The organism is Bradyrhizobium sp. 33ap4 (assembly GCF_032654765.1).
GTDB lineage: Bacteria > Pseudomonadota > Alphaproteobacteria > Rhizobiales > Xanthobacteraceae > Bradyrhizobium > Bradyrhizobium australafricanum.
This window is the reverse complement of sequence record NZ_JAUMTJ010000051.1, coordinates 1-54,869: the sequence shown is the minus strand read 5'-3', so window position 1 is coordinate 54,869 and position 54,869 is coordinate 1. Positions and strand designations below refer to the sequence as shown.

The following is a 54,869-nucleotide window of genomic DNA, read 5'->3' as shown; positions in this document are numbered from 1 at the left end:
TCGGTTTCGTGGTCGAGCCGGCGAAGCCCGGCCGTCCGGTCTATGTCAGCGGCGACACCACCTGGTTCGACGGCGTCGCCGAGGTCGCGCGGCGCTTCGACTGCGGCGTGGTGCTGCCGTTCGCAGGCGCGGCGCAAACCCGCGGCCCCTTCCATCTCACCATGGACACCAATGACGCGATCGAAACCGCGCACGCCTTTGCGGACGCGGTGATCGTGCCGGTTCATACCGACGGCTGGGCGCATTTCCGGCAAAGCGCGAACGACCTGCGCGCGAGCTTCGATACGCTCGGCTTCGGCCGCCGTCTGCGCATCCTCGAGCCCGGCGTCGCCACGGTCATCGAGCCGTAGGTTCGCCTCAGGAACCTTGCCGGTATCCGGCTCGTTGTCAGACGGCTGGAACCGGACATGACGCGGCAAGGGACGATCCCACCACACGACAAACATGACGATGCGCCGGCGGCGAAGCCTCGGCGCCAGCCATTCGGTTTCAGCCGTGTCCTGAAGACGCTCGGACCCGGGCTGATCACCGGCGCTTCCGACGACGACCCTTCGGGGATCGGCACCTACAGCCAGGCCGGCGCGCAACTCGGCTACGGCATTGGCTGGACCATGCTGCTGACGTTTCCGCTGATGAGCGCGATCCAGGAGATCTCGGCGCGGGTCGGCCGCGTCACCGGGCATGGCATCGCGGGCAATGTATGCCGGCATTATCCGGGCTGGCTGCTCGCCGTCGTGGTGGCGCTGCTGTCGATTGCCAACACCATCAACATCGCGGCCGACCTCTCGGCCATGGCCGATGCCACAAAGCTTCTGATCGGCGGTCCGGCCATTCTCTATGTGGTGCTGTTCGGCGTGACCTCGGTGGCCGCGCAGATCTTCATGAACTACCGGCGCTACGTCACGATCCTGAAATGGCTGACGCTCAGCCTGTTCGCCTATGTCGCGGCGCTCGCCTTTGCCAAGGTGTCGTGGATGGAGGCCCTGGCCGGCGTGCTGCTGCCGCGCATCAGCTGGAGCGCCGACTATTTCACGACCATCGTTGCGATCCTCGGCACCACGATCTCGCCCTATCTGTTCTTCTGGCAGGCCTCGCAGGAGGCGGAGGAGCAGCGGGTCGACGCCACCAAGCATCCGCTGATCGAACGGCATTACGGCGCCCAGCACGAATTCTCGCGCATCCGCGCCGATACCATCACCGGCATGGCGTTTTCGAACCTGATCGCATTGTCGATCATCGTCACCGCCGCCGCATCGCTGCACGCCAACGGCAAGACCGACATCCAGACCTCGGCGCAGGCCGCCGAGGCGCTGCGCCCGATCGCCGGGCCGTTTGCCGAGGTGATCTTCGCGCTCGGCATCGTCGGCACCGGCCTTCTGGCGATTCCGGTGCTCGCGGGTGCGACGGCTTATGCGGTCGGCGAGGGCCGGCGATGGCGGGTCGGGCTGACGCGCAGGCCGAAGGAGGCGATCGCGTTCTATTCGGTGCTGGCGCTGTCGGGCGGCATCGGCATCGCGCTCAACTTCACGCCGATCGATCCGATCGCGGCGTTGTACTGGAGTGCGGTCGTCAACGGCGTGCTCGCGGTGCCCGTGATGGTGCTGCTGATGTTCATGGCCCGCCGCCGGGACGTCATGGACCGCTTTGTGGTCCGCGGATGGCTGTACTGGCTCGGCTGGCTCTCGACCGGCGCGATGGCGCTCAGCGTGATCGCGATGGGGATCGGCTTCCTGCTGTAGCTTGTTCGAACTCCTCAACCCTCGCCGAACAGCGAGCTATCGATCTTGGTCGTCGATTTGACCTTTCGCAGGATGATCGTCGTGCGGTAGCTCGCGACGTCGCTATCCGGATGCATAAGGCGGTCGAGGATGAAGGATTGATAGCGCGCGAGGTCCGAGGACACGATCCGTAGCGAGTAATCCCAATCGCCGGCAATCATGCAACATTCGACGACCTCCGGAAGGTCGATTACCTTCCGCTCGAAGCGCGTGAAGGATTCCCTGTTCTGTTGCTTGAGACGGACCTCGACGATCACGTCGAATCCGAGTCCAACCCGCGTCGGGTCCACCAGCGCCACATAGGAATTGATGACGCCGGCCTCTTCGAGCGTGCGAACGCGTCGCATGCAGGGGGCGGACGAGAGGCCGATCCGCTCGGCCAGCTCGAGATTCGTGATGCGCCCCTCGACCTGCAGCACGTCGAGGATTTTTCGGTCGATCTCGTCAATCACGATCGCGGTTCCCATTTCTTTCGCATTCTCCATCTTTTGCGCAATTGTTTGCAGAAGAAGGGCTGAAATGCATCTCAAATCGCAATGTCATTGCCCTCGCGCGCGCATAAGATGTGGTGCGAGGGTTCTTTGATCGCTGCAACCGAGCAGCAAGGAGCGGGCATGGCCGGAAATGACGACAAATCCTTTTGGGATCGCGCGCGGCGGCACCTCATTCGCTATGGCGGGACGTTCGCTCCCTTGATCATCGAGCGCGCCTCCGGGTCCTTCGTCTATGACGCCGACGGCCGGGCCATCCTGGATTTCACGTCCGGGCAGATGAGCGCCGTGCTCGGTCACGGTCACCCGGAGATCGTCCAGACCATCAGCGAGCATGCCGAACGGCTCGACCATCTCTTCAGCGGCATGCTGACGCGCCCGGTCGTCGCGCTGGCCGAGCAGCTCGCGGGCCTGCTGCCGCCGGGGCTTGATCGCGTCATGCTGCTGAGCACCGGCGGCGAGTCGAATGAAGCTGCGATCAAGATGGCCAAGCTCGCCACCGGCGGCTTCGAGACCGTCGCGTTCGCACAGTCCTGGCACGGAATGACGTCTGGCGCGGCCGGAACGACCTATTCGGCCGGCCGCAAGGGCTATGGTCCGGCGCCGGTCGGCTCGCTCGCGATCCCGACGCCGAACCCCTATCGCCCGCGCTTCGGCAACGCGGCCGACTGGCGGGCCGAGCTGGCCTACGCCTTCGATCTGATCGATCGCCAATCGACCGGCTCGCTTGCCTGCATGATCGCCGAGCCGATCCTCAGCTCCGGCGGGCTGATCGATCTGCCTGAAGGCTATCTTGCTGAGTTGAAGGAGCTGTGCCGGGCACGCGGCATGCTGCTGATCATCGACGAGGCGCAGACCGGCCTCGGCAGAACCGGCGCCATGTTCGCTTTCGAGCGCGACGGCGTCGTGCCTGATATCCTGACCTTGTCGAAGACGCTCGGTGCCGGGCTGCCTCTGGCTGCGGTCATCACCACCGCCGAGATCGAAGAGCGGTGTCACGAACGCGGTTTCCTGTTCTACACGACGCATGTGTCGGACCCGATGCCGGCCGCGGTCGGGCTGAAGGTCATCGAGATCATCCTTCGCGACAGATTGGTCGAGCGCGCCAGGATAGCGGGCGCGCGGCTGAGGGACGGGCTCCTCGCACTTCAGAACCGGTTCGAATGCATCGGTGACGTGCGCGGCAGGGGGCTGATGCAGGGCATCGAGATCGTGCGCGACCGTTACAGCAAGGAGCCTGACGAAGCGCTCGGAACGCGTGTCTCTCAGCGCTGCATGCAGCTTGGACTGAGCACCAACATCGTTCAGTTGCCCGGCATGGGCAGCGTATTCCGCATTGCACCGCCGCTGACGATCAGCGACGACGAGATCGATCTTGGCCTCTCGATCCTCAGCGACGCGTTCGAAAGCGCATTGCAAAGCAGGGCTGGCTAGATCAATCCTTGCGGAACACGATCGAGGCCATCCAGCCGGTCATCAGCGCCATGAACGCGGTGATCAGGCCGTAGACAAGGCCGTTATGCCGCGCGGTGGTGGCGACGAATTGCTCGAAGCCGACCTTGACGATCTCGAACGCGGTCTCGGCCTTGGTCACCAGCGCGCCGTCGGAAAACAGCTTGATCTCGACATTATAGGTGCCGATCGGCACCTCCGCCGGCAGCGGAATGCCGGTGCGGAACAGGGTCGGGGTCAGGAAGGTCACCGCCGAGGTCGCCTCACGGTACAGCCCGTGCTCGGAGCGCAGCCGCACGAAGGCGCTGCGGAACGGGTCGTTTGGCACCACGTCGGCATAGTCGGGCCCGACCCGCTGCATCAGCAGCACGTTGTTGAGCCCGAGCTGCTGCCGCCGCTGCACCTCGGGCGAGGCGATCTGGTCGAACGGGCGATTCGAGAACAGCGCGAGATAGCCCGGCACCTGCAGGAATTGGCGCGAGTCGGTGTTGATCCAGATGCCGAATTTGCGCTCCTTGCGCCGCGTCACCATGTCGGCGCGCGGGCCGGACACCGTGACGACGAGATCGTAATTGTTGCGATTGGCCGGCGTCTTGTCGTCCTTCTCGACCGAGCCGAACAGCACGAGCTCGCCGCCGGAATAGTTCGGCGTCACTGTGACGCGGTGGTTGGAGACCGACACGATCAGCCGCTCGGCATGAGCGGGCGCGGCCGCCAGGCTGGCGGCGGCGAGACCGATGATCGCGAGCGCCGCGCGCAGCCTCATGGCGGGGCTCCGCCGGTTTCGCGGATGCTGTAGAGGTCCTGCGGCCGGATCACCAGCTCCACCGCAAAGCGGATGCCGACCGCGAGCACCAGCAGGCCGAGCAGCAGGCGCAGATGCTCGCCGCGGATCTTCTGCCCGGCGCGGGCGCCGAACTGCGCGCCGGTGACGCCGCCGACCATCAGGATCAGCGCCAGCACGGCGTCGACCAGATGGTTGGTCACCGCGTGCAGCATGGTTGCGAACACCATGGTGACGAGGGTGAGCACCATCGAGGTGCCGATCACGGTCGAGGTCGGCACCCGCAGCACATAGATCATCAGCGGCACCAGGATGAAGCCGCCGCCGATTCCCATCACGGCGCCGATGAAGCCGATCGCGAGTCCGACCACGACCACCGGGATGACGGAGAGATAGATCTTGGAGCGCTTGAAGCGCAGCTTCAGGGGCAGGCCGTGGATCCAGCCATGGCTGCCGGGCTTGCGCAGCGCGATCGGACCGCCGCGGCGGACGCGCAGCATCGCGCGCAAACCTTCCCAGAACATCAGCCCACCGACCGTCGTCAGCAGGATGACGTAGGACAGCGCGATCATCAGGTCGAGCTGGCCGAGCGAGCGCAGGAAGGTGAAGGTCCACACCCCGAACGTGGTGCCGAGCGTGCCTCCGACCAGCAGCACCGCCGCCAGCAGCGGATCGATCGCGCGTCTGCGCCAATAGGAAATGGCGCCGGAGAACGAGGAGGCCGCGATATGGCTGGCGACGGAGGCAACCGCGACCGCGGGCGCGATGCCGACGAAGATCAGCAGCGGCGTCATCAGGAAGCCGCCGCCGATGCCGAACATGCCGGAGACGAATCCAACCGCCGCACCCATCGCCAGGATGAGGAAGACATTGACCGGAATGTCGGCGATCGGGAGATAGAGCTGCACGCGCGTCGCTTCTTGTCGGTTCGCCGCGAACTCGGCACAAGGCCGCATCACGGCGTGATGTCGTTCTGGTCGGGCATTCTCCGGCTGAACGAATCCGGTCGGCGCGCAAGACGCAGGCGAACGCGGGTCGATTGCCGCGTTCTTGCATAACTGAAATCGGCGGGGGGAGGGACTAAAGAATCCGCTCCCGAGGGCATTTTTCGCCGCACCTGGCCGCCGTCTGCGGACGTGGTTGATAATTCAGATTAATGACGCCTGTGTCGCCTCACGGCCGATCGACCGGCTTGGTGATCAGGTTCAGCGCGAGCGCTTCCTTCGGGTTCAGCCAGCGGATATCGGAGGTTTGCGACATCGCCTCGACGATCGCGGAGGAGACGCCCATCTTGGTCATGTAGCCCAGCACCATGCCCTGGATGCGTTGTGCCTCGGCGAGGGGATCGCTGACCGGCGTGCTCGTCGTGAAGCGATGCACGCCGAGCCGCGAGCCCGCGATGCCATAGCGGGTCTGGCCGCCGGCATAGACCAGGACGCAAGCGCTGGCGCAGGACGCGGGGCGGAGCTTGCCCGAGGCGCCGGCGGTGGCGACCGCGGTGACCAGCCCTCGCGTGCGGATGACCTCGCCCATGATGGCGGCCTGGTTCAGCGCGCCGCCCGGCGACGACAGCAGCACGACGTCGCCTGGTGCGAGACGCGCCTCGCTGAGCCGGTCGCGGAACCAGCTCGCGCTGGCCGAGCCGATCTTGCCGCTGATCGCAAGGGCCCGCCGGCCGCGGCCTGATCCGTCGATGTCAACGTCGGGAATCACCGCGGACGTCATGCTGGCCGCGATGTAGGTCTCGCGCCAGAAGTCCCAGGCGCCCGGCGTCGACAGGTCCCGGTAAGCCTGGATGGCGACGCTCGACAGCAGCAGCACGAAGATGATGATGGACCAGAGCGAGAACCGGAACGCGCGGGGCGGCGATGCCACGTTCCCTTGCGGCGTCGGCGGAGGCGAGGCCGAAGGGCGCGGGGCGAATGGAGACGGCGCCTGCCGCGGCGGCGCAACGCGGGGACCGGTCGGCGACGAACGGTGGCCCGTTCCATCATCCTGGCGATCGTCGACAGACAAGCCTGACCCTCCGGAACGCGCGCCCCGACGGCGCGGAACTGCGCGCCTGTCTACACGGCCGAAGGCCGGAGGTATAGGACAGCGGCGCCGTCGGGGCGCCGCAGCCGTCTCGAACCTAGTGAGCTGGAGCGGCGAGCGCCGCGGTCCGCTTCGAGGGCTGCTTGACCGGCTTCGCCGCGGCGGGCTGCGCGGCCGCGCCGTCCCAGCCGCCGGCGGGCGCCGGCACGTTGACCGCATCGCTCGGCTGCGGCTCGGCGGTGAAGGTCTGGATCGCCAGCTTCGCTGCGGCCAGCGACTGCGGGTCGAGCCGCTTGGCAATATCGTCGCGCTTGTGGCCGGCATCGGCGTCGCCCTGCGCGGCCGCGAGGCTGAACCACTTGAAGGACTCGGCGAGGTTCTGTTCGACACCGATGCCGCGGGCATAGAGGATGCCGAGATTGACCTGGCTGTCGGCAACGCCGCGATCGGCCGCCTTGCGGAACCATTGCGCGGCGCTCTTGTAGTCGGCGCCCTTGCCGCCGCCATCGGCGTCGAGCACGGCGAGATTGTGCATCGCCTTGGCGTTGCCGCGCTCGGCGGCCTGCACGTAGTAGCGTCGTGCCACATCGAAGTCGCGCTTCACGCTGAGGCCCTTCTCGTAGAAGGTGCCGAGCCGGAACATCGCGGGCACCACGCCGGCCTGCGCTGCGCGGGCATACCATTTGGCGGCTTCGTCGACATTGGTGGTCACGCCCTTGCCCTCGGCAAAGCGGACGCCGACTTCATAGGCCGCGGCCGCATCGCCCTTGATCGCGGCGCTGCGCAGCGCCGGACCACCGATCGCATCGGGCAGCTTCTCGCCCGCCGGGATCTGGACCATGGCGAGCTTGCCGCCGAGCGGCGGCGCGGTCGGAATCGTGCCGGTGACGTCGTTGGCGGCGGCTGTTGGCGCCGCGGTCGGCTCAGGCGCGGCGGCGGGTGCGGGCGCGATTGCCGGTGGGATCGTCACCTGCGCGCTGTCGAGCGTGTTCGGCGCCGGAGTATTGTTGGACTGGCGGCCGAGCGGGGTCGGCGAGGTCATCGACGGCCCGGGCACTGACGGTCCGGGTCCGCCGGACGGCGCAGCCGGGGCGGGCGCGAAGGAATTCTCGGCAGGCGGCTGCATGGGCGGCGTGGCCGGCTCGCTGTGCTCGATCGTCGGCACCTGCGGCGCGGAGCTGGTGTCGAGCAGGTTCATCGCCATCTTGGCGGTCGAGAGCAGGATCACGACCACGCTCGCGCCGACCAGCAGCGAACGGATCTTGGAGGTGATGGTCGAAGGCTGCGCCTCCGGCGCGCCAGTCGCCGTCGCGCCGGCCGCGGCCGTGCCGGCCTTGGCGGCAGCCGCCTTCGCGGCCTTGTCGGCCTTCTCCTTGGCCTTGGCTGCAGCCTTGCTCGCGGCGCGCGCCGCCTTCTCGTTGACGGGTTGCGCGGCAGCGGCCTGCGCGGCGCGGCGTGCGGCGGCGATGAAGCTCGATGTCGAGACCGGCTCCTTCTTGCCGGCGGGAAGATCAGAGATCGCGCGCTCGGAATCCGCGATCCGCTCCGACGGCGAAGCGACGCGGCCGGAGGGGCGTGTGCCCGGTTCGAGCGGATGATCCGGTGGCAGGTCCGGCGCGATCGCGGCGCGTGCGGACGCCGCATGCGGCTCGAGGATCTCGCTGATCGCACGCGGCGGCAGCGGCGGCGGCGGCGGCGCGCTCTCGACCGGCTGCGCGGCATGGAATTCGCGCGGCGCGGACATGAAGTGCTCCTGCGCCAGCGCAGGATTGGGCAATTCGGGCCTGTACGATTCAGGCTTGTACGCTTCAGCTTTGGGCTGCGCGACCGGCTGCGACATCGCCGCGCGCGGCATTTCCATCCGCGGAGCTTCCATCCGCGGTTCGGCCGGCGCGGGAGCAGGCGGCGCGGTGCGCACCGTACGCAGATCGTTCTCGATCATCGCGAGACGATCGACGACATGGCCGAGCGTGTTGTGAACGGTCTCCAGCGAATCCTGGGTGCGGCGGTCGGTCTCCGACTGGCTGAAGCGGATGTCGGACAGCTCGCGCTTCACCATGTCGACGATGCCGCTGTCCATCATCGGCTGCGGCGAGGAGGTGTTGACGTTGCGGGCGGCGTCGGCGAGCGAGGCGATGTGGGCGTGCTGCGCCTCGAGGTGCCGCATGATGTCATGCAGCGCTTCCTCGACCCGGCCGAGATTGCCGGAGCGCTGGTCGGCGGACTCCAGGCGCTCGAGCAGATACGAGACGCGCTGCTCGAGATGGGTGAATGCCGACGAACTGTCGTTGCCGACCTGCAGACGGTCGATCCGCTCCGACAGCGAGCGCAGGGCGCCTTCGATGGCATCGGTGTTGTCGTAGCCGGCCGGCCGCTCGCGGGTCTCCAGCGTCGCGGCCAATGCGGCAATGCGCTGCTCGATCCCGGCGAAGGCATCGCCATGGGTCTCGGCGCGCGACATCTGCGACAGCTGGTCGACCTTCGCGGCCAGCGCATGCACGTCCCCGGAGAGCTGCAGCAGCGCGTCGTTGGAGGCGACGTTGGAGACGATGGCGCGCAGCGCGGCGATCGCGCTCTCGAGCTGATGCACCGTCGACGGATCGTCGTTGGCGCGCAGGATCATGTCGAGCTTGGCGCCGAGATTGCGGATTGCCTCGTCGTAGCCGGTGAGCTGCTCGGCGGGCGTGAGCGTGCGCAGCGACTCGCGGATCTCCGACAGCGCGCGTTCGATGCCGGCGATCGCCTGGCCCTGGCCGTTGCGGCCCTCCTGGCGGAGCTCGTCGATCCGGTGATGCAGCGAGCGGATCTCGTTCTCGATCGACTCGATCGCCCGGCGCGGCATCGCCTCGGTGATCGCCTGGCGGATTTCCGCAAGCTCGCCGCGGAAGGCCGCGATCGACTGTTCAATATGGTCGGGCCGCTGCAGCGCCTCGATCTGGCTCGTGATCTTGAGCAGCTGACGCTCGAGCGAGGAGAAGTCGGGCCCGGCAGGCGGCGGTGGCGCATAGGCGGCCATCGGCGGCGCCGATTGCGGCATCGGCGGCGCGCCGCGCGGCGGCATCTGGCGTTGCGCTGATACGTCGAGCTCGTTCTGGCGCGCGGCGATCTCCGCGATCGCGAAATCGAACGAGGCCGGGCTCAGTGGCGGCGAGGGGCGATAGACCTGGGCTGCGGCGCGCTCGACCGCCTCCGCCTGGCGCAGCCTCTCCTCCAGTTGCCGGTCATGCATCTGCGGCTCGCGCTGCATCTGCGACTCACGCATCGGCTGTGGCTGCGGCTCGCGCGCCGGTTGCGGCCGCGAAATTTGCGACAGCCGGGCATCGAGGCGCGAAATCGCGTCGTTCAGCTGCCGCGCGACGGCGGGCTGGCCGCGCGGCACTTCGGCGCGCACCGCTTCGGCGCGCGTCAGAGGCTTTGCAATCTGTTCGATCTGGCGGGTGATGGCGTCGAGCCGCTGGTGGATATCGGCGACCTCGCGGCTTTCCCGGCTCGGCATCGGCTGCCGTTGCTCCATGCGCCAATCCGGCGGGCTCGGTTCACCGACGGTGGAGTTGAGCCAGTCGTTCAGCGACATCCCGGCGCGGCGCGCAGCCGCCTCGGCCCTGTCGCGGACGGAGGGATCGATGCCGTCAACACTCCACGATACGCGCGAATTCATGATTCCGTCCGGTCCCGACTCCGGCGCTACACCCTGCGCCCGCAGCCTCCCCGCGCATTCTCGTCAAGAGACAATCGAATTCTGCGCCGGGCGTCTGCCTCAGCTGCTGACTTTTTCCCGTCACGGTAAATAACGGGTTAAGGAATGCGGCCGACGGGCGCTAAAGTTAGGGAATCCGGGAACCTGTTGCGCCGGATCAGGACAATGCCCTGCGGTGCTGCTCCTCTTCTCCTTCCCCCTGAAAGGGGAAGGTCGGGATGGGGGTTTGCCGCACACACTGCTGCGTGTGGAGAGCGATGATCCCCACCCGCTTTGCTCTGCGAGCAAAGCGACCTCCCCTTTTCAAGGGGAGGTTGGAGATTTGTTTCTAGCCGTTGCTTTCGCGCTTGCCGTCGTCGAGCGGCAGCACGTTGCTGCGGCCGGACATCGCCGAGAGCGCGTCGAGCGCCTCCTCGCACCATTCCACCACCATGCGCTCATGGCGCATGCCGAGGCGCAGGCTGAGCATCTTGCCGACATCGGCCGGCGGCGCGGTGCCGTCGGGAAAGCGCTTGTTGAGCAGGCGCTCGTAGCGCTCATAGCGATCGCGATGATGCTCCAGCCGCGCCATCAGGTCGTTGCGCAGCGGCTCGATGTCGACGCAGTCGAGCGCATAGAGCCGGACCAGAAGGTCGTCCTTGATCGAGGGCGGCACGCTCGGGCGCGCTGCCCAGTGCTTCAGTGCCGCGCGGCCTTCGGCGGTCAGGGTATAGACCAGCTTGTTGGGCTTGCCGGACTGCACCACCTCGCGGCCCTGGACGTGCCCCTTGTCGCGCAGCCGCGAGAGCTCCCGGTAGATCTGCTGATGGTCGGCCTTCCAGAAGAAGCCGATCGACGCATCGAACGTCTTGGCGAGCTCATAGCCCGTCATCGGACGTTCCGTGAGGCAGGCAAGGATTGCGTCACCGAGTGCCAACGCCCACCTCCATCTCAGTTCCCCAAAAGGTCATTCTGAAGTTCGCTTGACTTTATGCGTTAGTGTGCATATGCGTCAATATGCATATGGTGATCGGCGTGCCGCTGTCGCGTGCGCCGATGTCCAGGCTTCTTAACCCCGCCGCAGGAGACGTCCGAATGAGCAAGCCGGGCCTCGACAAGTGGTACGCCTACATGAAGTCCCACGACACCGCCGCCCTGTGGGACCTGCTGCATCCCGACGCGGTGTTCGAAAGCCCGGTCGTGCACACGCCGCAGCGCGGCCGCGACATCACCTTCAAATATCTCACCAGCGCCGCCAAGGTGCTCGGCGGCCCGACCTTCAAGTATCTCGGCGAGTGGCGCAATGACGCCGGCGCGGTGCTCGAATTCGAGAACGAGATCGACGGCATCAAGCTCAACGGCGTCGACATCATCACATTCGATGGTGACGGCCGGATCACGCATTTCAAGGTGATGGTGCGTCCGCTCAAGGCGATCAACCTGCTGCATCGGATGATGGGCGAGGAGTTGATGAAGCAAAGCGGCGCAACGTCGCAATCACAGTCGCGATAGCATCTGCCGCGGACCTCCGGAACCGGATAAGGTCCGCTCCAACAACCCAAGGACACGCTGCGCAGCGTCGTCGCATATGCGGCCACGTGCCAGCCGGGAGACCAGCATGCCAACCTACAAAGCCCCCGTCGAAGACGTCAGCTTCCTGCTCAACGACGTTTTCCAGATCGACCGCTACGGCAATCTTCCCGGCTTCACCGATGCCTCGGCCGATGTACGCGAGGCGATCCTCGGCGAGGCCGCCAAGCTCAGCGAAGAGGTGCTGCAGCCGCTCAATCGCACAGGCGATCTCGAAGGCTGCAAGCGCAATGACGACGGCAGCGTCGCCACGCCGAAGGGCTTCAAGGAAGCCTTCAAGCAGGTCGCCGAAGGCGGCTGGCTCGGCCTCTCGGCGCCGACGGAATTCGGCGGCCAGGGCCTGCCGGTGACGCTCTCGCAGGCGGTCAACGAATTCCAGATCTCCGCCAACATGGCGTTCTCGATGTATGGCGGGCTGACCATGGGCGCGACCGCGGCGCTCCTGGTGCACGGCACCCCCGAGCAGAAGCAGACCTATGTGCCGAAGATGGTCGCCGGCCAGTGGACCGGCACCATGAACCTGACCGAGCCGCAGTGCGGCACCGATCTCGGCCTGCTCCGCACCAAGGCGGTGCGCCAGGCCGACGGCAGCTTCAAGATCACGGGCACCAAGATATTCATCTCCGCCGGCGAGCACGACCTCACTGAGAACATCATCCATCTGGTGCTGGCGCGCATCGAAGGCGCGCCGGCCGGCATCAAGGGCGTCTCGCTGTTCGTGGTGCCGAAGGTGCTGGTCAATGCCGACGGCTCGCTCGGGGCTCGCAACGGCGTCAGCTGCGGTTCGATCGAGCACAAGATGGGCATCCACGGCAATTCCACCTGTGTGATGAACTACGACAACGCCACCGGCTGGCTGATCGGCGAAGAGAACAAGGGCATGCAGGGCATGTTCGTGATGATGAACGAGGCTCGCCTCGGCGTCGCCGTGCAGGGCCTCGCGCAGTCCGAGGTCGCCTATCAGAACGCGGTCGCCTATGCCCGCGAGCGCCTGCAGGGCCGCTCGCTGACCGGCGTGAAGGAACCCGAGAAGCCGGCCGATCCGATCATCGTGCATCCCGACGTGCGCCGCACGCTGCTCACCATCCGCGCCTTCAACGAGGCAGCGCGCGCCATGGTGGTGTGGACCGCGCTGAAGAGCGACGTCGCGCACCGCTCCAACGACGCTGGGGATCGCCAGGCTGCCGACGATCACATGGGCCTGATGACGCCGGTGCTGAAGGGCGTCCTAACCGACACCGGGTTCGCCAACACGGTCTCGGCGCAGCAGATGTTCGGCGGCCACGGCTACATCGCCGAGCACGGCATGGAGCAGTTCGTGCGCGATGCGCGCATCGCGATGATCTATGAAGGCGCCAACGGCATCCAGGCGCTCGACCTGGTCGGCCGCAAGCTGCCGCGCGACGGCGGCCGTGCCGCAATGGCGTTCTTCGGCGAGGTCGGCGCTTTCGCCAAGGAGCATGGTGCCGACGAGGCTATGAAGCCGTTCATCACCCCGCTCTCCACCGCACTCGGCCATCTGCAGCAGGCCACCGGCTGGCTGATGCAGAACGCGCTGGCCAAGCCCGACAATGCCGGCGCCGCGGCGACCGACTACATGAAATTGTTCGGCCTCGTCGCGCTCGGCTACATGTGGGCGAAGATGGCCAAGGTGGCGCAGGACAAGGCCGCCGCCAGCACCACGCCGTACCTCAACACCAAGCTCGTGACCGGCCGCTTCTTCATGGAGAAGTTGCTGCCGGAGACCGCCGTGCATCTGGCCCGGATCCAGAGCGGCAGCGCCACCACGATGGAATTGGCCGCGGAAGCGTTCTGAAGCGTTTTCCAGCGAAGTGGAGACCGGTTCGCGTGAAGAAAACGCGTCAAACAAGAAAGCCTTGAAAAATTGCCGCCGCACTGCTGCGGCGGCGTGTCCTTCCGTATATATTATGATCCTCATATCAAGGAGGCGTCATGCCTGAGGCATACATCTACGATCACGTTCGTACCCCGCGCGGCCGCGGCAAGGCCGACGGCGCACTGCACGAGGTCACCGCGCTGGCGCTCGCCACGGTGCCGCTGAAGTCGCTCAAGGAGCGCAACAGTCTTCCCGAGGATTCCGTCGACGACGTCGTGCTCGGCGTGGTCGACCCGGTCGGCGAGGCCGGCTCGGACATCGCCCGTTTCGCGGCGCTGAACGCCGGCCTCGGCGAGAAGGTGCCGGGCGTGCAGATCAGCCGCTTCTGCGCCTCCGGCCTCGATGCCGTGAACTTCGCCGCAGCCCAGATCATGAGCGGCCAGCATGAGCTCGTGATCGGTGGCGGCGCGGAATCGATGAGCCGCGTCGGCATCGGCGCCTCCGGCGGCGCCTGGCCGATGGATCCCTCGATGGCGGTGCCGGCCTATTTCATGCCGCAGGGCATCTCGGCCGATCTGATCGCGACCAAATACGGTTTCTCGCGTGACGACGTCGACGCTTACGCGGTGCAGAGCCAGCAGCGCGCGGCCAAGGCCTGGGACGAGGGCCGCTTCGGCAAGTCGGTGGTGCCGGTCAAGGACGTCAACGGCCTGACCATCCTCGCCAAGGACGAGCACATGCGCCCGACCACGACGATGCAGTCGCTGGCGCAGCTGCAGCCGTCCTTCGCGGCGATGGCGGCGATGGCCGGCTTCGACGCGGTGGCGATCCAGTCGCATCCCGAGGTCGAGAAGGTCAATTACGTGCATCACGCCGGTAATTCCTCCGGCATCGTCGACGGCGCCGGCGCCGTGCTGCTCGGCAGCAAGGAGGCGGGCGCCAAGCACGGGTTGAAGCCGCGGGCGAAGATCCGCGCATTCGCCAATATCGGCTCGGAGCCCGCGATGATGCTGACCGGCCCGGTCGACGTCACCGAAAAGCTGTTCGAGCGCTCCGGCATGAAGAAGTCGGACATCGACCTGTTCGAGCTCAACGAGGCCTTCGCCTCGGTGGTGCTGCGCTACATCCAGGCGTTCGACATCGACAACGCCAAGATCAACGTCAATGGCGGCGCGATCGCGCTCGGCCATCCGTTAGGGGCGACCGGCGCGATGATCCTCGGCACCGTGCTCGACGAGCTCGAGCGCACCAACAAGGAAACCGCGCTCGTGACGCTGTGCATCGGCGGCGGCATGGGCACCGCCACCATTATCGAGCGCGTCTGAGGCGAGGGGAGCGAGCAACATGGCTTACAAGAATTTCAAGTTCGACGTCGACGCCGACGGCATTGCGCTCGTCACCTGGGACATCCCTGATCGTTCGATGAACGTGTTCGACGAGATCTCGACCCAGGAGATCGGCGAGATCATCAAGCAGACGACCAGCGATCCTGCGATCAAGGGTGTCGTGATCACCTCGGCGAAGGAGGCGTTCTGCGCCGGCGCCGACCTCTCGATGCTCGAGGGCATGAACCACTCTTACGCGCAGCTTTTCAAGGAGAAGGGCGAGGAAGCCGCGAACCAGATGCTGTTCGAGCAGAGCCGCCAGATGTCGCAGTCGTTCCGCGCGATCGAGACCTCGGGCAAGCCGTGGGTCGCCGCGATCAACGGCCTTGCGCTCGGCGGCGGCTTCGAGATCACGCTGGCCTGCCACTACCGCGTCGCGGCCGAGAACCCGAAGACCCGGCTCGGCCTGCCCGAGATCAAGGTCGGCCTGTTCCCCGGCGCCGGCGGCACCCAGCGCGTGCCGCGTCTTGTGCAGCCGGCGGACGCGATGCAATTGCTGCTCAAGGGTGAGGCGGTCAATCTCACCCGCGCCAAGGCACTCAACCTGATTCACGCGGTGGTGCCGGCAGCCGACCTGATCAAGGCCGCGAAGGACTGGATCAAGGGCGGCGGCAAGGCGGTCGCGCCGTGGGACGAGAAGGGCTTCAAGCTGCCCGGCGGCCCCGTCTTCTCCAAGATGGGCATGCAGATGTTCCCGGCCGGCAACGCGATCTATCGCCGCGAGACCTACGACAATTATCCGGCCGCGCGCGCCATCATGAGCTGCGTCTATGAGGGCCTGCAGCTTCCGATCGACGCCGCGCTGCGGGTCGAGTCGCGCTACTTCACCAAGGTGCTGCGCTCGAAGGAAGCGGCGGCGATGATCCGGTCGCTGTTCCTGTCGATGCAGGAACTGAACAAGGGCGCCCGCCGCCCGGCGGGCGTGCCGCCGACCAAGGTCAAGAAGCTCGCCGTGATCGGCGCCGGCTTCATGGGCGCCAGTGTCGGCTATGTCTCGGCGCAGGCCGGCATCGACGTCGTGCTGGTCGATCGCGACCAGGAAAGCGCCGACAAGGGCAAGGGCCACGCCAAGACCGTGGTCGACGGCCTGATCGCCAAGGGACGGATGAAGCAGGACGCGGCCGATGCCATCCTGGCGCGGATCTCGGCCACATCAGACTACAACGTGATCTCGGACTGCGACCTCGTCATCGAGGCGGTGTTCGAGGATCGCAAGGTCAAGGCGGATACCTATGCCAAGGCCCAGCCGCTGTTGAAGCCGGGCGCGATCTTCGCCTCCAACACCTCGACGCTGCCGATCAATTCGCTGGCCGAGGAGTTCAAGGACCAGGGCAAGTTCATCGGCATCCACTTCTTCTCGCCGGTCGAGAAGATGATGCTGGTCGAGATCATCCTCGGCAAGAACACCGGCGACGTCGCGCTGGCGACCGCACTCGACTATGTGCGCGCGATCGGCAAGACGCCCATCGTGGTGAACGACTCGAGGGGTTTCTTCGCCAACCGTTGCGTGATGCGTTACATCTCCGAGGGCAACGAGATGCTGCTCGAGGGCGTGCCGCCGGCGATGATCGAGAACACCGCCAAGATGGCCGGCATGCCGGTCGGGCCGCTGTCGCTGCAGGACGAGGTCGCGCTCGATCTCGGCCTGAAGATCACCAAGGCGACCGAGGCCGATCTCGGCCCCAACGCGATCGACCAGGCGCAGAAGAAGCTGATGGTCGAGATGGTCGAGAAGCAGGGCCGCTTCGGCCGCAAGAACGGCAAGGGCTTCTACGACTATCCCGAGAAGGGCAAGGGCCAGAAGAGCCTGTGGCCGGGGCTCGCCAATCTGCAGCCGAAGCAGCTCGATCCCGACACGCTCAGCGTCGAGGAATTGAAGCAGCGCTTCCTGGTGGTGCAGGCGGTGGAGGCCGCGCGCACCGTCGAGGATCACGTCATCACCGACGTGCGCGAGGCCGATGTCGGCTCGATCCTCGGCTTCGGCTTCGCGCCCTTCACCGGCGGTGCGCTGTCCTACATCGACTTCATGGGCACCAGGAACTTCGTCGCACTCTGCCACAGCTTCGAGAAGAAGTACGGCTCGCGCTTCACGCCGCCGAAGCTGCTCGAGGAGATGGCCGCCAAGGGCGAAACCTTCTACGGCCGCTTCCCGCCGAAGAAGCAGGCGGCGTAAACTTCTGAAGCGAACTCGCGCAGGATCAAGCCGGTCATCGATCCGACTTGATCCTGTTGTGCGACGGTCATGCGCGTCAAAGTCCCGCCACGCTCGTTCCCCACTGGCACCACGCTGCTGGCATCACTCTTGCTCGTCGATCGCCGGGGCGACGATCAGCGTGAGGGTGTCGTGCGATGAGTTCTGCGCTCGGGGAAAATGCCGCGGAGGTCGTGGCGAAGGATCCGTTGCCTTCGTTGCCGCCGTCGCGGCGGTGGAAGCCGCTGCGTCTGCGGGGCAAAGGCCCGTCATGGGCCGGCCTCGCGCTACTCGTTCTGGCCGCGGATATTGTGCTCGCCGCGACGGTCTGGCAGGCCGTCAATTTCTTCCGCCATTGAGCCGTCAGTCTCCGGCGAGAGCCAGGCGCCGGCGAGATAGGCGAACTGGTTGAAGGCAAGACAGGCGACGACGACCGGCGCGCCGGTGGCAAAGGAAAAGCCGTCGGATTGGAGCACGATCGCCGCGAGCACCGCGACCAGCGGCGACTCCAGCATCAATGTCCAAACCCGAAAGTACAAACTGGTTGCCAGCCCAACCAGGGTGCTGGTCAATAAAAGGGTAAAGGCGATCGTCACATTTTTAGACCAGTTGGAGCGGAGGGCGCGCCGCAGGTCATAGTCGGTCAGTTGGATCGCTCGAACAAGGACGGCCACGCCCTCAGCCGGAACTACACCGACTTAGTATTAATCGCTTTAATGCAGGTTAAATTGAGACGTTCCGCCTCCGGTGTCGAGAGAGAGGATCGGCGAACCCACAACAAAAAAGAGCCGGATCGGCCGACCCGGCTCTATCGCGGTCGCTGTGAGCGAGCTCAGGCCGCCTTGAGCAGGCCTTCCTTCTTCAGCGCCTCCTGCACCTTCGGGCGCGCCGCGACGCGGGCCTTGTAGGCGGTCACGTTCGGCAGGCCGGAGAAGTCGAAGCCGAGCCGATCCTGCGCCCACATGATCATGGTGAAGAGGTAGCCGTCGGCGACCGTGAACTGGTTGCCCATCAAATAGTCGCGTCCGGCGAGCTGGCTCTCGACATATTTGAACTTGCCCATGGCGCGGTCCTTGAAGAAGGCCTTGGCGTCGTCGGCGAGCACGGGCGAGAACATCGGGCCGAGATTCTTGTGCAGCTCGGTCGTGGTGTAGTTCAGCCATTCGAGCAGCTTGTAGCGCTCGTTGGAGTCCCGCGCCGGCGCCAGCTTCTTATCGGCGGCCTTGTCGGCGATCATCTGGATGATGATCGGCCCCTCGGTGACCATCTCGCCGGTATCCAGCGCCAGCGCCGGCACCTGGCCCTTGGGGTTCACCTGGAGGAAATCGTCGCCGTTTTCGAGCTTCTTGGCGCGGAGATCGACCTTGACCAGGTCGTAGGGCAGCCCGGCCTCGAGCAGGGCGATATGGGGGGAGAGGGAGCAGGCACCGGGGGTGTAATAAAGCTTCATAGGGGTATTCCTTCCCTTGTTCTTGGCGTCCGGAGAGGGATTGCCTACATGCGCCTGCATGAAATAGTCAAGATTGATGCAGATGCATTCAGTGCGGTACAGTCGGTGCCGGGACCCTATGAGCTAGACCATGAAACGCAAGCTATCGAGCGAGGCGACGGCCGCCTGGATCCGTCTGATGCGGGTGCCGAGCCGGGTGCTGGACTGCGTCGAGCAGGATTTGAAGAAGGCCGGTTTTCCGCCGCTCGCCTGGTATGACGCCTTGCTCGAGCTGTCGCGCGCACCGTCGGGCGAGCTGCGCCCGGTCGAGCTCGAGCGCCAGATGCTGATCCCGCAATATTCGACCTCGCGGCTGATCGACAAGCTGGTCGACGAGGGGCTCGCCGCCCGGCGCGAATGCAAGATCGACAAGCGCGGCCAGTTCGTCGAGATCACCGACGCTGGACGCGAGCTGCAGAAGAAGATGTGGAACGCCTATTCCGCCGCGATCGACAAGCATGTCGGCTCCAAATTGTCCGACGCCGACGCGACCAGGCTGTGCGGTCTGCTCGACCGGCTCGGCTGCGCCTGCGGCGACGCCAAGGGCGACGTCAAGAACGAGACCAAGGCTGATAGCAAGGCTGCGCCCGCGCGAGACGGTGTGCCTGCCCGATGATATTGCTGATTCCATCATCCGCAGCCGTAGTGGCGCGCGGATGTCCCTGCCACCGCGCGCCTTCGATCGAAGCGCCCTTGAGTTGGATTATCTATGGCGCGTGACCAGATCGACATGACGCCGCTGCAGTCGCGCGACGAACTCGTGGCGTGGCTTGAAGCCGGAGTGAAGCCTGAGTCCGAATTCCGGATCGGCACCGAGCACGAGAAGACTCCGTTCACGCTCGAGGGCCATCAGCCCGTGCCCTATGAAGGCGCCAAGGGCATCGGCGCGCTGCTCGAGGGCATGAAGCTCTTGCTCGGCTGGGAGCCGATCATGGAGCGCGGCAACATCATCGGCCTCTATGACGTCACCGGCGGCGGCGCGATCTCGCTCGAGCCGGGCGGGCAGTTCGAATTGTCGGGCGCGCCGGTCGAAACCGTGCATCAGACCCAGTCGGAATTGATGGCGCATCTGGCACAGGTGCGGGAGATCGCAACCCCGCTCGGCATCGGCTTCCTCGGCCTCGGCATGACGCCGTCCTGGTCGCGCGCGCAGATCCCCGTGATGCCCAAGGGGCGTTACAAGATCATGCGAAACTACATGCCGAAGGTCGGCAAATACGGCCTCGACATGATGTTCCGGACCTGCACGGTACAGACCAATCTCGACTTCTCCTCCGAAGCCGACATGGTGAAGAAGCTGCGGGTGTCGCTGGCGCTGCAGCCGATCGCGACCGCCTTGTTCGCCAATTCGCCGTTCACCGAAGGCAAGCCCAACGGCTTCCTGTCGTTCCGTTCCGAGATCTGGCGTGACACCGACAATGCGCGCAGCGGCATGGTGCCGTTCGCGTTCGAGGACGGCATGGGCTTCGAGCGCTATGTCGATTACGCGCTCGACGTTCCGATGTATTTCGTCAAGCGCGGCGAGGAATATATCGACGTCTCCGGCTCCTCGTTCCGGGATTTCTTCGCCGGCAAGAATGCCGCCTTCCCGGGCGAGCGCCCGACCTTGTCGGACTGGGCCAATCATCTCTCGACGATCTTCCCCGAGGTGCGGTTGAAGCGTTACCTCGAAATGCGCGGCGCCGACGGCGTACCGTGGGGCCGGCTGCCGGCGCTGCCGGCGTTCTGGGTCGGGCTGCTCTACGACAATGACAGCCTCGATGCCGCCTGGGACATCGTCCGCCACTGGACCGCGCCGGAGCGGCAGGCCCTGCGTGACGACGTGCCGCGTTTCGGCTTCAAGTCGCGGATCAAGGACCGCTATCTGTTCGAGATCGCCAAGGAGTGCCTGATCCTGTCGCATGCCGGATTGCGGCGGCGCGGCCGGATCGATCATCTCGGACGCGACGAGAGCCGCTTCCTCGAACCGCTCGAGCGTATCATCGAGGCCGGCCGTTCGCCGGCGGAGGAGATGCTGGAGAAGTTCAACGGTCCCTGGAACGGCTCGGTGGAACCGGCCTATCAGGAATACGCCTTCTAATCCCCGCTTGGATCCGATCCGGGCGTGAGGCGCGCGCGAACGGCGGTGGTGTCGCACCCGCCGTTCATCCGCCGTACAGGTTCATGGCGTTCAAATGACGCCCCGCTAAACGCGCGGGGCTGCGCGAATTTGAAAGCAATCTCATGGGGATAGGCCGCCACTTTAGGGCGTGTGTGGTGATGTTTGCGGTCCTTGCGGCCGCGGTCGTCGCGCGCCCGGCATTGGCGCAGACCAATTTCGACCGCCCCGGCGGCGACTATCTCAACGCGCCGGTGACGACGGGCGATCCGGCCGATTGCGCGCTGACCTGCGAGCGTGACCGCCGTTGCCGCGCCTGGAGCTTCAACTATCCGACCGACGCCAATAATGGGGCGGTGTGCTGGCTGAAGAGCACCGTGCCGCCACGGGTGCAGAACGTCTGCTGCGTCTCCGGGGTGCGCGGCGCGGGTGTGGTCGAACCGCGCAACGGCGCCATCGAAACCTCGATCGACCGGCTCGGCGGCGACTACAAGAATTTCGAACTGAAGAGCAGCGACGGCGACGAGGCCTGTCAGGCCGCCTGCACCGCCGACAACAAGTGCCGCGCATGGACTTACGCCCGGCCCGGCTATGCCGGCCGCGACGCGCATTGCTTCCTGAAGAAAGAGATCAAGCCGCCGCGCCGCAAGGCGGGGTTCACGTCGGGCGTGGTGCGGTGAATCCGTAGCCCGGATGGAGCGAAGCGTAATCCGGGACCGCGCTCACCGTGGATGGGCCTGCCCCGGATTTCGCTGCGCTTCATCCGGGCTACGCGACGACGGGCTACTCCGCCCCCAGCACCGTGATCTCGGGCCAGAGCGCCTTCCAGCGCGCCGCCTTCGTCGCATAGTTCGCCGGCGAAAAGTTCGCGGTCCGGTTCGGCCGCACGATCATGCCGGCGACATCGTCGAAACCGTTCGGCGCATAGACGTCATAGCCGCGCGTGGTGCGGCGGATGCCGATCTGCGTGTTTTCGGTGAGGAAGCGATCGACGCCGTCGGTCGAACGCGACAGCGCCGGGTAGGGCAGGCCGTGCTTGTCGGGATACCAGAGATGGACGCGGGCCTGGTTGCGCACCTCGATCGCGACACCGAGATGGCCAAGTCGTGCCTTGAGTTCGCGGATCACCGCGTCCTCGGCCTCCCATGAGGTATCGGGATCGAAATAGAAGATGTCGTGGTCGCTGATGCCATGATCGAGCGGCCGGCTGGTCAGCACGTTCCACACGGTCTGCACCAGGCAGCCGGCGACCAGCCACGCATCGGGCAAGCCGAGGCGGTACAACTCGTCGGTGATGGCTTGATTGGCCGGATTGCGCAGCGTGGCTGCGAGGAATTCGTCCTGCGTCACGACGAGGCGGTCGCGTCGTAGTCCCGGACCGCCTTCTTCGATGCCAGCGCGCGCCAGTGCCGGCGCAGCAACGGCTCGACGGTGGCGCGTTTGGCCTTGGACAGGCGGATCAGCACGGTCGGATAATCGCGGTAGTGATCGGTGAAGTAAAACACTTTGGGCTGATGCTCGACCAGCATGTCGCGCTCATCCGGCGGGACGCCCGGCATCACCAGGCTGTCGCCGTCCTCCTTGAGCCGCACCAGCATCTTGTTGCGCACCTTCAGCGCCGGCGTGCCGTAGGAAGAGCCGTCCTCGACCTCCGGCCACGCCAGCGCGATGTGCCTGATGTCGTCGAAGGTCACGACTATCATCCCGCAAGGAATGTAGCCCGGATGGAGCGAAGCGAAATCCGGGACATCTTGCCGAGTGGGAGATCCCGGATTGCGCAGCGCTCCATCCGGGCTACGCGTCTACTGCACCGAGGTGAAGAAGCGCGCGAGGCGGAAGCCTGAGAGCCAGGTCCAGACCGGCTGGCTGCGGATGCCGAGGTCCCAGGAGCCGACCACGGCGTCGGCGCGGCCGATCAGATTGTCGATCGGCAAGAGGCCGACGCCGCCGTCGCGCACCGGCACGCGGCTATCGGCGGAATTGTCCCGGTTGTCGCCGAGCACGAACAGTTTGCCCGGCGGCACCGTCACCTCTTGGGTGTTGTCGAGCCGGCCGTTGTCGCGAATCTTGAAGATCGCGTGGTTGACGCCGTTCGGCAGCGCCTCGATATAGCGATACGCCTCCTCGCCGCCGCCGCGATCGTCTTCGGCGAAGCCGGTGCCGTCGGGCTTCAGCGTCGCCGCATGATCGTTGATGAAGAGCTGACCCTGCCGCATCTGGATGCGGTCGCCGGGCAGCCCGACCACGCGCTTGACCCAGGCCTGCGAGCGGTCGCCCGGCCAGCGGAACACGACGACGTCGCCGCGCTTCGGCGTCTCGCCGAACACGCGGCCGGTTTCAGGCAGCGTGATCTGGATCGGCAGCGAGGCCGCGCCGTAGCCATAGGGATATTTCGAGGCGACCAGCGCGTCGCCGATCAGCAGCGTCGGCTCCATCGATCCCGACGGCACGTAGAACGGCTCGGCGATCGCGCCCTTGGCGAGGAACACGACGGCCACGATCGCGGCCAGTTGCACGGCCTGCCCGCGCCAGCTGGTCGGCTTGGCCGTCACGACTTCGTTTCCGCTGCTCACTAGCCCGTTCCTCCGACCGTAATCCGTTCCATCCTGAGCGTCGGTTGGCCAACGCCGACCGGCACGCCCTGGCCGTTCTTGCCGCAGGTGCCGATTCCCGTATCCAGCGCAAGATCGTTGCCGATCATGGTGATCCTGTGGAGATCGGTCGGTCCGTTGCCGATCAGCATGGCGCCCTTCAGCGGCGCGCCGAGCTTGCCGTTCTCGATCTTGTAGGCCTCGGTGCACTGGAACACGTATTTGCCCGAGGTGATGTCGACCTGGCCGCCGCCGAAATTGGCGGCGTACATGCCGTTCTTCACCGAGGCGATGATCTCGGCCGGGTCGCGGTCGCCCGACAGCATGTAGGTGTTGGTCATGCGCGGCATCGGCACATGGGCATAGCTCTGCCGACGACCGTTGCCGGTCGGCTTCATGCCCATCAGCCGGGCGTTCTGGCGGTCCTGCATGTAGCCGACCAGAATGCCGTCCTCGATCAGCACGGTGCGGTTGGTCGGCGTGCCCTCGTCGTCGATCGAGAGCGAGCCGCGGCGCGAGGCCATGGTGCCATCGTCGACCACGGTGACGCCCTTGGCGGCGACCTGCTGGCCCATCAGGCCGGCAAAGGCGGAGGTCTGCTTGCGGTTGAAGTCGCCCTCGAGCCCGTGGCCGACGGCCTCATGCAGCATCACGCCGGGCCAGCCGGCGCCGAGCACCACGTCCATCTCGCCGGCGGGCGCCGGCACCGATTCGAGATTGACCAGCGCCTCGCGCAGCGCGCCGTCGGCGGCGTCGCGCCAGGCCTTGGTCTCGATGAAGCGGGCATAGCCCTCGCGGCCGCCATAGCCCTTGCTGCCGCTCTCCTGGCGGTCGCCCTGGCCGGCGACGACGGAGATGTTGACGCGCACCAGCGGGCGGATGTCGCGATAGCTCTCGCCGTCGGGCCGCAGGATCTCGACCACCTGCCAGGTCGCGGTGAGGCTGGCCGAGACCTGACGCACCCGCGGGTCCTTGTCCCTGACATAGGCGTCGATCTCGCCGAGCAGCTTGACCTTGGCCTCGAACGCCGGGCCGTCCAGCGGGTTCTCGTCGCCATAGAGCTTGATGTTGGTGTGGGCGGGCGCCGCGGCGAAAGTGCCGGCATAGCCGCCGCGCACGGCCGCGACCGCATCCGCGGCGCGGATCAGCGCCGGGATCGAGACGTCGGAGGAATGCGCATAGCCGACCGCGTCGTCCTTGACCGCGCGCAGGCCGAAGCCCTGCGAGGTGTCATAGGTCGCCTGCTTCAGCCTTCCGTTGTCGAACACCAGCGCCTCGGTCTGCCCGAACTCCAGGAACAGCTCGCCGTCGTCGGCGCCTTCAAGGCCGCGGGACACCTCGCGGCGGACAGCATCGCGGTCTAGATTGGCGCGGTCGAGCAGGGAGGTCGTGGCGGGATTGGTCATGGTCACTCCGACGCAATGCGATTGCTTGGCGATTCCTCGTCATCCTTGCCTGAAGCGCAACTGATTGCCAGTGGGGAACCCGGAAGCCAAGGATTTCGGGGGATTGAAGCAGAGACGAGCGGAAAACTCATCTTACAACCCGGAAACCTGTACCGGTCCCGGTTCAGGCCCGGACGGCGATCATCAAAGATAGTGGTTGGGGTGGCAAACCGGGAGTGCCTGCGGCTATGCGGTCGATCACAGTGCCCCGTCGGGCTCGTCACCTTGTCGTCATCACCTTGAGCGCCGATCCGCCTTCCGCGGCTGGCTTTCGCGCTCGGCTGCATCGGCCGATTGCGGCTTCGGCTGCGCGGTGCCTTGTGCCGAGGTCGGAAAGCCATGCTCCTGCGCCCACCGGTACAGCTCGTCGAACACCGGCTTGAGCGCCTTGGCGGACGGCGTCATCTCGTACTCAACCCGAGGCGGCACCTCGGGATAGACCGTGCGCTTGACGAGACCGTTGGCCTCGAGATCGCGCAGCTGCGTGGTCAGCATGTGCTGGGTTACGCCGGGGATCGACTGGCGCAGCTCGCCGAATCGCCGCTTGCGCTCGACCAATTGCCAGAGGATGTCGCCCTTCCATTTCCCGGCCAGCACCGACAGCGCGCGATGAAATTGCGCGGACAGGTCGCCGTTGCACGGCTCGGACGCCACCGGAGGCTCGGCGGGCTCAATAGTCAGTTTTTTCATACTACCTCACAAAAAGCATCCTACTTGTTCTTTTCATCTTACTCCCGAATTTAGACCACCGAAAGCCGCGGGCCAGCCGCCGATCGGTCGGGTGGCCGCGGTCCGGCCTTACGAACAACTCGGGAGTCATCAATGTCAGTTGCAGTTGCCGCGGCGCCGTCGCGCTGGAAATCCGTCAGCCTCTGGGTCGTCAGGGGACTGCTCGCTTTGGCCTTTGCCGCCGCTGGCGCCGCCAAGCTCTACGGTGTGCCTATGCTGGTCGAGGAATTCGAGCATATTGGGCTCGGTCAGTGGTTCCGCTATTTCACCGGATCGCTGGAGCTGCTCGGCGCGGTCCTGATCCTGCTGCCCCCGGTCGCGGCGTTCGGCGGCGTGCTGCTGAGCTGCATCATGGTCGGCGCCACCATCACGCATCTGTTCGTGATCGGCGGCTCGCCGGTGCCCGCCCTCGTGCTGCTGACATTGAGTGTGATCGTCGCCTACGCCAAGCGTAGCCAGTTCGCCCTGCTCGCGAGCGCGCCGTGAGGCGAGCGCGATGCGCATCTCTCGCCGCACGCTGACGGTCGTGACCGGGCTGGTGCTGGCCTTCGCGGTGCCGTTCGCCGCGACAATGCTGCTCACCGGTTCGGTCGCGGCGGTCTCGAAGCCCGAGCCGAAGAAGCCCGAGCCGCGCGTGCACCACGTTGTGCTGCCGATCAACAGCGACGACCCGACCACGATGCGGGCGCTGATCTCGACCGCGCTCAACGTCCCGAAATATTATCGGGAGCGCAACGAGCCGTTCGAGATCGAGGTCGTCGCCTACAATGCTGGCGTCCACATGCTGCGCGCCGATACCTCGCCGGTGAAGGATCTGCTGCGGGTGGTGCGGGGGCTCACGCCCGACATCCGCTTGGTTGTCTGCGAAGCCACCAAGCTCGGCATGGAGCGCGCCGAGGGACATCCGCTGGTGCTGCTCGATCATGTCGACCTGGTGCCGAACGGGCCCGGGCGCATCATCGAATTGCAGGAAGCCGGCTGGTCCTACATCCGGTCCTGAGCGATGTGGCCATCAAGCCAAGCGGAGAACTTGTCATGACGTCAGCTCACGCACCGACGCGCCGCGCGGTCGTTGCCGGCATGATTGGCGCCGGCGCCTCGCTCGCAATGCCCACCGGAGCTGCGCGCGCAGCGTCGGGACCGCCGCAATTCGGCACCATCCGGCATCAGTTCACGCAGGTCGAAGGCGCCCGCCCGGTGCCGCCGGTCGCGATCCCGGCGCTCGCCGGCGGCGCGCTCGATCTCACGGCGTTCAAAGGCAAGATGGTGCTGGTGAACTTCTGGGCCACCTGGTGCGCGGCGTGCCGGACCGAGCTGCCGATGCTGGACCGCCTTGCCGCCAGCGGCCGTCGCGATCTCGTGGTCGTCGCTATCAGCACCGATCGCAACCGCGCGCCGGTCGCGCCCTACGTCAAGCAGCTCAAGCTGCGCCACCTCGCGATCGGCTTCGATCCCGGTGGTCTCGTCTCGCGCGTCGACGCCGCCGAGGTCGATACGCCGTTCGCGCTCTACGGCATGCCGATCTCATTTTTGATCGGCATCACCGGGCAGGTCGAAGGCTACATGACGGGTGAGGCGGACTGGCTGTCCACGGAGGCGATCGCGTTGTTCGACTATTACGCCGGCGTCCGTTGAGATGGCGTAGCCCGGATGAAGCGCAGCGCAATCCGGGACTGGTCAATCCGCGATGATGGCGGCCCCGGATTGCGCTGCGCTCCATCCGGGCTACGCTTTCCTGTGCCGCTCGGCGCCGCTAGGGCAATTTGTCATACCCCTCCGCCAGGCCATTCAGGCTGAGCGGAAAGCCAATCCCTTCCTCGGGCGTCTCGAAGATGATGAAGGTCGCGGTCTTGGCGTTCTTGAGCTGGCCGAGCAGCTTGTCGTCCATCACGACCTCGGCGACGCAGCCATTGGGCAGGCATCTGACGAAACCGGCGCGGCCGACGTCCTGATTGTCGAGCTTGAGGCCGAGGCCGGAGGGCAGCAGCACGCCGAGCGGCGCGACCACGCGCATCAGGCGGCTCTTCTGGTCGGCGGTCTTCAGCACGATCACGGTCAGGCCGGCATTGGAGCGGTCTTCCGCTACCACGCTCTGGATCAGCGCGCATTGCTCGGCCTGGGCGCCGGGCGGAGTGTCGCAGCGGATCTGCCAGTCGCCGTGGACCGAGCGCACCGCGCCTTGCGCGTTCGCCGGCTGGGTCAGGCCAAGAGAAAGGCCAAGAGAAAGGCCGAGGCAGAGGGCCAGAATCGCGAGGCCGCCGAGCCGGCTGGCCATCGTCAAACGAATGTTCGAAGCGCCCATCCGGGTCGATCCTTATAGATGTTCGGTAGATGTTCGGTCGGTCCGGCCGTCCGGCCGCCGGTAGCACGCGCGCCACGATGCGCTTCCCGGAAGCGAATCATGATCTCATCTTCTTGTTTGAGCATGATCTTTCGGAAAACCGGTTTCCACTTTTCCGGATCATGCTCAGGCGTCGACTGATACCGCAATGACGGCGCCTTGAAGGCGATCGTGAAGCCATTCTCGCGCCGGATTGGGGCAGCCCGCAGCGAATCAGGTTCCTGTGCGCTGCCCTGTCTGTGGGTACATCCGGTAATCCCCCTGTCAAGCGGCATGGACAATTGGTCCAAGTGCTTTCGCTTGATTTTGCGGGAAAAATCGCAAGCGGCAGCTTCATCGCAGGCGCATGGCTTTCGGCCCCACTACTGCATTGCGAGCGCCGGAGAATTATGGTTTGAGAGGCTGGATTTCGACGCGTTCTAGCGATCTGGCTCCCGTACCCACCTTGACTCAGAGACGGGTATGTCCGGAAGGCCGTTTGTCAGGGCGGATCGTGCTGCATTTTCGGCCACATGCCGGGGGTGCTTTGGGGAATAATGCAAGGGAGCGCGAGCGGCATGAAGATGTCGATTGGCCGGTTGGGCAGGCAATTGCTGGGGTTGGCGGTGGCGGGTGTGGCGTCTGTCGCCGCGGGATCGGCCTTCGCCGAAATGGGGCAGCCGGCGCCGTGGGAGCACACGCTGCAGGAAGGCGTGACCCCGGTGATGGAAAACATCATCTGGTTTCACAATTTCCTGCTGGTACTGATCACCCTGATCACGCTGTTCGTGCTCGCGTTGCTCATCATCGTGGTGGTGAAGTTCAACGCCAGGGCCAACCCGGTCCCCTCCAGGACCACCCACAACACGCTGATCGAGGTGGCCTGGACGCTGATCCCGGTGCTGATCCTGGTCGGCATCGCGGTGCCGTCGTTCCGCCTGCTGTTCCTGGAGCTCGACGTGCCGAAGCCGGATCTCACGGTGAAGGTCACCGGCAAGCAGTGGTACTGGTCCTACGCCTATCCGGATAACGGCAAGTTCGAGTTCGACTCGCTGCTCGACAAGGACAAGCAGCCGCGCCTGCTCGGCGTCGACAACGAGATGGTGGTCCCGGTCAACAAGGTAGTGCGGATCCAGACCACCGGCGCCGACGTGATCCACTCCTTCGCGGTGCCGGCCTTCGGCGTGAAGATCGACTCGATCCCCGGCCGCCTCAACGAGAGCTGGTTCAAGGCCACCAAGACCGGCGTGTTCTACGGCCAGTGCTCGGAACTGTGCGGCAAGGACCATGCCTTCATGCCGATCGCGGTCAGGGTCGTGAGCGACCAGGAATTCGCGACCTGGGTCGAAGGCGCGAAGAAGAAGTTTGCGACCAACCCGGCGAATTCCTACGCCTCGGCTGGTCAGGCGGCGCAGTAAGCCTCACGGCTTACGGCGCGGATGGAATAAGGGCGACGGGACCGCAAGGTCCAAGAGGGACTGCAAGGCAGGATTTTGAACATGGCGACAGGCGCAGCGACACACGACGATCACGCCCATGACGATCACGCCCACCATCCGACCGGATGGCGGCGTTATCTCTACTCCACGAACCACAAGGACATCGGTACGATGTACCTGATCTTTGCGGTGATCGCGGGCATCATCGGCGCGGCGATGTCGATCGCGATCCGTGCCGAGTTGATGTATCCGGGCGTCCAGATATTCCACGAGACGCACACCTATAACGTGTTCGTGACCTCGCACGGCCTGATCATGATCTTCTTCATGGTCATGCCGGCGATGATCGGCGGCTTCGGCAACTGGATGGTGCCGCTGATGATCGGCGCGCCGGACATGGCGTTCCCGCGCATGAACAACATCTCGTTCTGGCTGCTGCCGGCCTCGTTCGCGCTGCTGGTGATGTCCACCTTCGTCGAGGGTGAGCCGGGCGCCAACGGCGTCGGCGCGGGCTGGACCATGTATGCGCCACTGTCGACCTCGGGCCATCCGGGACCGGCGGTCGATTTCGCGATTCTCTCGCTCCATCTCGCGGGTGCCTCGTCGATCCTCGGCGCCATCAACTTCATCACCACGATCTTCAACATGCGCGCGCCGGGCATGACCCTGCACAAGATGCCGCTGTTCGTGTGGTCGATCCTGGTCACCGTGTTCCTGCTGCTGCTGTCGCTGCCGGTGCTCGCCGGTGCGATCACCATGCTGCTGACCGACCGCAATTTCGGCACCACCTTCTTTGCGGCTGACGGCGGCGGCGACCCGGTGCTGTTCCAGCATCTGTTCTGGTTCTTCGGTCACCCCGAAGTGTACATCCTGATCCTGCCCGCCTTCGGCATGATCAGCCAGATCGTCTCCACCTTCTCGCGCAAGCCCGTGTTCGGCTATCTCGGCATGGCCTACGCCATGGTGGCGATCGGCGGCATCGGCTTCGTGGTGTGGGCGCACCACATGTACACCGTCGGCATGTCCTCGGCGACGCAGGCCTATTTCGTCGCCGCCACGATGGTGATCGCGGTGCCGACCGGCGTGAAGATCTTCTCGTGGATCGCCACGATGTGGGGCGGCTCGATCGAGTTCAAGGCGCCGATGATCTGGGCGATCGGCTTCATCTTCCTGTTCACCGTCGGCGGCGTCACCGGCGTCGTGCTGGCCAATGCCGGCGTCGACCGCGTGCTGCAGGACACCTACTACGTGGTGGCGCACTTCCACTACGTGCTGTCGCTCGGCGCCGTGTTCGGCATCTTCGCCGGCTGGTACTACTGGTTCCCGAAGATGTTCGGCTACATGTACTCGGAGCGGATCGCCAAGGCGCACTTCTGGTTTACCTTCGTCGGCGTCAACCTGGTGTTCTTCCCGCAGCACTTCCTCGGCCTGTCGGGCATGCCGCGCCGTTATGTCGACTATCCGGATGCGTTCGCCGGCTGGAACCTGATCTCCTCCTGGGGCTCGTACATCTCCGGCATCGGCGTCCTGATCTTCATCTACGGCGTGATCGATGCCTTCGTCCGCAAGGAGCAGGCCGCGAACAATCCGTGGGGCGCCGGTGCGACCACGCTGGAGTGGACGCTGACCTCGCCGCCGCCATTCCACCAGTTCGAAGTGCTGCCCCGCGTGCAGTAAGTCCACGACAACGCGGCGCACTTTAAGGGTGCGCCGCGCCTTTTGAGAGAAGCGAGACCTGATCTTGTCGGTTGTCGATCACAACGCCATCGAGCTGCCCCGGATCTCCGAGGCCGAAGTGGGCGACTACATCGCGCTGTTGAAGCCGCGCGTGATGTCGCTGGTGATCTTCACCGCGCTGGTCGGGCTGATGATCGCGCCGGTGCACGTGCATCCGGTGCTGGTATTCACCTCGATCCTGTGCATCGCGGTTGGCGCCGGCGCCTCCGGCGCGCTCAACATGGCCTATGAGGGCGACGTCGACGCGCTGATGACGCGCACCGCCAACCGGCCGATTCCGCGCGGCCGCATCACGCAGACCGAGGCGGCCGCGTTCGGCATCACGCTCGCCTTCTTCTCGGTGATGACACTCGGCATTCTGGTCAACTGGGTGGCGGGTGCGCTGCTTGCCTTCACCATCTTCTTCTATGCCGTGGTCTACACGATGTGGCTGAAGCGCTGGACCGCGCAGAACATCGTGATCGGCGGCGCCGCCGGTGCCTTGCCGCCGGTGGTGGCTTGGGCCGCCGCGACCGGATCGCTCTCGGTCGAGCCGATCCTCTTGTTCCTGATCATCTTCTTCTGGACTCCGCCGCACTTCTGGGCGCTGGCGCTGTTCCGCAGCGACGACTATGCCCGCGCCGGCATCCCGATGCTGCCGGTCGTCGCCGGTCCCGACGCGACCCGGCTGCAGATTCTGCTCTACACCATCGTGCTGGTCGCGATCGCGATGGCGCCGTGGCCGCTCGGCTATTTCGACGCGATCTACGGCGTCACCTCGCTGGTGCTCGGCGCCGGCATGCTGTGGCTGGCCATCGAAGTCTATCGCCGCCGCGAGGGTACGGCTGCCAACCGCGCCACGCGCCGGCTGTTTGCCTTCTCGATCCTCTATCTGTTCGCGCTGTTTGCCGTCCTCCTCGCCGAGGTCGTGGTCCGCGCGATTGCGCCTGTCTTCATCGGATAGGGAGCCGGGGGGCGAGATGGGGGCGCATGGGATATCAATGGACGAGAAACGCGAACCAGAAGGCATCGTCCTCACCGAGGCGCAGCTCAAGAGCCGCCGCCAGCGCTCGATCGCCATCGCGCTCGCGCTCGGCATCCTGGTCGTGCTGTTCTTCGCCGTCACCCTCGTCAAGGGGCCGGCCGTGCTGGTGCGGCCGCTGTGAGTGAGATGGCCAACCAGGGACCGCAGCAGGGTGAGGGCGCCAAGGTCACGCGCCGCACGCTGACGCGCGACGCCGTGGTTGCCTCGATCTGCGGCTTCGTCGTGGTGCTGATGGTCGGCGCGTCCTACGCCGCCGTGCCGTTCTACAACTGGTTCTGCCGCACCACCGGCTTCAACGGCACCACCCAGGTCGCGACCTCGGTGCCTTCGGATGCGCCGCTCGCGCGGACCATTTCGGTCAGCTTCGATTCCAACGTCGCGCCGGGCCTGCCCTGGAAGTTCGAGCCGGAGCAGAACACGATCGACGTCAAGATCGGCCAGGTGGTCACGGTCTACTACACCGTCACCAACCAGTCGGCGCGCACCACCACCGGCCAGGCGTCCTACAATGTCGCGCCGCTGACGGTCGGCGCCTATTTCCAGAAGATCAACTGCTTCTGCTTCACCGAACAGACCATGGCGCCGGGCGAAAAGCGCGAGATGGCCGTGGTGTTCTATGTCGATCCGGCGCTGGCCAAGGACAGCGAGAACGACACGCTGAAGACGATCACCCTGTCCTACACCTTCTTCCCCGTGCGCGACGCCGCGCCGAAGCCCGTGGCGGCGGGCGAGGCGGAACAGCGCAAGGGCGGCTAGTTTTGGAATTTAAGATTTAAGACGTGCCTTGCGGCACGCGAATGGAGAGACGGCAATGGCTGAGGCGCAAGTCAAGCATCACGACTATCATCTCGTCGACCCGAGCCCGTGGCCGGTGGTCGGCTCGATCTCGGCCTTCATCATGGCGTTCGGCGCGATCGGCTGGATGCACCACATGTTCTCCGCCGCCCCGATCGTGTTCGGCGTCGGCACCATCGGCGTGCTCTACACGATGGCGAGCTGGTGGGGCGACGTGATCAAGGAAGCCCAGTACAAGGGCGACCACACCCGCGTGGTGCAGATCAGCCACCGCTACGGCATGATCCTGTTCATCGCCTCCGAGGTGATGTTCTTCGTTGCCTGGTTCTGGGCCTTCTTCAATGCGGCGCTGTTCCCGGCTGACGCGGTGCATGCCACCCGCGATGCGGTGTTCGGCTGCGGCGCCGGCACGGCGATGGGCGCCTGCTCCGTTCCCGGTACCTGGCCGCCGCACGGCATCGAGACCTTCGATCCCTGGCATCTGCCGCTGCTCAACACGCTGCTGCTCCTGACCTCCGGCACCACGGTCACTTGGGCGCACCATGCGCTGCTCGAGAACGACCGCCAGGGCCTCAAGCAGGGCCTGATCCTCACCGTGATCCTCGGCGCTCTCTTCACCTGCGTGCAGGCCTATGAGTACGCCCATGCGACGTTCTCGTTCGGCGGCAACGTCTATGGCGCGACCTTCTTCATGGCGACCGGGTTCCACGGTTTCCACGTGCTGGTCGGCACCATCTTCCTGCTGGTCTGCCTGATCCGCGCCTATGCCGGCCACTTCACGCCGAAGCAGCACCTCGGCTTCGAGTTTGCCGCCTGGTACTGGCACTTCGTCGACGTGGTCTGGCTGTTCCTGTTCATCTGCATCTACGTCTGGGGCCATGGCGCCGAGACGATGGCCCACGGCGCACACTAATTGCCGGCCGACGTGCTAAGAGGGGGCGGCCGAATGGCCGCCCCTTTTTGTTTCCCTTCTCCCCTTGTGGGAGAAGGTGGTGCGGATGTAATCCGCGCCGGATGAGGGGTCTCCATCCGCGGAGACAGACCCCTCACCCGGCTACATCTCGCTCCGCTCGATTTCGCCACCCTCTCCCACAAGGGGAGAGGGGAAGGAGCCAAATGACCGATACCCCGCCGACCGTCACTGAGAGCGCATTGCGCGGCATCGCCTGCCGCTGCCCGCGCTGCGGCAAGGGCAAGCTCTATTCCGGCTTCCTGACGCTGGCGCCGCGCTGCCAGGCCTGCGGCCTCGACTTCGCCTTCATCGATTCCGGCGACGGGCCGGCGATCTTCGTGATCATGCTGGCCGGCGCCATCGTGGTCGCGGCGGCGCTGATCGTCGAGGTGAAGTACCAGCCGCCGTTCTGGGTGCATGCCGCGCTGTGGCTGCCATTGATCCTGGTTACCACGATCCTGCCGCTACGATCGATGAAGGCACTTCTGATCGCGCTGCAATTCCACCACAAGGCCGCCGAAGGCCAATTGATCGAGCGCGACCCGAAATGAATGATGTGACGACGCGCCGGCCGAGCGCGGCCGGCTTCGGCATTTTCACGTTGATCCTGATCGCGGTGTTTATCGCCCTCGGTTTCTGGCAATTGCAGCGCCGGGTCGAGAAGCACGCGCTGATCGCAGCGCTCGAGGCGCGGCTGGCCGCGCCGACCGAGGCGCTGCCGCCGCCGTCGGCATGGCCGACGCTGACCTCCGCCAAGGATGAATTCCGCCGCGTGACCCTGACCGCGACCTATGCGAAGCAGCCTGACGCGATGGTGTTCAGCTCCGGCTCCGCCGTGCGCGACGACATTTCGGGTCCCGGCACCTGGGCGTTGCTGCCGGCGAAGCTCGCCAGCGGCGAGACCGTCGTGATCAACACCGGCTTTGTCCAGAACACGATGCAGGATCGTGCCTTCGAGGACCGCGTCGTCGGCCGCCTCGTCACCGGCGCGCCGGTTGAGCTCACGGGCTATATCCGCTTTCCCGAGCCACCGGGCCGGCTGACGCCGAAGGAAGATATCTCGAAGCGGCTGTGGTTCGTGCGCGACCATCGCGCGATGGCGCAGGCGCTCGGCTGGGGCCAGGTCGCACCGATCTATATCGACCTCGAGGCGCCGGTGCCCGACAGCGGCACGCCGAAGCCCGGACCGCTCAAGGTGCGGCTCAAGGACGACCACATGCAGTACGCCATCACGTGGTTCTCGCTGGCCGCTGCGGTCACGATCGCCTTCGGCCTGTGGTGGCGCGGCCACCGGCAGCGTGCCTCTGGTCGAACCTAGCCCCATCATGGTTTGATTGACTCGCGAAGGGGACTTCGCGGCAAGCAATCAGGGTGTGCCATGGAGAAATACGGCGCCGGGCCAATCGTTGTCCTGGACTATGACCCCAACTGGCCAGCCATGTTCGAGACGGAGCGCGCGAGGATCGCGCACGCGCTCGGCTCGCAGGCCCTGGCCATCGAGCATGTCGGCAGCACCGCGGTTCCGGGCTTGGCGTCGAAGCCGATCATCGACCTGATGGTCGGTGTCCCCAGCCTCGCGGAGGCACGGGAGCGCTGCATCGAGCCGATCGAGGCGCTCGGTTGCACCTACATACCGGAATACGCGGCGTGGCTGCCTGGCGAGTTGTTCTTCCGCAAGGGTCCTCCGGGGCCGTGGACCCATCATCTGCATGTGATGGAGCCATCCAATCCGCGCTGGGAAACGCTGCTGGTGTTTCGCGACTATCTTCGCGCGCACCCCGAGGTGTCCCGTGCCTACGCCGAGATCAAGCAGGCCCTTGCTGCCTCCTCGAGAGAGGACATCGCGGCCTATCGCAACGGCAAAACGCGTTTCGTCGAGGAGACGACCGCGAAGGCCCGCGCGTGGCGCGCGAACCTGTCCGGTCGATAGCGCGGCCGCGCCACGCTTGCATTCTGCCGTAACGCATCCATGCCCGCGCCGGGATCAATGACCCATGGGGGCGGAGCCGCCGAGCTTGACCTTGCGCAAGGTCAGCGCCAGCGGGATCGCCGACAGCGAGATAAGCATCAGGACCCAGAACGCATCCATGTAGGACAGGAACGAGGCCTGGGTCTGCACCTGCTGTCCGATCCACTGGATCGCCTGACTGTGCGCCTGCGCCAGCGAACTGCCCTGGGCGACGAAGAAGTCGGTGACCTGGTGCAGCGTGTCCTGGTATTGCGGGCTCGACGGCGTCACCTGCTCGACCAGCCGGCTCTGGTGGAATTGCTGGCGATGCGTCAGCACGTTGGACACGATCGAGACGCCGATCGAGCCGCCGGTGTTGCGCGCCGCGTTGATCAGCGCGGAGGCCTGGTCGGTCTTCCCAGCGGGAATGCCGTCATAGGACGCCGCCATGATCGGCACGAAGATCAGCGGCAGGCCGACGCCGATCAGCATGCGCGAGCGCGCCATGAACCAGAAGCCGAGATCGCCGTAGACGTTGGTCATGCTGTACATCGAGGTGGCGATCACCAGCGCGCCGGCAACGATCAGGTATTTCGGCTGCACCCTGGCGGCGAGCCGGCCGACCGCGAACATCATCATCATGGTGACGACGCCGCCGGGCGAGAGCACGAGGCCGGCCCAGGTCGCGGTGTAGCCGAAATCCTGCTGCACCAGTTGCGGCAAGAATTGCGTGGTGGCGAGCAGGATGGCGCCGGTTGCCAGCATCACCAGGAAGCAGGCGCCGAACTGCCGGGTTGCGACCATGCGCAGGTCGATCATCGGATTGCGCCGGGTCATCTCCCACGGGATCATCAGCACGAACGCCGCGGCGCAGATCGCTGCAAAGGCGATGATGAAGGGCGAGGCGAACCAGTCGTCCTCGAGGCCGCGGTCGAGCACCACCTCGAGCGCGCCGAGGAAGGTCGCGACCAGCCCGAAGCCGATGAAGTCGAACCTGTTGTCCTGGGGCTGCGCTCCCTTGGCTTTCGCGGTCGCGGGCTCCTGCAGCACGGTCGCGATCAGCGCGATCGCGAACACGCCGACCGGCGCGTTGATCAGGAAGCACCAGTGCCAGGAGAGGTTGTCGGACAGCCAGCCGCCGAGCGTCGGCCCGACCACCGGCGCCACCACGACGGCAATGCCGAACACCGCGAACGCCTGCCCGCGCTTGGCCGGCGGGAAGGCGTCGGCGAGAATCGATTGCGCAACCGGCACCATGCCGCCGCCGCCGAGACCCTGCAGGATACGGAACAGCAGCAGCGCGTTCAGATTGGGTGCAAAACCGCACAGGATCGAGCTGACCGTGAAGATGCCGAGGCAGATCAGGAAGAAGGTCTTGCGCCCGAGCGTGCGGGCGAGAAAGCCGGAGGCGGTCAGGATGATGGCGTTGGACACCAGATAGGTGGTGACCACCCAGGAGGCCTCGTCCTCGCTCACGCCCATGCCGCCGGCGATATAGGGCAGCGCGACGTTGGCGATGGTGGTGTCGAGCACCTCCATGAAGCTCGCGAGCGCGACCACGATGGCGATCAGCCAGGGATTGACGGTGACGCTCGGAGCCGGAATGCCTTTGGCATCGATGGCGGCGACACTCATCACAGCCTCCCGAGGCTCGACTTCTCAAGGCGCTCGAACAGGGACGGCGCGGGATTGATCCGCACCGTCGGCACCACGGACATGCCCGGGCCGAGCGCGACGTCGGCCGGCGGGTTGTCCATCACGATCTTCACCGGCACGCGCTGCACGATCTTGACGTAGTTGCCGGTGGCGTTCTGCGCCGGCAGCAGCGAGAATGCGGTGCCGGAGCCCGGCTGCACGCTCTCGACATGGCCCTGGATGGTGCGTCCGGGATAGGCGTCGATCTTCATCGTCACCTTCTCGCCCGGCCGCATCTTGTCGAGCTGGATCTCCTTGAAGTTCGCGGTGACCCAGGTCTGGTCGGGCACGAACATCGTGAGGTTGGTGCCGGCCTGCGCGAACTGGCCGACCGCGGCCGACAGGCTGACGACGCGGCCCGTCTGGGCGGCGGTGACCGTCGTATAGGACAGATTGAGCTTGGCCTGGTCGCGTTGCGCCTCGGCCTGGGCGAGGTTGGCGACCGCGCTCTTGCGCTGCGCCTTCAGCGACTCGACCTGGCGCTGCGCGAGGTTGAGCGTCGCCTGCGCGCTCAACAGCGCAGCCTGCTGCTGATGCAGCTGCGAGGTGAACTGCTCGGAATTCTGCACGGTGCCGTAGCCGGATTGCTCCAGATGCTGGTAGCGCGTCGCCTGCTGCTGGGCGAACACCAGCGCCGCCTGCGCCTGGTCGACCTGCGCCTGGTTGGCAGCAATCTGCGCCTGCTGCACGTCGAGCTGCGCATCGACATTCTCGATGCTGGCGCGCACGGCAGCGACCTGCGCCTCGGCCTGCGCCAGCGCGACGCGATAGTCGCGGTCGTCGAGCCGGGCGATCACGTCGCCGGCCGCGACATGCTGGTTGTCGGTGACCGGGACGGCTGTGATGTAGCCGGAGACCTTCGGCGCCAGCGCCGACTGACGCGCGGCGATGAAGGCGTCGTCGGTGGATTCGAAATGCGCGCTGTAGTCCATGTAGAGATAGCCGCCGCCAATGGCTGCGGCGAGCAGCACGGCGCCGATCGCGGAGACGACCGGACGGCGGCGGAGAAAGCTGGGCCGTGCTGCCTTGCCGATGACCCCCAGCGGGATTGTTGCCGGCGGGGCGGGCTGCTTGCCCGCGGGATGCTCCTGCGCCGGAGCTCGTGCGGTGACCGAGGGCCGGTCAGGCTCATGGGAGGCCGGAGCCGAGGACGCCCCCTCGATACCCTCATGCCCCGGTTGGTCGCGCTCCAAAACAGTGTCTTCAAACATGATGGCGGCTCCTGCTGTCAGGCGAGGTCTGCAAGGCCTTCGCCAAAAGGAACGAAACCGTTCCGTTCTATGCGGCAAATAGTCCCGCCGCAGTGCGTCGTCAATAGAAACGGAACTGTATCGTTCTATTTACAACCAGATGTGATAAGGCTATATTGCCTGATATTGCCGGCCTGACCGGCCCATCGAACCCGGGTCGATGCGATGACCACCAGCACCCTGAAGAAGCCGCGCGTACCGAAAACCAGGCCGGTCGAGGTGCGCGCCGGCCGGCCGCCGAAGGAACTCGCCGGCGAGGTTGATGCGCGGATTCTCGATGCCGCGCGCCAGGTCTTCCTGCAGCGCGGGTTCGAGGGCGCGAGCATCGACGAGATCGCGGAAGTCGCGCGCTCCGGCAAGCGGACGATTTATGCGCGCTTCCGCGACAAGCGGGCGCTGTTCACGGAAGTGGTGACGCGGGACATCCTGGCACGCATCGCCGAGTTCAAGGCCGATCCGCCGGTCGGCGCGACCATCGAGGAGCGCCTCACCAGCGTTGCCTCGACCCTGTTGCATTGGGGCTTCGATGCCGACCGGATCGGCCTGATGCGGCTCGCCATCGCGGAAGCGCACCGCTTCCCGGATCTCGCCGCCAACGTCGACCGCAGGGCGCGCGCGCTCAGCACCGAGCTCGGCATTCACCTGCTGCGCGACCTGACGCAATCCGACCAGCTCGGCAAGCTGCCGGCCTTCGCGCCCGAACACCTGCCGACCACGGCGCGGATGTTCCTCGACATCATCGCGGTGCCGATGCTGCTCCGGGCGCTGTTTGAGGTCGACCTGAAGGCGCTCGATCCCGAGATCGACGCCCATGTCGCGCGCGGCGTCGCGTTTTTCGTTGCTGCATGCCGGACCGGCTGGGTGGAGAATCCCAAGCCATAGGCGCGCTTAATCCGGCGCGCGCTCCACCGCGTGACGCAGCCAGACCATGCCGCCTTCCAGTGTCTCGCAATGAGTGAGCCGGAGCGATTGTCCGGCGCCGGGGCGGTCGCCGTCGGGGCCGTGATAGTCGACGATGCTTTGCGAGCCGGCGACGCCGTCGACCGCCGGAAAGATCAATGTGCTGAATTCGTCGATCAGCCCATGCTTGAGGAAGGCGCCGTTGATCCCGCCGCCGCCTTCGAGCAGCAGCGTCCTGGCGCCGAACAGCGACGCCAGCTGCGCCATCGCGCCCGGCAGATCGTCGCCCTTGGTGCCTGCAAAGATGTAGGACGCACCGTCCTCGCGCAGTTCGGCGAGATGCGCATCGGATACCTGTTCGCCGAGCACCGCGACGGCGTGATCGCCGCCGACATTGTCCTTGCCGAAATGCACGCGGCCCGACGGATCGATGCCGACAGCAAGCTTGCGGCCGCTACGGTTGCCGAGATGCGCCTCGCGCGGCAGCCTCAGTGGGTTGGCGATATGCCGCTCGGCTCCCTTGGCCATCTCGTTCATGGTGACGCGGCCGATGATCCATCCATCGGCATCGAAGCCGTCATGGATCCGTTCGTAGTGGCCGCGCAGCACGTCGGCCGGGATGCCGGCGGCGGCCTTGGTGAAGCGGCTGGGATGAAGCCGGCCGTCGATCGACGTGCCCATGTGGCAGATGATGTGGGGGCGCATAGGCTGAACTCTTCGGTGGGGGATGACCGCGCCACAGGGGCGGGTGGGGCAGCTTCAGATTAATAGACGCGCAGGCAGGTTCTCAACGCGGATAACGCGGCGGCGTTTCAACTTCGCTTGTTTTAATCGAACCAGCCGTGCCGCTTGAACCAGAGCACCGGCAGGATGCCGCTGGCGATGATCGCGGCCCAGGCCAAGGGATAGCCGAAGGTCCAGCTCAGCTCCGGCATCTCCTTGAAATTCATACCCCAGACCCCGACCAGGATGGTCGGGGGAACGCCGACCACCGACACGATGGTCAGGATCTTGAACAGGTCGTTCTGCTGGATGTTGATGAAGCCGAGCACGGCGTCCAGCAGCAGCTGGATCTTGTCCGACAGCCGGGTCTCGTAGTCGCCGAGCGAGGCGACGTCCTTGGTGACGGCCTCGAGCCGGCGCTTCGATGCCGACGTGATCCATTCATTGCCGACGTCGTCGGCGAAGCTCGCGACCCGGCCGACGCCGAGCAGCACGTCGCGCGCCTTCGCCAGGCGATCGGCGAGCTCGCCGATGTTCTCCAGCGCCTCGCGCAACCTGCGGCTGGAGCGCACCGGACGCTTGCTCCGCACCAGGCCGCCCTTGAAGACGCCCCGCGACAGCCTGTCGGTCTTGGCGCCGAGCTGCTCCAGCACGTCGGCGCCGCGATCGATCATGGCCTCGAGCAGCGCGGTGAACACGCACATGCCGTTTTGCAGGCTCTTGTCGGTGCCGATCCGCTTCATGACGTCGTCGAACGTGGTCAGCTGCGCGAACCGCACCGTGACCAGCACCTTTGGGCCGATCACGAAGCCGATATTGGTGATCTCGGCTTCATTGTTGTCGTCGAGCCGCACCGCCGGCGAGCTCAGATAGAGCCGGTCATGATCGGTGATCAGGCGGCTCGACGCCTCGATCTCGCTCAACGATCGCTCGGACGGGACGCGGATGTCGAGCGCGCGCTCGACGAACTGCTTTTCGTCTTCCGTAGGATCGAGCAGATCGATCCAGATGACCTCGGGCGGCACTTCGGCGCCGATGCTCCGCCAATCGGGGGTCGCCGACCTGTACAGCTGCAGCAATGATCGGGCTCCATGCATGGTGGGTGGTCCGTCCCACGACAATCCCGAGGGCCGCAGGGCCGTTCCCTGTATTTGGAAGCCTGCCGGCACTCACTTCAGTCGATGAGAGGTTCCGCCGAGCTTTCTAAGTCGGCGCAGGTCGCTTGCGGCCTCCGAGAGCAACCAATCGCGAAACGTCACGATTTTCGGCAGGTTTGCGGTCGCCTTCGGACAGAGGATCCAGTAGGTCTTCGACAATGGCAGCGACTGCGGAAACGGCCGCGCCAGATGGCCGTTGATGAGGTCCCACGCCGCCAGCGTGGTGCGCGCGAGCGCAATGCCTTGCCCATTGATGGCGGCATCAATCACCATGCTGGCGCGATTGAGGACCGGGCCATGCGTGGCGGCAGCATCGTCAAGTCCCGCTTCCTCAAGCCAGTTCTTCCAGTCGGCGCGACTGTCCATATGGATCAGCGGAAATTTCAGGATGTCAGCGGGGTTGCTCAGGCGTCGCTTGCTGGACAATAGCTTTGGGCTGCACACGGCAAATAGCCGCTCCGGGCTCAGCCGCACCGCGTCAAGCCCCGGCCAGTTGCCGTCGCCATGGCGCACCGCGAGATCCACTTCCTCGCGCGCGAAGTCGACGTGGTGCAGCGTGGCGGAGACGCGCAGGTCGATGCCGCTATGCGCCTCAACAAAGTGGCCGAGCCGGTGCACGAGCCATTTCGCGGCAAAGTCCGGTGACGTTGATACGGTCAGCACACCGGTATTCTGCCGCTGCAATAGCCGCTCGGTGCCGATGGCGATGCGGTCGAGCGCGTCGCGCACGACAGCGAGATAGTCGCGCCCGGCCTCGGTGATGATCAGGCGCTGGCGCTCGCGGTTGAACAGCTTTATCGCGAGCTCCGCTTCCAGCGCTTTCACTTGATGGCTGACCGCGCCCTGCGTGACGCAAAGCTCTTCGGCCGCGCGCGTAAAACTCTCATGGCGCGCGGCCGCCTCGAAGGCCTTCAGGGCATTGAGCGGCGGCAGGCGTGGGCGCATCGCACAACTTCATGAGAAAAATTAGGGCAGGCACGAGAAACGATGCTTTGCGGGAAACCGCCCCGCACTATTATTGAACAGCTCCAGTGAAGCATTTCAAGCGATTTGGAGCCTGTCGTGTCCGTCCTTTTAACCGATACATCTCGGTCGATCCCGCCGGTGCCCGCCGCCGACCCGGCCACACCACTTCATCAATTCAGCTCAGGAAGGTCGCCTGGCGCTCCGCGCCCCGTATGGTGGAGCTTGCTTGACCGGCCGTTTCAGCGCATCGCGCTTCGCGCGATCGCCGACGACCCGCATCTGCTTTGCGATCTCGGCCTGACGCGCGAGCAGGCGCTGCGCGAGGCCTCCAAGCCGTTCTGGCGCTGAGACCAAATCAGAAAGGAGAAAACGGATGTCCGATCCGATCGTCTACGGTTTCCCACGCAGCAGTTTTGTCAACATCGTCCGCTTGATCCTGACGCACAAGGACGTAGCTTACCAATTCCACGACCTTGAACCGGTCATGGGCAAGCCCGATCACCTGGCGCTGCACCCGTTTAACCGTGTCCCAATTCTGAAACACGGCGATCTCACCGTCTACGAGACGAGTGCGATTGTCGCTTATGTCGACGAAGCCTTTGGCGGCGTGTCGCTGACGCCGAAAGACATCAAGGCGCGGGCGCACATGAACCAGTGGATCAGCGCTGTTAACAACTATTACTACCCCTACATGATCTATCACGTGACGCATGAGCGTCTGGTTTTCCCGGAGCTCGGCATTGCCCCCGACGAGAAGGTCGTGGCACACGCGCTACCCAAGGTCGAGACCGGGCTTGCGGTGGCCGAGCGCCAGCTTGCGCACGGCAAGGATTTTTTGCTTGGGGGCGAGCTCTCGATTGCGGATTTCTATCTGCTGCCGAGCACGTTCGCCTTCAGCCTCACCGCCGAAGGGCAGTCGATGTATCCGAAATTCCCGGCATTCTGCCGCTGGCGGGAACGCATGGACAATCTGCCCGCAACGCAGAAAGTTCGCGCGGCCGTTGAGCGCGTTCCGATCGAACACGCGCGCAAATGGGCCACTTCGCACCGGCCGAAATATTGACCGTCACGGTTCGCGTGCAGAGCATCCGGTTCCGACCGCCACGTGCAGCCAAAAGCCCGGTTGTTTCCGAACAAAGGCGATGACGGAGCGTTAGTGCAGAGCAAGAGGAAGGGACAACACCATGAAAAATTCTACATCGGTTGCGTTCATCTCCGTAGTGGCAATGACCTTCGCATTCGCCGGAAGCGATGCAAGAGCGCAGTCCACGCCTGTCCAACAGGCCCAGCCGCCTCAGCAGTCGGAGCAAACCCGCGAGCAGGATCGCAGTCGCGCCGAGGACGTCAAGATCGGGCGCGACTGGAAGGCTCAAGGCGGCGAGAAGGACCACACCGGCCAGGCATCCACCCCCGACGAACATCAAACGGTCGGCCGCGATTGGCGCGCCCATCCAGAGAGCCGGGACCGCCAGTAGCTATCGAGGCGGAATTGGCTGCGCCTGGCGCATGGCGTGACCTTCGAAGAAGGAAAGCGGAAAGCCGAAGGTCAAACCCGCACGTGTCTCGTTCACCGGATGGCCACCTGTGAGCGCATGCCGAACCGCGATGTCGAAGCTGAGGTCGTCGCGCACACGATAGATCAGCCCGACCAGCCCCGAGAACGTCTCCTCTTTGCCGAACTCGTTCTCGTAGAATATCTCGGCGACGGGGCGCACCGTCCACGTCATCGGCCCCTCGACGATGGCACCCACGAACACGTCGCCATGATGGTCGCGGGTGATGGCGGTCTCGGCATTCAAGTGAATGGTGCCCCAATCCCAGCGCTGCGAGACAATGCCGGCCAAGCTTACGCCAACGACCGAATTGCCGGTACTGTCAGGAAGAAGAACGCCAAATTCGGTCGCAATGCTCGGACCGGTCTTGTCCTGCAGGCTACCGGGTACGACCACGTGTTTGAGGAACGCCCCGGCTGCGGTCAGGCTGGTTGGGCCGGGCGGAGAAAGCGACGTTTGTCCCTGGCCTTCGAAGACGGCTTCCCAATCCTCGCTCAGACCGTAGTTGAGAACCCAGGCCGGCGCGATCAGGCTTGTTCCGCTCTCGTCGCGCAAACGTCCCGCCGGCTGCAGCTCGACCTCCATCTCCCCCTTCTTGGCAACGGCGGCATCGGTGCCATCGAAGGGGCGATAGGCCGAGGCGGGGGCAGACCACGCATTCAGTCCCAAGGCGACCATGAAGCTCGGCGCAAGGCCCATCGAGCAGCTGCGAAAGCCCCGGCTACGTTTGCACATGCGCCGTCTCCCCACAAAGTCGATCTCAAGGCATTGGCTTGAACACCCAGATTGCCGCCGGTCCCGCGGGTCCCGCGCGGACCGCAACAAACAAACGATCCATCTCCGGCACAAAGAGCGACGTTCGCGCGCCCGTCGCTGTCGGCAAGCGCGCGATCAGTCGATAGGCCGCTCCATCAATCTCAAAAACGTCGACATATCCACCGCCGCAGCTCACATAGATGCGTCCGCGCTTTGCATCTACAAAGAGGTCGTCGGCATCGCCGCAAGTGCCGGTGGCCGCAATCGCCTTGCCGTCGGTCGAAAAGGCTGCAAGCTCGGCTGGGCTGCGATACGCCAGGAGAACGCGACTTCGTTCGTGATCGATGGCCATCGCGAAATTACCGCCCTTGTCCAACGGCCAGCTGGTGAGTTGTTTCCCGGAAGCAACGTCCACCACCGCGACGGCTCGCGCGTCAGGCAGATTGACAAAGATGCGCCCACTATCGGGCTGAAGCTGGAAGCTTTCCGGATGTGCCTTAAGGAGTAGGCTCCGAACCTTTGTCCGGGTGGATGGGTCGACGACTGCCAGGCCACCATCGCCATAGCCGACGATGACGCGCTTGGCCGCCGCGTCGACCCGGATATTGTCGGCGTCGCTGCCGAGTTCGATTCGCCCGGTCGCCCTGTACTCGTTGGCTTCGTACAGCTGCACCGACCCGTCGCGGGCGTTGGCGACGTAGAGGGTGTCGGTCGACGGCTCATAGCCGACGCCTTGGGGTTCGCTCAATCCGGTGATGGTTCGAAGCAAACTGCGCGCAGCCAGATCGACGACGCCGACGCTGTCATTGCCGAGCTCGGCCACGAACAGTCGCTGCCGCTTCAGGTCGACCGCCAGGTGATCGATCCGACCGCGGACATCGCCGAGCGGGATCTTCGTTTCGAGCTGAAGGGGAGTTTTGTCTCCTGCCGGTTCAGTTGCCGCTGCCAGCGTCGGAATGAGGGCGTCGATGCGCCGGACGATCTGATCCCGGGCCGACTCATAATCATCGATACCCAGGGGAATGCCGGACCAGTAGGTCACGTCGGCCCGTCCGTGCCGCTCGGCGGGGATCTGATCGAACGCCACCACCTGGTCTGCCGCGGCCATGTCGTCGATGGTCAGCTGTTGCGGCGTATTGGCCGCCTCCAGACCATCGAGTGCAAGGCCGTCCTGCACCTTGACCGGCACCGACCGATAAAGGTCGATGCCGCGTGAGACCGCCCTTATCCGCGATCCGCGCTCCTGGGCAGCCTTGTTGAAATAGGCCGCCGCCATCTGGCTGTTCACCACGCCGTGCAGGCAGACAAAGACAACGATCTTGCCATCGTCCGCCGGCGCCGGCCGAGCCGATGTCAGCGCGATCGCAAGCGCCGCGGCGGCAATGCGCAGCATCACGTGGGCACTCCTGAGCAGCGTGCGCCACATGGACATGACCGTGAGGCTTCGCATCGTTGATCCCTCCGAGACCAGGGTCAACTTTTTGTCGTGGCCGTCTTATCGAGCGCGGCACGCAGGCCCTTGGCGAGCTTGACGGCGTCGTCATTGGCCCAGAAATGCATGAAGAACAGGCGCGGCTGTTCGTCCAGCATGTGGCTGTGCAGCGCGGTGACGTCGATGCCGTGCGTCCGCAACGCCATGATGACGGGGTTGACCTCGTCATTTGTCAGCACGAAATCGCCGGTGATCGCCGCCTTGCCGCCGCCGGTCGGTTGGAAGTTGATGCCGATGGCGACGCCCATCGGGCCAACCGGGCTTAACGCCATGCCCTGTTCGGTGATCGGATCGCGACGGGGCACGTTGAACTGATAGACGCCGCCATTGGCCTGGCCCTTGACGCCGATGATCTGATCGAGCTGTGCAGTATCGAGATCGATGGCCGGCGGCGGCGCGGCCGGCGCCGCGGCCTTGAGCGGCGTCTTGCTTTCGGCGAGGCCATCCCGGATCGCGGCGGCGATCTTGACCGGGTCGCCGTGACCGGCGACGTGCATGTAGAAGGTGGCCGGGCTCGCGCCGAGCAAATGGTTGTGCACGGCCGTGATCTGCAGGCCGTTGCCGATCATCTTCAGCATGACGGGGTTGATTTCGGATTCGAGCAGCACCAGGTCGCCCATCGCCATGACGTCGTCGTGCATGGGTTTGAAGGCGACCCAGCCGCCGAGCGCCAGCGCCGGCTTGATGGTGATGCCGTCGAGCGTCACCGTCAGATCGCTCCGCGGAAAGCCGTAGCGATGCACGTCACCGGTGACCGCGGGCTTTCTGCCCAGCATGTCGTCGACCTTCTGCCAATCGATCGCCTGCGCATGTGCCGACGAGACGAACGGCTCGGTGAACACTTGCCAGTCGATCTTTTGCGCGCTCCCGCCGGTGGCGAAGAGGCAGGCACCGACGCCGATCAGCGCCGAAATCGTATGTCGCATTGGATTGCTCCCTTGAACCTCTTTCGATGCTTCGGATCGTGGCTCTATTGCTTCGAGAGCCCGACAATGGTGCGGAACCCGGCGATGTTCTGCACCGCGATTTCGACGGGATCGCCGAAGCGGACGGCATTGAAGATCAGGCCGTCCTGGACCTTGAACGGTTCGGTCCGGTCCGGAGATAACCGGATCAGCAGCGTGTCGTTGCGTTCATCGACGCGATCGACGACGCCGCGCAGCGTCTCGCTCGCTTGCGGGTGGACCATCGCCGCTTGCATTGTAACGGCCGCGTCCTGCCGCTCATCGAGGGCGGCCGGCGCTGCCAGGGTTGCGCCCGGCCCCAGCACCGCCATGCACAGGGCCACAATTGCTCTCATCATGATTATCACTCCATCGATTAGTTGACGGCTTTCGCGCGCGCGGGCACTCAGTCCCGCTCCTTGACCTGGCCGCTGCTGTCGATCACGAGCCGCACCGGCTTGCCGTTCTTCATCGCCTTCGCCGTCGTGCCTTCGGCCGTCGACTTGACCTCGCTGATCTCGGCGTAGCCGGCGGCGCGAAGTTTTGCGACGAGTTCGTCCTGCGTCAGGGCATGGGCCGGCATGACCGCGCCCGCGATCGTCAGGGCGAGAATCGAATGGGAGAGTCGTCGTGTCTGCATGGTTGTTCTCCTGGTTGTGTTGTGCTGCCCCAGGTTCTCAAGCTGCGCGCCGTTCCGCTCAGATGATGCCGACAAGGCGCAGCAGTACGCCCGTGATGCAGGAGGCGGCGAGGACGCTGAGCATCCCCGCATTGAAGCGGAAGATCGCGATCGCGGCGGCGATCGACAGCGCCATCGCTGGCCAGTCGAGGCTGGCAGGCACCGGCGCGTCGAACGACAGGCCTAGCCCGTGCACCGGGAATGTTTGCCGGAACAGCGTGTGCAGCGCGAACCAGATCGACAGATTGAGGATCACGCCGACCACGGCGGCGGTGATCGCCGAAAGCGCGCCCGCCAGCGCCTTGTTGCCGCGCAGCGCCTCGATGTAGGGCGCCCCGACGAAGATCCACAGGAAGCACGGCGTGAACGTCACCCAGGTCGCGAGCAACCCGCCGAGGGTGGCGGCCAACATCGGCGACAGCCCGCTTGCTTCGCGGAACGCGGCCATGAAGCCCACGAACTGCACCACCATGATCAGCGGTCCGGGCGTGGTCTCGGCCATGCCGAGTCCGTCCAGCATCTCGCGCGGGCTGACCCAATGATAATAGTCGGCGGCCTGTTGCGCGACATAGGCGAGCACGGCGTAGGCGCCGCCGAACGTCACCATCGCCATCTTGCTGAAGAAGATCGCGATCTGGGTGAACACGTCGCCGGGCCCGAGCGCAATCAGCAGGGCGAACACCGGCACCAGCCAGAGCGCGAGCCAGATGGCGCCGACCCGCAAAGTGCGCGATGCGTTGGGACGGACATGGTCCGGCACCGCTTCACCGAGCATGCTGTCGATCACGGCGGAATTCTTGCCGCCATGCTCGATCGCCGCAAATTCGCTCCGGCCGAGACGTGCGCCGACCAGCCCTGTGACCGCGGCGGCGCCGATGATCAGCGGAAACGGCACGGCGAAGAAGAAGATCGCGACAAAGGCGATCGCCGCGAGCGCGATCATCACCCGGTTGCGCAGCGCGCGCTTGCCGACCCGCACCACGGCCTGGATGACGATGGCGAGCACCGCGGCCTTCAGGCCGAAGAACAGCGCTTCGACAAACCCGACATTGCCATACGCCGCGTAGATATAGCTGAGGCCCATGATGGCGAAGATGCCGGGCAGGATGAACAACCCGCCGGCCACGATGCCGCCGAGCGTCCGATGCAGCAGCCAGCCGATATAGGTCGCCAGCTGCTGCGCCTCCGGCCCCGGCAGCAGCATGCAGTAATTGAGGGCGTGCAGGAAACGCCCCTCGGATATCCAGTTCTTCTCCTCGACCAGGATGCGATGCATCACCGCGATCTGGCCGGCCGGTCCGCCAAAGCTCAGGATGGCGACGCGTATCCAGACCAGCAGCGCCTCGTTGAAGGAGATGCCGTGCGCGGGTTCATGCCCGCGCGCTTTCGCTGTCGTTGCGACGTCGGTCATGGCTTCACCTTGCTGGTCGGCCAGTTGTGCGTCTCCTTGGTCGCGTCGCGGCACCATCGGTGGAAGGCGTCGTAGAGCAGCAGCCCGGCGCTCAACTGCTCGAGGTCGTCGTCGAACATGCGCGACAGGCCGAGCGAGGCGGCGAGCAGCCCGGGCGCCTCCGGCGAAAGCTCGAGCCGCGCGGTATCGGCCGCCCGCACCATCGTCGCGAGCCGCTCCAGCGCCGGCGTCGCGAGGCCGAATTCCTTGACCATCACGTCGAAGGTGCAGAGCTCGCCGCGATGGCTCCAGAACACGTTCTCGATGTCGAACGGCGTGGCGTCGAACCGTTCGGCGACCGCCTCGACCTCCGCCGATGTGACGAACAGGAACACGGCCGCGGGATCGACGAAGCGGCGGATCAGCCATGGACAGGCGATGCGGTCGATCTTCGGCCGCGATCGCGTCACCCAGACGGTGCGGCCCCGCCCGTCGCGTTTCGGAATCTTGTCGGCGGGAACGGTCGGTAGCTCCGCTTCCCGCCAGCCGAGGTGGCCGCCCTCGAGAATCTCGGCCGCGATGTTGCTGCAGCGCAGCCAGGCGGCGGTGCCTTCGGAAAGCTTCTGTCCCTTCTGGCAGACCACGACCACGGACTGCCCGGTGAAACGGGAAGCCCAGTCCTGGACGTCGAGATGGGAATAGCGGACCGCGCCCGGAATCAGGCGCGGATCGGCAGCGAAATCTTCATCGAGACGAACGTCGACGAGCGTCGGCGCCTTCGCCGTACCGATGAGACGGGACAATTTTTCTGATGAGATCGATGTGTATGACGACATGGTGCGCCCTTGGTGACAGGACGCGATTCTTGGGCATGTCGCCTCGCGGGGAGATCGCACATCCCCGTAGCCACATCAAAAACCCTGATCTCCGGGCTGTCAACCTGACTTTGCCAAATCCCGCAGCAATCGCCGATCGACAGTCACGAAAACTTCATCGCGCAGCATGGAACGAACATCCGTGGGCTCGCGCCGATGGCTCACCTCTCCATCTCCGGCGAGTTGCGAATAGGAACATACAATTCGCTGCCGAGTTGCGCGGTGGCAGGGACCAACTCAGGTAGATGCCGACACCGCGAACGTGTCGCGCTCCCGCCTGCATTCATTGGAGCAATGCCGATTGATGGACAGTCATTGTTGGCATGCGACGCCTGTTGCCCTCGTTATGCTGCTCATCACAACAACCGGCGGCGCTCTCGCCCACGATCACCAGCACCCCGAATTGAATGGTTGGTATGAGGGCTTGCATAGCAGCAAGGGTCCCTGCTGCGATGGCACGGATGCGCAGCACATCGACGACGTCGACTGGGAAACCAGGAACGGCCATTATCGGGTGCGCATCGATGGCGAGTGGGTTGACGTACCCAACGAAGCCGTCGTGCCAGGGCCGAACCTGTCCGGCCGACCCATCGTGTGGCCCTATTACATAGATGGTCATCCGAAGGCGCGCTGCTTCATGCCTGGCAGCATGGGCTGACGCCCGCCGCTGACATCCCGCCGCCATGTCTCGATGCGCGCCCCGGTTGGCCGCCAGCATGGTTGACCGATATAGGATACCCCCCTATATTACTTTCATGTCGCATACCATCAAGCACAAGTCCAAGCTCGTCGGCCGGGTTCGCCGCATCAAGGGCCAGCTGGAGGCCGTCGAGCGCGCACTGGAGTCCGAGATTGGTTGTGCCGACGTGCTGATGCTGGTGGCCTCGGTCCGCGGCGCCATCAACGGGCTAACCGCGGAATTGCTCGAGGATCACATCCGCCACCACGTCGTGGATCCTGCCCGGGAAAAGGATCCCGAGAAGGCGCAGGGCGCCGCGGACCTGATCGACGTCGTTCGTACCTATTTGAAGTGAGCGCCATGACCGACCTGTCTCAGCTGCTCCAGCAGAGCAGTGCCCATGCATGGCTGTTCGTGCCCAGTGCGATCCTGCTCGGCGCGTTGCACGGGCTCGAGCCCGGCCACTCCAAGACGATGATGGCGGCCTTCATCATCGCGATCCGCGGCACGGTGGTGCAGGCGGCGCTGCTCGGCGTGGCGGCGACGATCTCGCACACCGCCATCGTCTGGCTGGTCGCGCTCGCCGGGCTTCACTTCGGCCAGCAATGGTCCGGAGAACGCAGCGAAGCCTGGCTGCAACTGGCCTCGGCGGTGATCATCATCGCGATCGCGGCCTGGATGGCCTGGCGCACCTGGCGCGAGCAGGCTGCCGAACACGATCATCACCATCATCACGACGAAACGCGCCAGCTGGTCCTGGCCGGACAATCGCTGTCGCTCGAGGTCTTCGAGGACGGCGTGCCGCCGCGCTGGCGGTTGCGAAGCGAGGCCGGAGCGCTGCCGGCGGCCGGCGACGTTGACGTCGTGACGATCCGCCCCGACGGCAGCGAGCAACGCTTTCGCTTCGCCGACAGGGACGGCTATCTGGAAAGCATCGACGAAATTCCGGAGCCGCATGCCTTCAAGGCGCGCGTCTCGGTGCGCGCGGACATGGTGGAAGTCCTGTTCGAGGAGCATGACCATGCGCACATGAATCTCGGCGACGAGGACGACGCGCATGCGCGCGCGCACGCCGCCGACATCCGCAAGCGCTTTGCCGGACGCACCGTCACGACATGGCAGATTATCCTGTTCGGCCTGACCGGCGGGCTGATTCCGTGTCCGGCGGCGATCACCGTGCTGCTGCTCTGTCTCCAGCTCAAGCAGTTCAGCCTCGGCTTCGTGCTGGTGCTTTGCTTCGGCATCGGGCTTGCGCTCACCATGGTCTCTGCCGGTGTTGCGGCCGCGCTCAGCCTGCGTCATGTCGAACGTCATTGGGCCGGTTTCAGCCGCTTTGCCCATCGCGCCCCCTACGTGTCGGCCGCGCTGATCGTGCTCGTCGGCCTCTACACGGGCTGGCTCGGGTTGCACGGGATCACGGCCTGATCCGGGATCACGGCGTGATCCGGGATCGTGGCCTGATCCGCTTCGCCCCACTTCCATCTTGAAACCTGCGCGCGGTGGTCTAGATTTGCCCCAAGGGGACAAGGCAGACTCCCCGTGAGACCTCGGTCCAAGCTCTGCGCGACACTCACCGTCGTGGAGCTTTCACATGGACACCCAACCACACACACGTCTTCGTTCCGAAAATCGTCGTTGCAAAATCGCCATCCTGTCGCGTGGCGACGCCGCGTCCCGCCGGGAGGCGACCCCACAAAACAGCCGTTTCGTCCGCGTCTTCGAAGCGCTCGCCGCTTCGGGCATCGCGGCCGTTCCCGTCGTCTATGACGAGACATTCGCCGATGCCGTTCGCGACCAATTGCTGACGATGGACGGCGTTCTGGTCTGGGTCGATCCGATCCATCAGGGCAAGACGCGCGCCGCCCTCGATCCGCTGCTGCGCGAGGTCGCGGCGGCGGGACCATGGGTCAGCGCGCATCCCGACGTCATCCTCAAGATGGGCGTCAAGGACGTGCTGTACCGGACGCGACACCTCGGCTGGGGCGCCGACACCCATCGATACGCGACGGTCGATGCGTTCCGCGCCGAATTTCCCTCGCGCTTGCGCGCGGGTGGTCCGCGCGTGCTCAAACAGAACCGCGGTAATGGCGGGCAGGGCGTCTGGAAGGTGGAAACCGTGCCAAAGACCGACGCGACGATTCGCGTGCTGCATGCGCTGCGCGGCAGCCAGCCGGAGGAGATGCCGCTGGCAGACTTCATGGCGCGCTGCGAGCATTATTTCGGCTGGGGCGGCTGCATCATCGATCAGGCTTTCCAGCCGCGCCTGCCCGAGGGCATGATCCGTTGCTATGTCAGCGCAGCGAAGGTCGCAGGCTTCGGGCACCAATTGATCAAGGCCCTGATCCCGCCGCCCCCGCAAGGCCCGGATTCTCCGGAAGCCCAACCCGGACCGCGCATCATGCACGGCCCCGATGCGCCGCAATTCCAGGCACTGCGAAGGTTGATGGAGGACGAATGGATCCCGCAAATGATGGCCGCGCTGACGATCGATGAGACGTCGCTGCCGGTGATCTGGGATGCCGATTTCCTCTACGGTCCACGCGATGCTGATGGCGCCGACACCTACGTGCTCTGCGAGATCAACGCGAGCTCGTGCTTCGCGATCCCCGACGAAGCGCCGGCGGCGATCGCGCAGACGGTCAGGGATCGCATCGGTCGGAACATGGCGAGCGTGAGGTGAGCACGCCCTGCAGGCTTCCTCTTTCTACTCATTGCTCGGGGCCCATGGGTGCGATCGGCACCCGGCTTTCCCTGCGCCCTCCGTTCAAGAGAGGGCGGAGCAAAAGACAAAGCTCGGACAAATCATGTCGCGAGAACGCGGAAGTGTGTCACAGACGACGCCACACATTCGGTGTCGTCACTGCGAAAGCAGGGACCCAGAACCACCGATGGTCATTGTTGAGCAGTGCTGCAACGACGAGTCCCATCCACAACATCCGCCGCGGAGTATGGGTCCCGGCCTTCGCCGGGACGACGATCGAGAGAACCGCGCACACGTTTGCGCCTCTGCCTGTCCTTTGCAGCGCGTCCGCAAACTACTTCGCCCGCATCGCTTCCGGTGTATCCGGTTGCGCGGACGGATGCGCCTTGGCGAACGCCGGCAGCGCCATGGCGGTCTCGTGGATGCGCTTCACGGTCGGCCAGGGCGACAGGCTGATCTGCTGGTTGATCGCCGCCGTGACATGGCCGACCAGGCAGATGTCGGCAAGGGTGGGCGCATCGCCGTGACAGAACCGGCCGGTCGCCTTGTGGCCGGCGAGGTGCCCCTCGAGCGCCGCCAGCGTCTCGACCGTCCAGTGCCGCCGCCACGCGTTCTGCTGGCTGTCGCGCAGATCGAGCTCGCGGTCGAGATAGCGCCGCACCCGCGGCGTCAGCAGCGGATGGCCCTCGCAGGCGACGATCAGCGCCAGCCCGCGCACCCGGGCGCGGCCGAGCGCATCTGCCGGCAGCAGCGGCGGGCTCGGGTAGGTCTCGTCGAGCCAGTTGATGATCGCGAGCGACTGGAACAGCACCGTGCCGTCGTCGGTCACCAGCGCCGGCAGCGCCATCTGCGGATTGATCTTGCGATAGGCATCGGTGCGATGCGCGTCCGCATCGAGATCGACGAAGACGACGTCGGCGGCCACGCCCTTGAGGCTGAGCGCAATCCGCACCCGAAAGCTCGCCAGCGAGCGCCAGAACGAGAAGAACTGCATGGAGTGCACCCCGCATTTCTTCCCCTCTCCCCTTGTGGGAGAGGGTGGACGCGATGCAAGGCATCGCGGACGGGTGAGGGGTCTGTCTCCGCGGATAGAGACCCCTCATCCGTCGCGGACTTTGTCCGCGACACCTTCTCCCACAAGGGGAGAAGGGAAGAAAGGTCTATCCAGACCCGTAGCCCGGATGAAGCGCAAGCGAAATCCGGGGCCGGTCCGTCGTTCCGTCGCAGTCTATCCCGGATTACGCTTCGCTGCATCCGGGCTTCTGTAACGGGCCTTGGTTAGTCAATCCCTTTTCGCGTCATCCACTCGCCGGGCACTTGCTTC

58 protein-coding genes (1 of these 58 running past the window's edge) are annotated in these 54,869 nt (G+C 65.4%); 30 read left to right on the top strand and 28 right to left on the bottom strand.

Annotated elements, in window-relative coordinates; genetic code table 11:
- Both Q2M23_RS31880 and Q2M23_RS31875 read left to right on the top strand, forming a co-directional pair.
- Positions 1–350, top strand: the final stretch of a protein-coding gene (locus Q2M23_RS31880) for an MBL fold metallo-hydrolase (RefSeq protein WP_229192646.1). It extends 415 nt beyond the left edge of the window; 350 of the gene's 765 nt are visible here — the last part of the coding sequence; its start codon lies beyond the left edge, outside the window; it ends in the stop codon at positions 348–350.
- 57 nt (positions 351–407) lie between these two features.
- Positions 408–1,739 (top strand): divalent metal cation transporter, encoded by a 1,332-nt coding sequence (locus Q2M23_RS31875; protein ID WP_316398156.1) that lies wholly within the window; start codon positions 408–410, stop codon positions 1,737–1,739.
- A gap of 14 nt (positions 1,740–1,753) precedes the next feature.
- Here Q2M23_RS31875 and Q2M23_RS31870 read toward each other — a convergent pair whose 3' ends face one another.
- Positions 1,754–2,245: an Lrp/AsnC family transcriptional regulator gene (locus tag Q2M23_RS31870; protein ID WP_168858469.1), complete on the bottom strand. Its 492-nt coding sequence runs from the start codon at positions 2,243–2,245 to the stop codon at positions 1,754–1,756.
- Between the two features lie 147 nt (positions 2,246–2,392).
- Between Q2M23_RS31870 and Q2M23_RS31865 the strand changes: the two genes are divergently transcribed.
- Complete coding sequence (locus Q2M23_RS31865) at positions 2,393–3,703, top strand: aspartate aminotransferase family protein (RefSeq protein ID WP_316398155.1); 1,311 nt, start codon at positions 2,393–2,395, stop codon at positions 3,701–3,703.
- Between the two features lies 1 nt (position 3,704).
- Here the strand turns inward: Q2M23_RS31865 and Q2M23_RS31860 are convergent, their stop codons facing one another.
- The 5 genes from Q2M23_RS31860 to Q2M23_RS31840 form a co-directional block, all read right to left on the bottom strand.
- Positions 3,705–4,487: a TIGR02186 family protein gene (locus tag Q2M23_RS31860; protein ID WP_168858471.1), complete on the bottom strand. Its 783-nt coding sequence runs from the start codon at positions 4,485–4,487 to the stop codon at positions 3,705–3,707.
- Positions 4,484–5,413 carry a sulfite exporter TauE/SafE family protein gene (locus Q2M23_RS31855; protein WP_076832838.1) on the bottom strand — a complete coding sequence of 310 codons (930 nt, stop codon included), beginning with the start codon at positions 5,411–5,413 and terminating at the stop codon, positions 4,484–4,486. The genes Q2M23_RS31860 and Q2M23_RS31855 overlap by 4 nt, the downstream gene beginning before the upstream one ends.
- 265 nt (positions 5,414–5,678) lie before the next feature.
- On the bottom strand, positions 5,679–6,521 hold the full coding sequence (locus Q2M23_RS31850; RefSeq protein WP_410469798.1) for a hypothetical protein: 843 nt from the start codon (positions 6,519–6,521) through the stop codon (positions 5,679–5,681).
- Between the two features lie 115 nt (positions 6,522–6,636).
- The gene (locus Q2M23_RS31845; protein WP_316398153.1) at positions 6,637–10,197 is read right to left on the bottom strand and encodes a hypothetical protein; all 3,561 of its coding nucleotides are present in this window, start codon (positions 10,195–10,197) and stop codon (positions 6,637–6,639) included.
- Between the two features lie 367 nt (positions 10,198–10,564).
- Positions 10,565–11,152 carry a PadR family transcriptional regulator gene (locus Q2M23_RS31840; protein WP_057016062.1) on the bottom strand — a complete coding sequence of 196 codons (588 nt, stop codon included), beginning with the start codon at positions 11,150–11,152 and terminating at the stop codon, positions 10,565–10,567.
- A 158-nt stretch (positions 11,153–11,310) separates the two neighbouring features.
- Between Q2M23_RS31840 and Q2M23_RS31835 the strand changes: the two genes are divergently transcribed.
- The 4 genes from Q2M23_RS31835 to Q2M23_RS31820 all read left to right on the top strand — a co-directional run bounded on the left by Q2M23_RS31835 (position 11,311) and on the right by Q2M23_RS31820 (position 17,200).
- A complete protein-coding gene (locus tag Q2M23_RS31835) occupies positions 11,311–11,727 on the top strand; it encodes a nuclear transport factor 2 family protein (protein WP_076832836.1) in 417 nt (138 codons plus the stop codon).
- Positions 11,728–11,833: 106 nt separating this feature from the next.
- Complete coding sequence (locus tag Q2M23_RS31830; protein WP_316398152.1) at positions 11,834–13,621, top strand: acyl-CoA dehydrogenase C-terminal domain-containing protein; 1,788 nt, start codon at positions 11,834–11,836, stop codon at positions 13,619–13,621.
- A 137-nt stretch (positions 13,622–13,758) separates the two neighbouring features.
- Complete coding sequence (locus Q2M23_RS31825; RefSeq protein ID WP_057016171.1) at positions 13,759–14,967, top strand: acetyl-CoA C-acetyltransferase; 1,209 nt, start codon at positions 13,759–13,761, stop codon at positions 14,965–14,967.
- Between the two features lie 19 nt (positions 14,968–14,986).
- Positions 14,987–17,200 carry a 3-hydroxyacyl-CoA dehydrogenase NAD-binding domain-containing protein gene (locus Q2M23_RS31820; protein ID WP_316398151.1) on the top strand — a complete coding sequence of 738 codons (2,214 nt, stop codon included), beginning with the start codon at positions 14,987–14,989 and terminating at the stop codon, positions 17,198–17,200.
- Between the two features lie 305 nt (positions 17,201–17,505).
- On the opposite strand, the gene Q2M23_RS31815 is transcribed toward Q2M23_RS31820, so the two are convergent.
- Together Q2M23_RS31815 and gstA are read right to left on the bottom strand one after the other, a co-directional pair.
- Positions 17,506–17,892 (bottom strand): hypothetical protein, encoded by a 387-nt coding sequence (locus Q2M23_RS31815; RefSeq protein ID WP_245311319.1) that lies wholly within the window; start codon positions 17,890–17,892, stop codon positions 17,506–17,508.
- Between the two features lie 158 nt (positions 17,893–18,050).
- Entirely contained in the window at positions 18,051–18,668 is a 618-nt protein-coding gene (gstA, locus tag Q2M23_RS31810; RefSeq protein WP_057016067.1) for a glutathione transferase GstA, read from the bottom strand.
- A gap of 130 nt (positions 18,669–18,798) precedes the next feature.
- Here gstA and Q2M23_RS31805 point away from each other — a divergent pair, with 130 nt between their 5' ends.
- The 3 genes from Q2M23_RS31805 (at position 18,799) to Q2M23_RS31795 (ending at position 21,485) form a co-directional block, all read left to right on the top strand.
- Positions 18,799–19,323 (top strand): MarR family winged helix-turn-helix transcriptional regulator, encoded by a 525-nt coding sequence (locus tag Q2M23_RS31805; protein WP_057016068.1) that lies wholly within the window; start codon positions 18,799–18,801, stop codon positions 19,321–19,323.
- Between the two features lie 93 nt (positions 19,324–19,416).
- The gene (locus Q2M23_RS31800) at positions 19,417–20,787 is read left to right on the top strand and encodes a glutamate--cysteine ligase (RefSeq protein ID WP_057016069.1); all 1,371 of its coding nucleotides are present in this window, start codon (positions 19,417–19,419) and stop codon (positions 20,785–20,787) included.
- A gap of 143 nt (positions 20,788–20,930) precedes the next feature.
- Positions 20,931–21,485, top strand: coding sequence for a PAN domain-containing protein (locus Q2M23_RS31795; RefSeq protein ID WP_076832364.1), 555 nt, complete (start codon positions 20,931–20,933; stop codon positions 21,483–21,485).
- A gap of 103 nt (positions 21,486–21,588) precedes the next feature.
- Here the strand turns inward: Q2M23_RS31795 and Q2M23_RS31790 are convergent, their stop codons facing one another.
- From Q2M23_RS31790 to Q2M23_RS31770, 5 genes are all read right to left on the bottom strand, one after another.
- Positions 21,589–22,155, bottom strand: a complete 567-nt coding sequence (locus Q2M23_RS31790) for a nucleotidyltransferase family protein (RefSeq protein WP_316398150.1) — start codon at positions 22,153–22,155, stop codon at positions 21,589–21,591.
- On the bottom strand, positions 22,152–22,499 hold the full coding sequence (locus Q2M23_RS31785) for an MmcQ/YjbR family DNA-binding protein (RefSeq protein WP_316398149.1): 348 nt from the start codon (positions 22,497–22,499) through the stop codon (positions 22,152–22,154). The genes Q2M23_RS31790 and Q2M23_RS31785 overlap by 4 nt, the downstream gene beginning before the upstream one ends.
- A gap of 108 nt (positions 22,500–22,607) precedes the next feature.
- On the bottom strand, positions 22,608–23,378 hold the full coding sequence (gene lepB / locus Q2M23_RS31780) for a signal peptidase I (protein ID WP_316398148.1): 771 nt from the start codon (positions 23,376–23,378) through the stop codon (positions 22,608–22,610).
- On the bottom strand, positions 23,378–24,802 hold the full coding sequence (tldD, locus tag Q2M23_RS31775; protein ID WP_028334625.1) for a metalloprotease TldD: 1,425 nt from the start codon (positions 24,800–24,802) through the stop codon (positions 23,378–23,380). Before tldD ends, lepB begins: the two co-directional genes overlap by 1 nt.
- Before the next feature lie 273 nt (positions 24,803–25,075).
- Positions 25,076–25,531: a winged helix-turn-helix transcriptional regulator gene (locus tag Q2M23_RS31770; RefSeq protein WP_083715159.1), complete on the bottom strand. Its 456-nt coding sequence runs from the start codon at positions 25,529–25,531 to the stop codon at positions 25,076–25,078.
- Positions 25,532–25,663: 132 nt separating this feature from the next.
- Between Q2M23_RS31770 and Q2M23_RS31765 the strand changes: the two genes are divergently transcribed.
- From Q2M23_RS31765 to Q2M23_RS31755, 3 genes are read left to right on the top strand one after another with little or no spacing between them, the layout of a single operon-like run.
- A complete protein-coding gene (locus Q2M23_RS31765; protein WP_057016074.1) occupies positions 25,664–26,056 on the top strand; it encodes a DoxX family protein in 393 nt (130 codons plus the stop codon).
- 10 nt (positions 26,057–26,066) lie between these two features.
- On the top strand, positions 26,067–26,570 hold the full coding sequence (locus Q2M23_RS31760; RefSeq protein WP_316398147.1) for a hypothetical protein: 504 nt from the start codon (positions 26,067–26,069) through the stop codon (positions 26,568–26,570).
- Between the two features lie 35 nt (positions 26,571–26,605).
- Positions 26,606–27,205, top strand: a complete 600-nt coding sequence (locus Q2M23_RS31755; RefSeq protein WP_210262973.1) for a TlpA family protein disulfide reductase — start codon at positions 26,606–26,608, stop codon at positions 27,203–27,205.
- 118 nt (positions 27,206–27,323) lie between these two features.
- Here the strand turns inward: Q2M23_RS31755 and Q2M23_RS31750 are convergent, their stop codons facing one another.
- Both Q2M23_RS31750 and Q2M23_RS31745 read right to left on the bottom strand, forming a co-directional pair.
- Complete coding sequence (locus Q2M23_RS31750; protein WP_076832351.1) at positions 27,324–27,872, bottom strand: invasion associated locus B family protein; 549 nt, start codon at positions 27,870–27,872, stop codon at positions 27,324–27,326.
- Positions 27,848–28,186, bottom strand: coding sequence for a hypothetical protein (locus Q2M23_RS31745; RefSeq protein ID WP_316398146.1), 339 nt, complete (start codon positions 28,184–28,186; stop codon positions 27,848–27,850). Before Q2M23_RS31745 ends, Q2M23_RS31750 begins: the two co-directional genes overlap by 25 nt.
- Before the next feature lie 282 nt (positions 28,187–28,468).
- Here Q2M23_RS31745 and coxB point away from each other — a divergent pair, with 282 nt between their 5' ends.
- The 9 genes from coxB (at position 28,469) to Q2M23_RS31700 (ending at position 35,767) form a co-directional block, all read left to right on the top strand.
- Positions 28,469–29,308 carry a cytochrome c oxidase subunit II gene (coxB, locus tag Q2M23_RS31740; protein ID WP_026191935.1) on the top strand — a complete coding sequence of 280 codons (840 nt, stop codon included), beginning with the start codon at positions 28,469–28,471 and terminating at the stop codon, positions 29,306–29,308.
- Between the two features lie 81 nt (positions 29,309–29,389).
- Entirely contained in the window at positions 29,390–31,006 is a 1,617-nt protein-coding gene (ctaD, locus tag Q2M23_RS31735) for a cytochrome c oxidase subunit I (protein WP_057016079.1), read from the top strand.
- 64 nt (positions 31,007–31,070) lie between these two features.
- A complete protein-coding gene (locus tag Q2M23_RS31730; protein WP_316398145.1) occupies positions 31,071–32,009 on the top strand; it encodes a heme o synthase in 939 nt (312 codons plus the stop codon).
- 37 nt (positions 32,010–32,046) lie between these two features.
- The gene (locus Q2M23_RS31725; protein ID WP_028334632.1) at positions 32,047–32,211 is read left to right on the top strand and encodes a hypothetical protein; all 165 of its coding nucleotides are present in this window, start codon (positions 32,047–32,049) and stop codon (positions 32,209–32,211) included.
- Between the two features lie 5 nt (positions 32,212–32,216).
- Complete coding sequence (locus tag Q2M23_RS31720) at positions 32,217–32,846, top strand: cytochrome c oxidase assembly protein (protein ID WP_057016082.1); 630 nt, start codon at positions 32,217–32,219, stop codon at positions 32,844–32,846.
- 55 nt (positions 32,847–32,901) lie between these two features.
- Complete coding sequence (locus Q2M23_RS31715; protein WP_057016083.1) at positions 32,902–33,798, top strand: cytochrome c oxidase subunit 3; 897 nt, start codon at positions 32,902–32,904, stop codon at positions 33,796–33,798.
- 203 nt (positions 33,799–34,001) lie between these two features.
- Complete coding sequence (locus Q2M23_RS31710) at positions 34,002–34,388, top strand: DUF983 domain-containing protein (RefSeq protein ID WP_026191934.1); 387 nt, start codon at positions 34,002–34,004, stop codon at positions 34,386–34,388.
- A complete protein-coding gene (locus Q2M23_RS31705) occupies positions 34,385–35,155 on the top strand; it encodes an SURF1 family protein (protein ID WP_316398144.1) in 771 nt (256 codons plus the stop codon). The genes Q2M23_RS31710 and Q2M23_RS31705 overlap by 4 nt, the downstream gene beginning before the upstream one ends.
- Positions 35,156–35,215: 60 nt before the next feature.
- A complete protein-coding gene (locus Q2M23_RS31700; protein ID WP_316398143.1) occupies positions 35,216–35,767 on the top strand; it encodes a GrpB family protein in 552 nt (183 codons plus the stop codon).
- A 54-nt stretch (positions 35,768–35,821) separates the two neighbouring features.
- Here Q2M23_RS31700 and Q2M23_RS31695 read toward each other — a convergent pair whose 3' ends face one another.
- Together Q2M23_RS31695 and Q2M23_RS31690 are read right to left on the bottom strand one after the other, a co-directional pair.
- Positions 35,822–37,420 carry a DHA2 family efflux MFS transporter permease subunit gene (locus Q2M23_RS31695; protein WP_316398142.1) on the bottom strand — a complete coding sequence of 533 codons (1,599 nt, stop codon included), beginning with the start codon at positions 37,418–37,420 and terminating at the stop codon, positions 35,822–35,824.
- Positions 37,420–38,691, bottom strand: coding sequence for an HlyD family secretion protein (locus Q2M23_RS31690; RefSeq protein WP_410469797.1), 1,272 nt, complete (start codon positions 38,689–38,691; stop codon positions 37,420–37,422). The genes Q2M23_RS31695 and Q2M23_RS31690 overlap by 1 nt, the downstream gene beginning before the upstream one ends.
- Positions 38,692–38,895: 204 nt before the next feature.
- Between Q2M23_RS31690 and Q2M23_RS31685 the strand changes: the two genes are divergently transcribed.
- Positions 38,896–39,612, top strand: a complete 717-nt coding sequence (locus Q2M23_RS31685; RefSeq protein ID WP_316398141.1) for a TetR/AcrR family transcriptional regulator — start codon at positions 38,896–38,898, stop codon at positions 39,610–39,612.
- 6 nt (positions 39,613–39,618) lie between these two features.
- Here Q2M23_RS31685 and Q2M23_RS31680 read toward each other — a convergent pair whose 3' ends face one another.
- The 3 genes from Q2M23_RS31680 to Q2M23_RS31670 all read right to left on the bottom strand — a co-directional run bounded on the left by Q2M23_RS31680 (position 39,619) and on the right by Q2M23_RS31670 (position 42,455).
- Positions 39,619–40,335 carry a dihydrofolate reductase family protein gene (locus Q2M23_RS31680; RefSeq protein ID WP_310882032.1) on the bottom strand — a complete coding sequence of 239 codons (717 nt, stop codon included), beginning with the start codon at positions 40,333–40,335 and terminating at the stop codon, positions 39,619–39,621.
- Between the two features lie 122 nt (positions 40,336–40,457).
- Entirely contained in the window at positions 40,458–41,432 is a 975-nt protein-coding gene (locus tag Q2M23_RS31675) for a magnesium transporter CorA family protein (protein ID WP_316398140.1), read from the bottom strand.
- Positions 41,433–41,522: 90 nt separating this feature from the next.
- Complete coding sequence (locus tag Q2M23_RS31670) at positions 41,523–42,455, bottom strand: transcriptional regulator GcvA (protein ID WP_057016090.1); 933 nt, start codon at positions 42,453–42,455, stop codon at positions 41,523–41,525.
- A 243-nt stretch (positions 42,456–42,698) separates the two neighbouring features.
- Here Q2M23_RS31670 and Q2M23_RS31665 point away from each other — a divergent pair, with 243 nt between their 5' ends.
- The 3 genes from Q2M23_RS31665 (at position 42,699) to Q2M23_RS31655 (ending at position 43,951) form a co-directional block, all read left to right on the top strand.
- The gene (locus tag Q2M23_RS31665; protein WP_256521239.1) at positions 42,699–42,824 is read left to right on the top strand and encodes a hypothetical protein; all 126 of its coding nucleotides are present in this window, start codon (positions 42,699–42,701) and stop codon (positions 42,822–42,824) included.
- 25 nt (positions 42,825–42,849) lie between these two features.
- A complete protein-coding gene (locus Q2M23_RS31660) occupies positions 42,850–43,539 on the top strand; it encodes a glutathione S-transferase family protein (protein WP_076832330.1) in 690 nt (229 codons plus the stop codon).
- Between the two features lie 121 nt (positions 43,540–43,660).
- A complete protein-coding gene (locus tag Q2M23_RS31655) occupies positions 43,661–43,951 on the top strand; it encodes a hypothetical protein (protein ID WP_076832327.1) in 291 nt (96 codons plus the stop codon).
- Here Q2M23_RS31655 and Q2M23_RS31650 read toward each other — a convergent pair whose 3' ends face one another.
- The 7 genes from Q2M23_RS31650 to Q2M23_RS31620 form a co-directional block, all read right to left on the bottom strand.
- Positions 43,952–44,728 carry a hypothetical protein gene (locus tag Q2M23_RS31650; RefSeq protein WP_316398139.1) on the bottom strand — a complete coding sequence of 259 codons (777 nt, stop codon included), beginning with the start codon at positions 44,726–44,728 and terminating at the stop codon, positions 43,952–43,954.
- 61 nt (positions 44,729–44,789) lie between these two features.
- On the bottom strand, positions 44,790–46,235 hold the full coding sequence (locus Q2M23_RS31645; protein WP_316398138.1) for a hypothetical protein: 1,446 nt from the start codon (positions 46,233–46,235) through the stop codon (positions 44,790–44,792).
- 23 nt (positions 46,236–46,258) lie between these two features.
- Complete coding sequence (locus tag Q2M23_RS31640; protein ID WP_057016093.1) at positions 46,259–47,203, bottom strand: DUF1259 domain-containing protein; 945 nt, start codon at positions 47,201–47,203, stop codon at positions 46,259–46,261.
- A gap of 44 nt (positions 47,204–47,247) precedes the next feature.
- Entirely contained in the window at positions 47,248–47,553 is a 306-nt protein-coding gene (locus tag Q2M23_RS31635; protein WP_057016094.1) for a hypothetical protein, read from the bottom strand.
- 74 nt (positions 47,554–47,627) lie between these two features.
- A complete protein-coding gene (locus Q2M23_RS31630; protein ID WP_316398137.1) occupies positions 47,628–47,861 on the bottom strand; it encodes a hypothetical protein in 234 nt (77 codons plus the stop codon).
- 58 nt (positions 47,862–47,919) lie between these two features.
- The gene (gene chrA, locus Q2M23_RS31625; protein WP_316398136.1) at positions 47,920–49,311 is read right to left on the bottom strand and encodes a chromate efflux transporter; all 1,392 of its coding nucleotides are present in this window, start codon (positions 49,309–49,311) and stop codon (positions 47,920–47,922) included.
- A complete protein-coding gene (locus Q2M23_RS31620; protein WP_168858821.1) occupies positions 49,308–50,126 on the bottom strand; it encodes a chromate resistance protein ChrB domain-containing protein in 819 nt (272 codons plus the stop codon). Before Q2M23_RS31620 ends, chrA begins: the two co-directional genes overlap by 4 nt.
- A gap of 385 nt (positions 50,127–50,511) precedes the next feature.
- On the opposite strand from Q2M23_RS31620, the gene Q2M23_RS31615 reads away from it, so the two are divergent.
- The 4 genes from Q2M23_RS31615 to Q2M23_RS31600 all read left to right on the top strand — a co-directional run bounded on the left by Q2M23_RS31615 (position 50,512) and on the right by Q2M23_RS31600 (position 53,524).
- Positions 50,512–50,823 carry a hypothetical protein gene (locus Q2M23_RS31615; protein ID WP_028334652.1) on the top strand — a complete coding sequence of 104 codons (312 nt, stop codon included), beginning with the start codon at positions 50,512–50,514 and terminating at the stop codon, positions 50,821–50,823.
- Between the two features lie 97 nt (positions 50,824–50,920).
- Positions 50,921–51,199 (top strand): metal/formaldehyde-sensitive transcriptional repressor, encoded by a 279-nt coding sequence (locus Q2M23_RS31610; protein ID WP_016847064.1) that lies wholly within the window; start codon positions 50,921–50,923, stop codon positions 51,197–51,199.
- A gap of 5 nt (positions 51,200–51,204) precedes the next feature.
- Positions 51,205–52,269 carry a nickel/cobalt efflux transporter gene (locus tag Q2M23_RS31605; protein ID WP_229191810.1) on the top strand — a complete coding sequence of 355 codons (1,065 nt, stop codon included), beginning with the start codon at positions 51,205–51,207 and terminating at the stop codon, positions 52,267–52,269.
- Between the two features lie 166 nt (positions 52,270–52,435).
- Positions 52,436–53,524 carry a Cj0069 family protein gene (locus Q2M23_RS31600; RefSeq protein ID WP_316398135.1) on the top strand — a complete coding sequence of 363 codons (1,089 nt, stop codon included), beginning with the start codon at positions 52,436–52,438 and terminating at the stop codon, positions 53,522–53,524.
- Between the two features lie 355 nt (positions 53,525–53,879).
- Here the strand turns inward: Q2M23_RS31600 and maiA are convergent, their stop codons facing one another.
- Entirely contained in the window at positions 53,880–54,539 is a 660-nt protein-coding gene (gene maiA, locus Q2M23_RS31595; RefSeq protein WP_316398134.1) for a maleylacetoacetate isomerase, read from the bottom strand.
- Positions 54,540–54,869: the final 330 nt, after the last annotated feature.

Coding starts and splice junctions, on each gene's coding strand:
- Q2M23_RS31875 (WP_316398156.1), top strand. CDS start 408: ATGACGCGGCAAGGGACGATCCCACCACACGACAAACATGACGATGCG.
- Q2M23_RS31870 (WP_168858469.1), bottom strand. CDS start 2,245: ATGGGAACCGCGATCGTGATTGACGAGATCGACCGAAAAATCCTCGAC.
- Q2M23_RS31865 (WP_316398155.1), top strand. CDS start 2,393: ATGGCCGGAAATGACGACAAATCCTTTTGGGATCGCGCGCGGCGGCAC.
- Q2M23_RS31860 (WP_168858471.1), bottom strand. CDS start 4,487: ATGAGGCTGCGCGCGGCGCTCGCGATCATCGGTCTCGCCGCCGCCAGC.
- Q2M23_RS31845 (WP_316398153.1), bottom strand. CDS start 10,197: ATGAATTCGCGCGTATCGTGGAGTGTTGACGGCATCGATCCCTCCGTC.
- Q2M23_RS31835 (WP_076832836.1), top strand. CDS start 11,311: ATGAGCAAGCCGGGCCTCGACAAGTGGTACGCCTACATGAAGTCCCAC.
- Q2M23_RS31830 (WP_316398152.1), top strand. CDS start 11,834: ATGCCAACCTACAAAGCCCCCGTCGAAGACGTCAGCTTCCTGCTCAAC.
- Q2M23_RS31825 (WP_057016171.1), top strand. CDS start 13,759: ATGCCTGAGGCATACATCTACGATCACGTTCGTACCCCGCGCGGCCGC.
- Q2M23_RS31820 (WP_316398151.1), top strand. CDS start 14,987: ATGGCTTACAAGAATTTCAAGTTCGACGTCGACGCCGACGGCATTGCG.
- gstA (WP_057016067.1), bottom strand. CDS start 18,668: ATGAAGCTTTATTACACCCCCGGTGCCTGCTCCCTCTCCCCCCATATC.
- Q2M23_RS31805 (WP_057016068.1), top strand. CDS start 18,799: ATGAAACGCAAGCTATCGAGCGAGGCGACGGCCGCCTGGATCCGTCTG.
- Q2M23_RS31800 (WP_057016069.1), top strand. CDS start 19,417: ATGGCGCGTGACCAGATCGACATGACGCCGCTGCAGTCGCGCGACGAA.
- Q2M23_RS31795 (WP_076832364.1), top strand. CDS start 20,931: ATGGGGATAGGCCGCCACTTTAGGGCGTGTGTGGTGATGTTTGCGGTC.
- tldD (WP_028334625.1), bottom strand. CDS start 24,802: ATGACCAATCCCGCCACGACCTCCCTGCTCGACCGCGCCAATCTAGAC.
- Q2M23_RS31770 (WP_083715159.1), bottom strand. CDS start 25,531: ATGAAAAAACTGACTATTGAGCCCGCCGAGCCTCCGGTGGCGTCCGAG.
- Q2M23_RS31765 (WP_057016074.1), top strand. CDS start 25,664: ATGTCAGTTGCAGTTGCCGCGGCGCCGTCGCGCTGGAAATCCGTCAGC.
- Q2M23_RS31760 (WP_316398147.1), top strand. CDS start 26,067: ATGCGCATCTCTCGCCGCACGCTGACGGTCGTGACCGGGCTGGTGCTG.
- Q2M23_RS31755 (WP_210262973.1), top strand. CDS start 26,606: ATGACGTCAGCTCACGCACCGACGCGCCGCGCGGTCGTTGCCGGCATG.
- Q2M23_RS31750 (WP_076832351.1), bottom strand. CDS start 27,872: ATGGGCGCTTCGAACATTCGTTTGACGATGGCCAGCCGGCTCGGCGGC.
- Q2M23_RS31745 (WP_316398146.1), bottom strand. CDS start 28,186: ATGCCGCTTGACAGGGGGATTACCGGATGTACCCACAGACAGGGCAGC.
- coxB (WP_026191935.1), top strand. CDS start 28,469: ATGAAGATGTCGATTGGCCGGTTGGGCAGGCAATTGCTGGGGTTGGCG.
- ctaD (WP_057016079.1), top strand. CDS start 29,390: ATGGCGACAGGCGCAGCGACACACGACGATCACGCCCATGACGATCAC.
- Q2M23_RS31725 (WP_028334632.1), top strand. CDS start 32,047: ATGGACGAGAAACGCGAACCAGAAGGCATCGTCCTCACCGAGGCGCAG.
- Q2M23_RS31720 (WP_057016082.1), top strand. CDS start 32,217: ATGGCCAACCAGGGACCGCAGCAGGGTGAGGGCGCCAAGGTCACGCGC.
- Q2M23_RS31715 (WP_057016083.1), top strand. CDS start 32,902: ATGGCTGAGGCGCAAGTCAAGCATCACGACTATCATCTCGTCGACCCG.
- Q2M23_RS31710 (WP_026191934.1), top strand. CDS start 34,002: ATGACCGATACCCCGCCGACCGTCACTGAGAGCGCATTGCGCGGCATC.
- Q2M23_RS31705 (WP_316398144.1), top strand. CDS start 34,385: ATGAATGATGTGACGACGCGCCGGCCGAGCGCGGCCGGCTTCGGCATT.
- Q2M23_RS31700 (WP_316398143.1), top strand. CDS start 35,216: ATGGAGAAATACGGCGCCGGGCCAATCGTTGTCCTGGACTATGACCCC.
- Q2M23_RS31695 (WP_316398142.1), bottom strand. CDS start 37,420: ATGAGTGTCGCCGCCATCGATGCCAAAGGCATTCCGGCTCCGAGCGTC.
- Q2M23_RS31690 (WP_410469797.1), bottom strand. CDS start 38,691: ATGTTTGAAGACACTGTTTTGGAGCGCGACCAACCGGGGCATGAGGGT.
- Q2M23_RS31685 (WP_316398141.1), top strand. CDS start 38,896: ATGACCACCAGCACCCTGAAGAAGCCGCGCGTACCGAAAACCAGGCCG.
- Q2M23_RS31680 (WP_310882032.1), bottom strand. CDS start 40,335: ATGCGCCCCCACATCATCTGCCACATGGGCACGTCGATCGACGGCCGG.
- Q2M23_RS31670 (WP_057016090.1), bottom strand. CDS start 42,455: ATGCGCCCACGCCTGCCGCCGCTCAATGCCCTGAAGGCCTTCGAGGCG.
- Q2M23_RS31660 (WP_076832330.1), top strand. CDS start 42,850: ATGTCCGATCCGATCGTCTACGGTTTCCCACGCAGCAGTTTTGTCAAC.
- Q2M23_RS31655 (WP_076832327.1), top strand. CDS start 43,661: ATGAAAAATTCTACATCGGTTGCGTTCATCTCCGTAGTGGCAATGACC.
- Q2M23_RS31650 (WP_316398139.1), bottom strand. CDS start 44,728: ATGGGCCTTGCGCCGAGCTTCATGGTCGCCTTGGGACTGAATGCGTGG.
- Q2M23_RS31645 (WP_316398138.1), bottom strand. CDS start 46,235: ATGCGAAGCCTCACGGTCATGTCCATGTGGCGCACGCTGCTCAGGAGT.
- Q2M23_RS31640 (WP_057016093.1), bottom strand. CDS start 47,203: ATGCGACATACGATTTCGGCGCTGATCGGCGTCGGTGCCTGCCTCTTC.
- Q2M23_RS31635 (WP_057016094.1), bottom strand. CDS start 47,553: ATGGCGGTGCTGGGGCCGGGCGCAACCCTGGCAGCGCCGGCCGCCCTC.
- Q2M23_RS31630 (WP_316398137.1), bottom strand. CDS start 47,861: ATGCAGACACGACGACTCTCCCATTCGATTCTCGCCCTGACGATCGCG.
- chrA (WP_316398136.1), bottom strand. CDS start 49,311: ATGACCGACGTCGCAACGACAGCGAAAGCGCGCGGGCATGAACCCGCG.
- Q2M23_RS31620 (WP_168858821.1), bottom strand. CDS start 50,126: ATGTCGTCATACACATCGATCTCATCAGAAAAATTGTCCCGTCTCATC.
- Q2M23_RS31615 (WP_028334652.1), top strand. CDS start 50,512: ATGCTGCTCATCACAACAACCGGCGGCGCTCTCGCCCACGATCACCAG.
- Q2M23_RS31610 (WP_016847064.1), top strand. CDS start 50,921: ATGTCGCATACCATCAAGCACAAGTCCAAGCTCGTCGGCCGGGTTCGC.
- Q2M23_RS31605 (WP_229191810.1), top strand. CDS start 51,205: ATGACCGACCTGTCTCAGCTGCTCCAGCAGAGCAGTGCCCATGCATGG.
- Q2M23_RS31600 (WP_316398135.1), top strand. CDS start 52,436: ATGGACACCCAACCACACACACGTCTTCGTTCCGAAAATCGTCGTTGC.
- maiA (WP_316398134.1), bottom strand. CDS start 54,539: ATGCAGTTCTTCTCGTTCTGGCGCTCGCTGGCGAGCTTTCGGGTGCGG.